50 protein-coding genes and 1 pseudogene (1 of these 51 only partly in view) are annotated in these 57,671 nt (G+C 62.0%); 24 read left to right on the top strand and 27 right to left on the bottom strand.

Features of this window, described 5'->3' with window-relative positions; translation table 11 throughout:
- Positions 1–802: the 3' portion of a glycoside hydrolase family 88/105 protein gene (locus tag Q363_RS01925; protein ID WP_035347375.1), read on the top strand. The gene continues 287 nt to the left of window position 1, outside the view; the window shows 802 of its 1,089 coding nt (coding positions 288–1,089); the start codon falls outside the window, past its left edge; the stop codon is at positions 800–802.
- A gap of 64 nt (positions 803–866) precedes the next feature.
- Here Q363_RS01925 and Q363_RS01920 read toward each other — a convergent pair whose 3' ends face one another.
- From Q363_RS01920 to Q363_RS01875, 9 genes are all read right to left on the bottom strand, one after another.
- A complete protein-coding gene (locus Q363_RS01920; RefSeq protein WP_035347372.1) occupies positions 867–1,559 on the bottom strand; it encodes an Ig-like domain-containing protein in 693 nt (230 codons plus the stop codon).
- A complete protein-coding gene (locus Q363_RS01915; protein ID WP_035347370.1) occupies positions 1,552–1,893 on the bottom strand; it encodes a PadR family transcriptional regulator in 342 nt (113 codons plus the stop codon). The genes Q363_RS01920 and Q363_RS01915 overlap by 8 nt, the downstream gene beginning before the upstream one ends.
- A 135-nt stretch (positions 1,894–2,028) precedes the next feature.
- Entirely contained in the window at positions 2,029–3,039 is a 1,011-nt protein-coding gene (locus tag Q363_RS01910; protein ID WP_035347725.1) for an alpha/beta fold hydrolase, read from the bottom strand.
- 133 nt (positions 3,040–3,172) lie between these two features.
- Positions 3,173–4,057, bottom strand: a complete 885-nt coding sequence (locus Q363_RS01905) for a helix-turn-helix domain-containing protein (protein ID WP_051978232.1) — start codon at positions 4,055–4,057, stop codon at positions 3,173–3,175.
- A gap of 93 nt (positions 4,058–4,150) precedes the next feature.
- On the bottom strand, positions 4,151–5,098 hold the full coding sequence (locus Q363_RS01900) for an SPFH domain-containing protein (protein WP_035347369.1): 948 nt from the start codon (positions 5,096–5,098) through the stop codon (positions 4,151–4,153).
- A gap of 100 nt (positions 5,099–5,198) precedes the next feature.
- The gene (locus Q363_RS35555; RefSeq protein WP_051978231.1) at positions 5,199–7,250 is read right to left on the bottom strand and encodes an energy transducer TonB; all 2,052 of its coding nucleotides are present in this window, start codon (positions 7,248–7,250) and stop codon (positions 5,199–5,201) included.
- 471 nt (positions 7,251–7,721) lie between these two features.
- A complete protein-coding gene (locus Q363_RS01890; RefSeq protein WP_035347367.1) occupies positions 7,722–9,950 on the bottom strand; it encodes an outer membrane beta-barrel protein in 2,229 nt (742 codons plus the stop codon).
- Positions 9,905–11,044 carry a carboxypeptidase-like regulatory domain-containing protein gene (locus tag Q363_RS01885; RefSeq protein WP_051978230.1) on the bottom strand — a complete coding sequence of 380 codons (1,140 nt, stop codon included), beginning with the start codon at positions 11,042–11,044 and terminating at the stop codon, positions 9,905–9,907. The genes Q363_RS01890 and Q363_RS01885 overlap by 46 nt, the downstream gene beginning before the upstream one ends.
- 242 nt (positions 11,045–11,286) lie before the next feature.
- Positions 11,287–14,568 carry a TonB-dependent receptor gene (locus tag Q363_RS01875; protein ID WP_035347357.1) on the bottom strand — a complete coding sequence of 1,094 codons (3,282 nt, stop codon included), beginning with the start codon at positions 14,566–14,568 and terminating at the stop codon, positions 11,287–11,289.
- A 309-nt stretch (positions 14,569–14,877) separates the two neighbouring features.
- On the opposite strand from Q363_RS01875, the gene obgE reads away from it, so the two are divergent.
- Positions 14,878–15,978 carry a GTPase ObgE gene (obgE, locus tag Q363_RS01870; RefSeq protein ID WP_035347356.1) on the top strand — a complete coding sequence of 367 codons (1,101 nt, stop codon included), beginning with the start codon at positions 14,878–14,880 and terminating at the stop codon, positions 15,976–15,978.
- Between the two features lie 5 nt (positions 15,979–15,983).
- On the opposite strand, the gene Q363_RS01865 is transcribed toward obgE, so the two are convergent.
- Positions 15,984–18,497 carry an ABC transporter permease gene (locus Q363_RS01865; RefSeq protein WP_245631980.1) on the bottom strand — a complete coding sequence of 838 codons (2,514 nt, stop codon included), beginning with the start codon at positions 18,495–18,497 and terminating at the stop codon, positions 15,984–15,986.
- Positions 18,498–18,777: 280 nt separating this feature from the next.
- On the opposite strand from Q363_RS01865, the gene Q363_RS01860 reads away from it, so the two are divergent.
- From Q363_RS01860 to rsfS, 3 genes are all read left to right on the top strand, one after another.
- Complete coding sequence (locus Q363_RS01860; protein ID WP_035347354.1) at positions 18,778–19,296, top strand: hypothetical protein; 519 nt, start codon at positions 18,778–18,780, stop codon at positions 19,294–19,296.
- A gap of 18 nt (positions 19,297–19,314) precedes the next feature.
- Complete coding sequence (gene nadD, locus Q363_RS01855) at positions 19,315–19,914, top strand: nicotinate-nucleotide adenylyltransferase (protein WP_035347351.1); 600 nt, start codon at positions 19,315–19,317, stop codon at positions 19,912–19,914.
- Between the two features lie 93 nt (positions 19,915–20,007).
- Positions 20,008–20,547, top strand: coding sequence for a ribosome silencing factor (rsfS, locus tag Q363_RS01850; RefSeq protein WP_035347350.1), 540 nt, complete (start codon positions 20,008–20,010; stop codon positions 20,545–20,547).
- 87 nt (positions 20,548–20,634) lie between these two features.
- On the opposite strand, the gene Q363_RS01845 is transcribed toward rsfS, so the two are convergent.
- On the bottom strand, positions 20,635–23,943 hold the full coding sequence (locus tag Q363_RS01845; RefSeq protein ID WP_084079846.1) for a TonB-dependent receptor: 3,309 nt from the start codon (positions 23,941–23,943) through the stop codon (positions 20,635–20,637).
- A gap of 328 nt (positions 23,944–24,271) precedes the next feature.
- Between Q363_RS01845 and Q363_RS01840 the strand changes: the two genes are divergently transcribed.
- From Q363_RS01840 to Q363_RS01800, 9 genes and pseudogenes are all read left to right on the top strand, one after another.
- Complete coding sequence (locus Q363_RS01840) at positions 24,272–24,727, top strand: 23S rRNA (pseudouridine(1915)-N(3))-methyltransferase RlmH (protein WP_035347348.1); 456 nt, start codon at positions 24,272–24,274, stop codon at positions 24,725–24,727.
- Between the two features lie 24 nt (positions 24,728–24,751).
- Positions 24,752–25,315, top strand: a complete 564-nt coding sequence (gene cobO / locus Q363_RS01835) for a cob(I)yrinic acid a,c-diamide adenosyltransferase (RefSeq protein ID WP_035347347.1) — start codon at positions 24,752–24,754, stop codon at positions 25,313–25,315.
- A 51-nt stretch (positions 25,316–25,366) separates the two neighbouring features.
- Positions 25,367–27,589, top strand: coding sequence for a GH92 family glycosyl hydrolase (locus Q363_RS01830; protein ID WP_035347346.1), 2,223 nt, complete (start codon positions 25,367–25,369; stop codon positions 27,587–27,589).
- Positions 27,590–27,789: 200 nt separating this feature from the next.
- Positions 27,790–29,493 (top strand): alpha-N-arabinofuranosidase, encoded by a 1,704-nt coding sequence (locus Q363_RS01825; protein WP_035347345.1) that lies wholly within the window; start codon positions 27,790–27,792, stop codon positions 29,491–29,493.
- Between the two features lie 176 nt (positions 29,494–29,669).
- Positions 29,670–30,902 (top strand): serine hydrolase domain-containing protein, encoded by a 1,233-nt coding sequence (locus Q363_RS01820; RefSeq protein ID WP_157466468.1) that lies wholly within the window; start codon positions 29,670–29,672, stop codon positions 30,900–30,902.
- Positions 30,903–31,335: 433 nt separating this feature from the next.
- Positions 31,336–31,776, top strand: a pseudogene (locus Q363_RS45290) (acyltransferase family protein); the annotation flags it as partial.
- Positions 31,776–32,480: an acyltransferase family protein gene (locus Q363_RS45285; RefSeq protein ID WP_035347341.1), complete on the top strand. Its 705-nt coding sequence runs from the start codon at positions 31,776–31,778 to the stop codon at positions 32,478–32,480. The pseudogene Q363_RS45290 and the gene Q363_RS45285, both read left to right, overlap by 1 nt.
- Before the next feature lie 47 nt (positions 32,481–32,527).
- Complete coding sequence (locus Q363_RS01805) at positions 32,528–33,232, top strand: DUF2461 domain-containing protein (RefSeq protein WP_035347339.1); 705 nt, start codon at positions 32,528–32,530, stop codon at positions 33,230–33,232.
- 277 nt (positions 33,233–33,509) lie between these two features.
- Positions 33,510–33,806: an HU family DNA-binding protein gene (locus Q363_RS01800; protein WP_035347337.1), complete on the top strand. Its 297-nt coding sequence runs from the start codon at positions 33,510–33,512 to the stop codon at positions 33,804–33,806.
- 130 nt (positions 33,807–33,936) lie between these two features.
- Here the strand turns inward: Q363_RS01800 and Q363_RS01795 are convergent, their stop codons facing one another.
- The 3 genes from Q363_RS01795 to Q363_RS01785 all read right to left on the bottom strand — a co-directional run bounded on the left by Q363_RS01795 (position 33,937) and on the right by Q363_RS01785 (position 36,211).
- Positions 33,937–34,809: an SDR family NAD(P)-dependent oxidoreductase gene (locus tag Q363_RS01795; protein ID WP_035347336.1), complete on the bottom strand. Its 873-nt coding sequence runs from the start codon at positions 34,807–34,809 to the stop codon at positions 33,937–33,939.
- Positions 34,810–34,903: 94 nt separating this feature from the next.
- The gene (locus tag Q363_RS01790; RefSeq protein ID WP_035347334.1) at positions 34,904–35,470 is read right to left on the bottom strand and encodes a TetR/AcrR family transcriptional regulator; all 567 of its coding nucleotides are present in this window, start codon (positions 35,468–35,470) and stop codon (positions 34,904–34,906) included.
- A 12-nt stretch (positions 35,471–35,482) separates the two neighbouring features.
- The gene (locus tag Q363_RS01785) at positions 35,483–36,211 is read right to left on the bottom strand and encodes a methyltransferase family protein (protein WP_035347329.1); all 729 of its coding nucleotides are present in this window, start codon (positions 36,209–36,211) and stop codon (positions 35,483–35,485) included.
- Positions 36,212–36,327: 116 nt separating this feature from the next.
- On the opposite strand from Q363_RS01785, the gene Q363_RS01780 reads away from it, so the two are divergent.
- Entirely contained in the window at positions 36,328–37,233 is a 906-nt protein-coding gene (locus Q363_RS01780; protein WP_211256101.1) for a GDSL-type esterase/lipase family protein, read from the top strand.
- Here Q363_RS01780 and Q363_RS01775 read toward each other — a convergent pair.
- Entirely contained in the window at positions 37,221–38,003 is a 783-nt protein-coding gene (locus Q363_RS01775; protein ID WP_211256100.1) for a DUF899 domain-containing protein, read from the bottom strand. The two genes, Q363_RS01780 and Q363_RS01775, sit on opposite strands and share 13 nt — an antisense overlap.
- A 205-nt stretch (positions 38,004–38,208) precedes the next feature.
- Here Q363_RS01775 and Q363_RS01770 point away from each other — a divergent pair, with 205 nt between their 5' ends.
- On the top strand, positions 38,209–38,763 hold the full coding sequence (locus Q363_RS01770; protein ID WP_035347327.1) for a hypothetical protein: 555 nt from the start codon (positions 38,209–38,211) through the stop codon (positions 38,761–38,763).
- Positions 38,764–38,778: 15 nt separating this feature from the next.
- Here the strand turns inward: Q363_RS01770 and Q363_RS01765 are convergent, their stop codons facing one another.
- From Q363_RS01765 to Q363_RS01745, 5 genes are all read right to left on the bottom strand, one after another.
- Positions 38,779–39,159 carry a DUF1801 domain-containing protein gene (locus tag Q363_RS01765; protein WP_035347326.1) on the bottom strand — a complete coding sequence of 127 codons (381 nt, stop codon included), beginning with the start codon at positions 39,157–39,159 and terminating at the stop codon, positions 38,779–38,781.
- 71 nt (positions 39,160–39,230) lie between these two features.
- The gene (locus Q363_RS01760; RefSeq protein WP_035347325.1) at positions 39,231–40,193 is read right to left on the bottom strand and encodes a ParB/RepB/Spo0J family partition protein; all 963 of its coding nucleotides are present in this window, start codon (positions 40,191–40,193) and stop codon (positions 39,231–39,233) included.
- A 54-nt stretch (positions 40,194–40,247) separates the two neighbouring features.
- Positions 40,248–41,201 carry a ParA family protein gene (locus Q363_RS01755; protein ID WP_084079837.1) on the bottom strand — a complete coding sequence of 318 codons (954 nt, stop codon included), beginning with the start codon at positions 41,199–41,201 and terminating at the stop codon, positions 40,248–40,250.
- Between the two features lie 516 nt (positions 41,202–41,717).
- Positions 41,718–42,323 carry a 16S rRNA (guanine(527)-N(7))-methyltransferase RsmG gene (rsmG, locus tag Q363_RS01750; protein WP_035347323.1) on the bottom strand — a complete coding sequence of 202 codons (606 nt, stop codon included), beginning with the start codon at positions 42,321–42,323 and terminating at the stop codon, positions 41,718–41,720.
- Between the two features lie 82 nt (positions 42,324–42,405).
- Positions 42,406–43,194, bottom strand: a complete 789-nt coding sequence (locus tag Q363_RS01745; protein ID WP_035347322.1) for a gamma-glutamyl-gamma-aminobutyrate hydrolase family protein — start codon at positions 43,192–43,194, stop codon at positions 42,406–42,408.
- 157 nt (positions 43,195–43,351) lie between these two features.
- On the opposite strand from Q363_RS01745, the gene Q363_RS01740 reads away from it, so the two are divergent.
- A complete protein-coding gene (locus Q363_RS01740) occupies positions 43,352–43,864 on the top strand; it encodes a hypothetical protein (protein ID WP_035347319.1) in 513 nt (170 codons plus the stop codon).
- Here the strand turns inward: Q363_RS01740 and Q363_RS01735 are convergent.
- Together Q363_RS01735 and Q363_RS01730 are read right to left on the bottom strand one after the other, a co-directional pair.
- A complete protein-coding gene (locus Q363_RS01735; protein ID WP_084079835.1) occupies positions 43,861–44,682 on the bottom strand; it encodes a lysophospholipid acyltransferase family protein in 822 nt (273 codons plus the stop codon). The two genes, Q363_RS01740 and Q363_RS01735, sit on opposite strands and share 4 nt — an antisense overlap.
- A 112-nt stretch (positions 44,683–44,794) precedes the next feature.
- Positions 44,795–46,291: a bifunctional folylpolyglutamate synthase/dihydrofolate synthase gene (locus Q363_RS01730; protein ID WP_035347317.1), complete on the bottom strand. Its 1,497-nt coding sequence runs from the start codon at positions 46,289–46,291 to the stop codon at positions 44,795–44,797.
- 253 nt (positions 46,292–46,544) lie between these two features.
- Between Q363_RS01730 and Q363_RS39990 the strand changes: the two genes are divergently transcribed.
- Positions 46,545–46,694: a hypothetical protein gene (locus Q363_RS39990; protein WP_157466467.1), complete on the top strand. Its 150-nt coding sequence runs from the start codon at positions 46,545–46,547 to the stop codon at positions 46,692–46,694.
- A 75-nt stretch (positions 46,695–46,769) separates the two neighbouring features.
- Here the strand turns inward: Q363_RS39990 and Q363_RS01725 are convergent, their stop codons facing one another.
- The 3 genes from Q363_RS01725 to Q363_RS01715 all read right to left on the bottom strand — a co-directional run bounded on the left by Q363_RS01725 (position 46,770) and on the right by Q363_RS01715 (position 50,043).
- Positions 46,770–47,069 (bottom strand): hypothetical protein, encoded by a 300-nt coding sequence (locus tag Q363_RS01725; protein WP_035347314.1) that lies wholly within the window; start codon positions 47,067–47,069, stop codon positions 46,770–46,772.
- A gap of 201 nt (positions 47,070–47,270) precedes the next feature.
- Complete coding sequence (locus tag Q363_RS01720) at positions 47,271–49,097, bottom strand: glycoside hydrolase family 15 protein (protein ID WP_035347312.1); 1,827 nt, start codon at positions 49,095–49,097, stop codon at positions 47,271–47,273.
- Positions 49,098–49,155: 58 nt separating this feature from the next.
- Positions 49,156–50,043: an aldo/keto reductase family oxidoreductase gene (locus Q363_RS01715; protein WP_035347310.1), complete on the bottom strand. Its 888-nt coding sequence runs from the start codon at positions 50,041–50,043 to the stop codon at positions 49,156–49,158.
- 41 nt (positions 50,044–50,084) lie between these two features.
- Between Q363_RS01715 and Q363_RS01710 the strand changes: the two genes are divergently transcribed.
- Entirely contained in the window at positions 50,085–50,756 is a 672-nt protein-coding gene (locus Q363_RS01710; RefSeq protein ID WP_035347307.1) for a TetR/AcrR family transcriptional regulator, read from the top strand.
- Between the two features lie 26 nt (positions 50,757–50,782).
- Here the strand turns inward: Q363_RS01710 and Q363_RS01705 are convergent, their stop codons facing one another.
- Positions 50,783–51,040: a hypothetical protein gene (locus Q363_RS01705; protein ID WP_157466466.1), complete on the bottom strand. Its 258-nt coding sequence runs from the start codon at positions 51,038–51,040 to the stop codon at positions 50,783–50,785.
- 145 nt (positions 51,041–51,185) lie between these two features.
- Here Q363_RS01705 and thrS point away from each other — a divergent pair, with 145 nt between their 5' ends.
- The 5 genes from thrS (at position 51,186) to Q363_RS01680 (ending at position 56,701) form a co-directional block, all read left to right on the top strand.
- Positions 51,186–53,231 carry a threonine--tRNA ligase gene (thrS, locus tag Q363_RS01700; protein ID WP_035347303.1) on the top strand — a complete coding sequence of 682 codons (2,046 nt, stop codon included), beginning with the start codon at positions 51,186–51,188 and terminating at the stop codon, positions 53,229–53,231.
- An 84-nt stretch (positions 53,232–53,315) separates the two neighbouring features.
- Positions 53,316–53,717 carry an SRPBCC family protein gene (locus tag Q363_RS01695; protein ID WP_245631979.1) on the top strand — a complete coding sequence of 134 codons (402 nt, stop codon included), beginning with the start codon at positions 53,316–53,318 and terminating at the stop codon, positions 53,715–53,717.
- A gap of 20 nt (positions 53,718–53,737) precedes the next feature.
- The gene (locus tag Q363_RS01690; protein ID WP_051978226.1) at positions 53,738–55,030 is read left to right on the top strand and encodes an outer membrane beta-barrel protein; all 1,293 of its coding nucleotides are present in this window, start codon (positions 53,738–53,740) and stop codon (positions 55,028–55,030) included.
- 258 nt (positions 55,031–55,288) lie between these two features.
- Complete coding sequence (locus Q363_RS37695) at positions 55,289–55,819, top strand: SRPBCC family protein (RefSeq protein WP_084079832.1); 531 nt, start codon at positions 55,289–55,291, stop codon at positions 55,817–55,819.
- A 183-nt stretch (positions 55,820–56,002) separates the two neighbouring features.
- Entirely contained in the window at positions 56,003–56,701 is a 699-nt protein-coding gene (locus Q363_RS01680) for a PEP-CTERM sorting domain-containing protein (RefSeq protein WP_035347301.1), read from the top strand.
- Between the two features lie 15 nt (positions 56,702–56,716).
- On the opposite strand, the gene Q363_RS01675 is transcribed toward Q363_RS01680, so the two are convergent.
- On the bottom strand, positions 56,717–57,337 hold the full coding sequence (locus tag Q363_RS01675) for a Jag family protein (RefSeq protein WP_035347712.1): 621 nt from the start codon (positions 57,335–57,337) through the stop codon (positions 56,717–56,719).
- Between the last annotated feature and the right edge of the window lie 334 nt (positions 57,338–57,671).

Genomic DNA, 57,671 nt, shown 5'->3' with positions numbered 1-57,671 from the left:
CGAGGCCGAGCGCCGCCCCCAGCGCCGTCACGTCGACGACTCCATCTTCGGCGTCGCTCCCCTCGAGATCGCCCGTCAAACCAAAGATCAGAAGTACCTCAAAGAAGGTCTCTGGTGGGCCGACCGCCAGTGGGAGAACCCGCAGCCCGACGGCCTCTCCGCCGAGACGCGCTTCTGGATCGACGACATGTACATGCTCACCATGCTCCAGCTCGAGGCCTACCGCGCAACCGGCGACAAGAAGTACCTCGACCGCGACGCCAAGGAGATGTCCGCCTACCTCGACAAGCTCCAGCAGCCCAACGGCCTCTTCTACCACGCTCCCGACGTGAAGTACTTCTGGGGACGCGGCGACGGCTGGGTCGCAGCCGGCATGGCCGAGATGCTCACCTCGCTTCCCGAAAACCACCCCGAGCGCGCACGCATCATGAAGGGCTACAAGCTCATGATGGAGTCCCTGCTCAAGTACCAGGGCAAGGACGGCATGTGGCGTGAGCTGATCGACAAGGACGATGCCTGGCCCGAGAGCTCCAGCTCCGCCATGTTCGCCTTCGCCATGATCACCGGCGTCAAGCACGGCTGGCTCGACGCGAAGACCTACGGCCCCGCCGCGCGCAAGGCATGGATCGCCGTCGTCGGCTACGTCGACCAGAACCACGACGTCACGCAGGTCTGCGAAGGCACCGGCAAGAAGGACTCACTCGAGTACTACTACCAGCGCAAGCGCCGCACCGGCGACTTCCACGGCCAGGCCCCCGTACTCTGGACCGCAGGAGCCCTGCTCGCAGCAGGCGTGAAGTAATCGTAGTCATTGGACACTTAAGCTTAGAAGGCAGAGAGAACATCACTCTCTGCCTTCTGCTTTTTTAACGACCCACACTCTCCATCGAGTTCGCTGCCGAGTAATTGAAGTCACCAAGGTAAACGGCATCCATCGCAAGCCCTTCGTTGTTTGGCAGCTTCGCATCGAGCACCACTGTCCCGTCGACGAGACTTCCACTCGCCACCGTCCTCCATCCGTAAAGGAAGTTGACCTTACCGGTAGGCATTGGACCTCCGTCGATGGCGCGCACAACGGCCTTCAGTCGAACCGTCGGTGTCTTCGAGTGATTCAACGGCTGGCTTGTGAACTCAACGTGCGCCCGCAACTTCGCCACCACCCGTGGGCTTGCATCAAAAACCACGCTGTGAAGCGGCAGGTGTCCTCTGCCGTGCTCCAGCGCGAACAGAACCGAAGCGCACAGAATGATCGACAAAACTCCTCCCCACAGCAGCGAAGCAGCTTGGAGACTTGCTTCCTCCAGGCTTCCAAACGATGGCACCCGCTGCCGGTCGTAGCCCGATGGAGCCACCGCAGGCGTAAGAGCAAGCTCACGATACCCACGTATGCGGATCGCTCCAAAGTCGGCCAGCAGATCAAGCCACAATCTCACATGGCGAACAAATCCGGTCTCATCCCGCAGACGATCGTGAAACAGTAGCAGCGCCTCATCGCCATGCGTTCGACGAAACTGCGCAGGATAGAGACGGAGCAGCAGACGATAGACCCGCTCATGCATAGTGCCCCTCCATAACCTTCTTGGCGCGGGCGACCCGCAGCAACTCCTCCAGTCGCTCCGCCTCAGACCGGACAAGCCTCCGACCCGCCCCACTCAACCTGTAGTGACGACGCCGCTCCGTGTTGGCTGCTTCGTTCACAAGCTCTTCAATCGCTCCCGCGTCCCGCAGCGTCTGAAGTGAGCTGTATAACGTACCCGGCCCCAGCCGCACGCGCCCGGCAGTCTGTTGCTCAACCGCGCGCATGATGCCGTAACCATGCAGCTCGCCGTCCGTCAGAGCAAGCAGGATCTGAAATGCCGCCGAGGGGAGAGGATCAAGTGTCTTTTTAGGCATAGTCGACCATCGATATAACGATTATCGACTATACATCGACTTGATATATCCAGGCAACAACAATTCTGCGACGCCATCCAGCAAATAGCCCCGGCTCAAAGCCGGGGCTAGCCCTCACCAATCAGCAATTTATAGTTACTTCCGCGGCAACGGCGAGATCCCCCAAAGCCTCAACGCCTCTTCCGCAATCACATCCGGCATCTCCTCCGGGAAGAAGAGCTTCGCCCCCTCAATCCGTCGCACTCCACGCGAACCAGGCAGTGTGCGATCCAGCCACTCCGCCCACTTCGCATCGAAGAAGATATCCGAAGTCGCCCAAACCATGTGCACCGGCTTACGGAACTCCTTAAGCTGCGGGCGAATCGGCACCAGCAGGTTCGGTTCAAACGCAAGCAGATACCGGCTGAACTGCTCCTTGCGATCCTGCGAGCGGACCAGCGGCTCAAAGTAAACGTCGATCGTCTCATCCGCGAGCTGCGCCGGACGCGTATACGCAACCCCAAGTCCCTTATCCGTGCGTGCGAAGCTCTTGTCCTTCACCTGCGGTGCGATGAACCTGTCCGCCACGCCCGGCTGCTTCGCCGACTGAATCAGAGGCACAAACGCCGCCGGCGGACTGTTCTCATCCACGTCGCAGTTCGTAAGCAGCAGCGTCCGCACCCGCGAGCCGTGCTTCGCCACAAAGAGCTGCGCGATCAGACCGCCCGAGTCGTTCGCCACCAGATCCACCTCATCAATCTTCAGGTGATCCAGCAGCGCGGCAAGCATCTCCACCTGCGCCGGCAACGAAACGTCCGCATCCGCCGGAGCATGCGTGTAACCCAGGCCCATAAAGTCCGCCGCAATGCAGCGACGGTACGGCGACAGCCGCTCCAGCGCGCCGCGCCACTGATAGCCGTTCAGCGGAAAGCCGTGCAGAAACAGCGCCACCGGCCCCTTACCGCGCTCGACATACGCCACGCGAGCCATCGGCAGATCAGCAAACCGGCGCATCCGATGGAACTCCCGGATATCGATGCTTCCGTCCGTGACCTTCGTGAGAGGGCTCGTCACCACGGCCCCGCCGCCCAGCCCCATCGCAACCTCAGACAGCAGCGACGCCCCTGCCACGCCAAACGTTCCTCGTAAAAACTCTCGTCTCATCATGTTCTCTCCCATCACAGATTGCTCTCGCAGCCAAACCTCGCGGCCACGAAAACAATTCTCCGCAACCACACGCACGCCGTCGCACACACGCCGCTGAGAAAGAGCACAATCTGCTGGAAAAAATTCCCGAGAACTATTCAGTCACTTCAAACGCCACACGCTCCGCAAAGATCCGCCGCATCTGCAGCGGCGAAAGCCCCGTAGCCCGCTGCATATGCCGCGCCAGATGGCTCTGATGCGTAAACCCCGCAGCCAGCGCAATCTCCGCAATGCTCTGTCCATCCCGCATCAGCAGCGACTTCGCGCGCTCCACCCTGCGCTCGATCACATACTGGTGCACAGCCGTTCCAATCGACTGACGAAACCCCGCCCTGAAGTGCGACGCACTCATCTCCGCCACCGCCGCGAGCCGCGTCAGCGAGAGCTCGTCGGAAAGATGCGCCTCAATAAACTCCAGCGTCCGCTTCAGCCGTCGCCCATCGAGCCCGCCGTACCGCCGCTCCTCCATCGCAACCGAACTATGCCCCGCCACCAGCCGCGACGCCGCCGACATCGCCAGCCCATCCAGATACAGCTGCCCCGAAGGCGAACCCAGCTCCAGCTCACTCTTCATCGCCCACGCCACGTTCTCCAGCTGACGATCCCGCACCATGAAGCGATTACGCAGCTCCACGCGCCGCGCGCCGAAGCCATTCTCCTCCGCAATCGCATCCAGCATCGCCGTCGGCAGACTCATCATCAGAGCGCGATCATTCTCGTCGTGCATCCGCCACACTGCGGGAACGCCCGCAGGAATCACATCGATATCCCCATGCACCGCCGAACCCGTGTGGCTCAATCCCGCCCGCACGCACGACATCCGCGCCGCTCTGCCGATATGGATCGACACCAGCGCATTCGGAAACTCCGGGACCTCCAGCACGCCGCTCGAGTCGCTGCGCAGCTGCACTGCAAATCCATCCGCCGTCCGCTGTTGCACATGCACACGGCCCTGCGACTGTTCGCTGATCCGGCTCACGCGACAACCTCCCGTGCTGCAGCACCTGCTGCACCTTACTCCCACGCAGATGCTCAAGACCCGTGCCGGTCGCACCGTTTCGTCACAAATCTGCTAACCAACGGTAACGGTTGCTCTTGAAGGCGGAGCCGCGGCCGCTCCATTCCCGCCGCGCAGCCCCGCCAGAATCTGCGTCAGAAAGTCGCTGGCCGCGCCCGGATTGCTCGGCAGAAACAGCGTGTTCGTCCCTCCGCGCGTACCAACATCCTTCAACGTATCGAAGTACTGGGTCAGCAGCACGAGCGCCATCACGTCCTCGGCCGTGGCTCCGGGCACCGACTCGCGGAAGTGCTCGATCGACGACCGCAGCCCGTCGATGATGGCCTGCCGTTCCGCCGCGATGCCCTGGCCCTGCAGCGCCTTCGACGCAGCCTCGGCCTCCGCCTGCTTCACCTTCAGAACCTTCTCGGCCTCGCCACGCGCCTGCGCCGCCACCTGCGCGCGCTGCGCCGCGTTGATGTCGTTCATCGCGGCCTTCACCTTCACGTCCGGAATGATGTCCGTCACCAGCGCCGTCAGGATGTTGAAGCCGAATCCCGACATGATCGAATCAAGCTCCGTCTTCACAGCAACCGAGATTCCCGACTGCTGTTCGAAGGTCTCGTCCAGCGTGAGCTTCGGCACGTGCCCGAGAATCGAGTTGAAGACAAACGACTCGATCTGCTTCTGCGGACTCGACAGCTTGTAAAACGCATCGAAGATCCTGTCATCCAGAACCTGGTACTGCACACTCACGGGAATCTGCACGAAGACGTTATAGCGCGTCTTGGTCTCGACAGAGAACTGCGCCTGCTTCACCTGCAGGTCAACGATAAAGGCATGTTCGGCAAACGGGATCAGCACCTGCAGCCCGGGACGCACGATGCGGTTGAACTTGCCGAACCGTTCCACGACTCCCGCCGTGTAGGTCCGCACGGTGAACAGTGTCTTGAGCACCATCACCAGAGCAAACAAGCAGAAGACGATCAGAGCAACCAGCAGAGAGGTATTCAGGATATCCATAGTCTCGCTACACAAATTCCCGTGCAGCGAGAATACATGAGCCTGCGGCCTTCCTCCTTGCGAATCGCACCGGCGTCATCACGATTCATCTGAGAGACATCTACCTTCCCCAATCCCGAGGCAGGCGAAAGTCCACGCGAACCGTCGTGGCCACATCGACCGGACGGCCGTTGACCAGATACGGCCGATAGCGCCACTTCATCACTGCATCCTCCGCAGCCGAGCGCAAGTGCCAGTCCCCCTCGAGCACACGCACGCGGCCCACAGTCCCGCTCTTCGAGATCAAAGCCTCCATCACAACGCGACCCTGGATGCCCTCCGCCTTCGCCGTAGTCGGATACGCCGGAACCCGCGACGCCACCAGGTTCGCCTCCATCGCAGCCGAAGGCACCCTGACCACATTGGCAGCGATCTCGGGTTCGGCCGCATCCTCGGAGCTGTCCTTCTTATTCCGGAAGTTGTCCTTCATATCAATGGAGCTGCTCTTCTTCGGACGGACCGCAACAGACTCCCGGTCCGTTCGCGCCTTCGGTTCAAGTTGCGCCGGCTCTTCCGTCGTGCCCGGTGTAGCTGCGACTTCGCTCGTTTCTGGCGCAGAGCCCGCGCTCGCCTGCGGCGCAGAACCCGAATTCGCGGCGCTCCCCGAGCTTCCGTTCGCAGCCGGGGCCGTCGAAGCTACGCCAGCATTTGAAGTAGCCCCGCCTGAAGTAGCTCCGCCGCTGGCACTCACCGGCGCAGGCGCAGGCGATTGAGCGCTCGTCTCCGCATTGCTGCTCTTCGGAGTGGCCTCGAGCTTCAGAACCCGCAGCTTCTCGACGGTCTCTTCGTACGTAGCCTGAAGCGATGGGCGAGCGCGCTCCCACACTCCGCGCACTGCATTCCCATGCGTAGCAGCATAGCCTCCGCCGCCCAGCACCACCAGCAGCAGCGCCGCCAGCGCAACGCGCCGCCCCGTCCCCCGCTCACTCTCCGCATAGCCCGCCAGCGGAACCGGGATCGACGGATCATCATCCTCCTCCGGAATCGCCAGGCCACGGCGCGAGAGCGTGTGAGGCGGCTGCGGCGCAAAGACCTCCGCCTCCGCCGATTCCGCGGGCCGTAGCGCACGCATCACCGTCGACGCCGCCGCAGCTCTTGCTTCAGGAGCCCACACCGGCCGCGTCCCGCTCCCCCGCAGCGGCTGCCAGTTGACGAACTGTTCGACACCGCCTTGTTCCTGCTTCTCCGGCTGCGCGACCGCGGCTTCAGAGGGTGCTGAAAGACCCGTCTTGCTTATGGGCACGGCTTCAGAACCTGCCCTGAACGGAGTCGAATGGGTGCCGTAACTGCCCTGTTTTGAATGCGGCTTTAGCCGCTGAGGTCGCGTTTTTCCCCCGCGAGCCACTTCTTCAGCTCCCTTTTCAGCCTCTGTGTGCACTTCGGGCTGCACGTCGGTCGCAGCGTCAGTGTGCACGCCGCGGTCAACGTCGATCTGCTCCTCGATCGCCCGGGCCGCAACCGCCCCTTCCTCAACCGCCTCCTCCGCAACCGCCTGTTCTTTGATCGCAGCCAGCTGCTCCCTCAGCTCGCGGCTCGTCTGTTCCAGCCGCGACAGCGCCTCTCCGATCGAATGCCGGGCCGCCCACGTCTCCGTAGTCTCCACTCGCCCCGCCGGTGCGTTGACTCGGGGCCCACTCGTCTCTGGCCGCCGCGTTCTCTCCGCCAACGGGACGACGGTGCCGTTCCTCCCTGGTTCCTTCCTTCCACCCCAGATCCTTCCACCCGCGATCAAACCATCCCCCGGTGGCTCGATCGCATCCGGCAGAAATGCAGGCGCCCCCACGTCGACTCCCGCCAGCATCTGCCGAAGCTCCCTGGCCGCCTCGCCCTCCTGCTCCGGCAACGACGCAACCGAAAGACTCGTCGCCCCTTCGACGAGGACGTCCAGCATCTCTTCGTCGTCCAGCGTCCCTTGCTCCCGCGCGCTCAACTCCCCCACCAGCGCCCAGAAATCCATCGCAAAATGCCGGTTCTGCCTCAGTGCCGTGATCAGATCCTTCAGATTCTCTGCTGCCCCGAAGGGAACCCGATGCATGTCACTTAGAGACCGTACCCGCTTCACCGACTGACCGTGCCGTTCGACCTTATCCATCTCGACCGTATTCATCTCCATTTCGACTCCGCTCCATCACACACTCCCTAATTACACACTCCCTAATTACACACTCCCTAATTACACACTCCCTAATTACACACTCCCCCATTAGTTGGATGCCCAATCACTCCCCGGGAGTCAGCCGGATCACGTATTGCATATCCATTGCAATATCAAGCACATCCATCGCCGGGAATACACTTCGGCACCCCCCCTGTGGAATACCGCCGCCAAATAATGTCAAGCCCCCGAAATCGAAAAAACCCCGTAAGCCATACAAAGCAAACCACTAACGGGAAATCAAAATCTGCCGATTAATTACCGTCCGCCTGATAACTGGAATCTGAATCTCTATAGATAGAGAGAAAAATCCCCGGCCAAAAGCCGGGGATCTCCTTTTGTACCTCCAGAACATCGAAGTACCAACCTAAGTCAAATCTTTCGAAGACTTTGCACAAATAAGTACCGGGGGAGGACCCAGCGAGCGTCCTAAAACTCGACCTCGAGACCCAACTGCACCTGCCGCTCCCGCGCCAGATTCGTCGCCGCCGCCGTGTAACCGCCGAACGGACGAACGTTCAACCCCTCGGCCGCGACCGCCGCCGCATCCTGAAACACCAGCGGAGTCACTCTCCCAACCGGCGTTCCCACCAGGAACGCCCTCTGCTCCACGCCGGAGTAGTTCACATGGTTGGCCACGTTGAACGCCTCGACGCCCCCCCGGACCCGCACCCGTTCGTTCACCCGAACCACGCGGCCCATCCGCATGTCCAGCCGCAGCGTGTTCCGCCCCACCGTGGGCAGGTACACCGCGCCGCCCGATCCGTTGATGATCTCGCGACCGCCCGCGAGCCGCGTGCCGCCGACGATCTCGTAGCTGTACGGCCGCCCGCTCGTCGCATAAAAGATGCCCGTGACCGTCCAGCCGTTCGCCGCCCGCTGGACCCACGGCTCCGTCGCTCGCACCCGTGGCTCCCACACCGCACTGGCAACAAACTTGTGCGGAAAGTTCAGCCGCGACAGCCCCTTGTCGTACTCGACCGTAAACGGATCGAGCTGCGAGTTCAGCCTCGGCGTCGCACCCGTGTTCTGGCCCTGATCGATCGCCTTCGACCACGTCCACGCCGCGCGAAACTCGAGCCCGCCGCGGCTGCGTCTCCGCGCCTCGAGCGCCACCGCGTGATAGCTCGCGGCGACGCCGGATGTCACCGCCGTCACCGTACCAAAGCTGTCGCTCACCCGCGCCGTATACACCGGCAGCACAAACGTCTCGCCGTCGCGAACCCCCGGCGCGCCCGTCCCGCCCTGAATCTGAAACGTCTTCGTCCCGGTGGACGGCGCGATGTCCACGTCCACCGAGCCCGGAAGCTGGCGATCGATGTTCATCAGATACGTCGCAGACGCCACAACGCCTGCGCCGACGCCGCGCTCGACAGCGAGGGTGCCCTGCTGAACCATCGGCGTGCGAAATCTCCGGCTGAACACTGTCGCCAGGGTCGTCGACGCGACCGCCGCCGGCGGAGCCGAGAGATACGTACACACATATCCAAAGCCCTGCCCGGCCACCTGCGGGCAGGTCGTGATCGTGCTCGGAGTGATCCGCACATGCGTCGCCGAAGAAGCCTGCGCCGTATTCTCCAGCGCGCTCCGCACCGTCGCGCCGGGCACACGGCCGTAGTAGACGCCGTATCCGATGCGAACCACGCCGCGCCCCGTCCCAAACGGAGCCCACGCCGCCCCCACACGCGGCCCGAAGTTGTTGCGGTCCTCCGGAAAGATGCTGGTCGCGCCGCGATCGCGGAACAACGCATCCAGCGCATCGTTTGGATGCTGCGGCAACGGCAGCAACTCATACTCGTACCGCAGGCCCGCGTGGACGGTGAGGTTGGCGCGCGGCCGCCAGGTGTCCTGGACGAAGCCAGCCCACTCCTGCGTGTTGAACGCAACCGCCTGCTGTCCAAAGCTCTGCGTGAACGACCGGAAGCAGAACAGGTGCACCGTCGCGTTGATCGAAGGGCAGCCACCGTTCGGGTACGCGTTCACGTTGAACGTGTAGTCCGTGATCCAGTCCACCAGGCCGCCCGCGCGGCCATTCGTCGCTCCGCTGTCGTACTGAAACGTTCCCGCGGTGTTATTCAGAGCGTCCACCTCATCGTGCACGACGCTGAAGTCCACGCCAGCCTGCAGCAGATGCCGCCCGAAGCTCCACGTCGCCGCATCGACCGCCTGCACTCTGCGCTCGTCCGGATAAGCCCTGCGCCCCACCCCCGCGGGAGTCCCGAACGCAAGCCCATTCGGCCCGATCGCGATCTCCGGTGCCAACCCCCCGGGCCCGATCGCAGGCTCCTGCGGCAGCGCAAGACGCGCCGACGGCGTCCACGTCCATCGACCCGCAACAGCATCGATCTTGGTATATCCGCTCCCCAGGCTCGCAACTCCGCGATCCACCACCGCAGCGCCGAGAAGCCCGGAGGGCACGGCCGACCTCGTCCGGTTGTACTGCGCGCTCGCGCGGTTCCGCGCCGAGATCTGCCAATCCAGCTTGGCGAAATTGATCGTCTGGTCGTCGCGCCGGTCCACCTCGCCGGTCAGACTGTCCAGATAGTTCAACGCCGCATTCACCTTCGCCGACGTCACACCGCGATTCGCCAGCAGCGCGCGCTGCGTCGCCGTCAGCGAGTAGAAGGCCAGTGTCGCCCGGAGTCGAGATCGCCGCATCCTCCCGGCGCTGCTGATCGAAGGCGTAGAAATAGAAGAGCGGTCGCGCACCAACGGCCCCCCACCGTCCCTCCAAACTGCTGCCGCAGGTCGTGCGGCTTCACGTAACCACTCGTGATCGCGCCGTCCCGATAGCGCGTCGCAATCGAAAACGGATTCGTCGCCGCCCACGCGCTCGTCCGCACCCGATAGAACACCGAGCCATGAAGATCGTTCGTGCCGCTCTTCGAGATCGTCGCGATCACCCCGCCGGCCCCGTGCCCATAGAGAGCGCTGTAGTTCTGCGTGCTCACGCGAAACTCCCGCACCGCCACCTGCGAGAAGGTGTACGCCGCCCCCGAGCGCCGCCACGACCCCGCACTGCGCCACGCTCCTCCGGGTTCGACGCCCGTCTCCTCTTCGCTCTCGCCGTCGTCAACGCTCTCGGCTCCCCGAGGCACCGCGTTGAAGCTCTGATCGTCGTCCATGCCGTCGACAGTCGTGCTGTTCTCGGTGACCGCGCGCCCGCGAAAGCTCAGCAGCCCCTCGCCCTGCTCGCCCACATTCGCCGCCGGAGTCAGCAGCGCAAGGCTCTGCCAGCGCTGTCCATTGATCGGCAGCGCATCCATCTCGGAACTGCTGATGACACCCGCGATCGCCGCACCCGAAGGCTGCTCGACTCCGGCAACTCCCTCGGAGGCATCGTCCGTAACCGTAACCATCGTGCGGACGCCCGCGACCTTCAGCCGTATCTCGAGCTCAGCGGTCCCTCCTGCCTCGACCGTCACACGATCGAGCGCGAGCGTCGCGAACCCCGGAGCGCTGATCGTGACCGCGTACGCCCCTGCCGGAAGATGCGCGAGAAGAAGATCGCCATGCGCTCCGCACTTCGCCGTGAAGACGAGCCCGCGCCCCGCATCCTCCACGCGCACAAGCGCGCCGGAGACGGCAGCCGCAGCCTGATCGGTCGCAACACCGCGAATGGCGCCGTCCACAGTGGTCTGGCCCCCTGCGCGCCGCAGAGCAGGCGCAAGCAGAAGCAAGACCAGCAACAGCCGGGTGGCACTCTCAGCGACCGCAGCGCCAGACGCGCCGCGTCTCCAGCGATCGAACATGCTCTCTCCGCGATACTCAGTCGGTTACTGCTCAGCACGACCACGGAAAGAGACGCGTGGAGACCGACTCGTCCAGGACTCGCCAGATGTGCGGGTCTTCGCTTCACCGGAGACGATTCGAGGACTTAGCCGCAGCTTAGCGGAGTTTGTCGCGTTAGAAAAGCCACGAACGTTGCAGAGAACCGCAAAAGAAAAGGGCGGCAGCCGAAGCCGCCGCCCTTCTATCCTTGCTGTTTGCCTGCTTAGAACATCAGCCGGATAGCCAGCTGCACCTGCCGCGGGCTGTAGGCGAAGTTCGAGTTGGAGTTCTGCGGCGTACCGGCAGCAGGGTTGAACTGCATCGTGTTTCCCGAGAGCGTGTAGCCTGTCGTGTTCACCGTGGTTACATTCTGGTGGTTCGCCAGGTTGAAGGCCTCACCGATCAGCTCGAGGTTGTACTTCTCAGCGAAGGTGAAGCTCTTCTGCGCGCGCATATCCAGCACCATCGTGCGAGGATACTGACGCGTGTTGCGGCCCAGCTGCGGAATGTAGGAGACGCCCGTAGCCGCCAGACCAGAGCCGTTGGACCGGTAGCAGCCGATACCGTTGGTCGCGCAACCCGGTGCCGAACCGAAGGCTTGGTTCGGAACAAAGCCGCTGGTGTTGAGCGAGAACGGGAAGCCCGACTGCGCCTGGAAGGACGGCTTGATGGACCAGCCGTTCGCCAGGTACTTCATCCAGGTGTTGTTGTTGACTCCAGGCACATTCACGATTGCCCAACCCACAAACCGATTGGGGATGTTGAAGTTCGAGTTACCGTAGTTCGCCAGCGCATCCGCATACGGGTCATACCAATTGTTGGTCGTCGGGTTGGTCGACTGGTTCTGGTTGTAGTCCAGAGCGTGCGCCCAGGTATAGTGCGCATCGAACTGAACCAGCTTGTAGGTGCGGTTCTGAACCTCGACCGTCATCGCGTTGTAGCTGGAGTTGATGTTGCTCACCACCTCGGTGGTCGCGCCGAAGTTCGGGTTCAGCAGTGCGCTCTTCGTAGCGCCCGCGGCAGTCGTCTGCACCGCACTGGCGTACACCTTGGTGGTCAACGGTCCACATGCAAGCGGACCGCACGTCGTCTGTCCCGCTGCCGGGATTACCGCCAGCGTGGACTGGTACGTCTTCGTCGGGTCGAGGTTCGTGTTCAGGAAGTTCGGCAACTCACGGCCCAGCGAGCCCACGTAGCTAACCGAGATGATGTTCGACTTGCCAAGATCGTGCTGCACCGCGAGATCGAACTCATGCGCGTACGGACTCTGGAAGTTCTTGTCGAAGTATTGCACTGCCGGCGCGGAGTTCGCAGCAACCGTAGGCGCGGTGGTCAGCGCGTTCGGGAACGACGGCCCCGTCTGGTTGGTCAGCGCATACTGCACCTGGCTGGCCGCCGACCCCGTGTTGTAGTACACGTTCAGCAGGATCGAGTTCGGGATACGGCCGAAGAACATGCCATAGCCTCCGCGAACAACGGTCTTGCCCTTTCCGAACGGGTCCCAGGCAAAGCCCAGCCGCGGCGCAATGTTGTTCTTGTCGCTAAACGTGTTCGCAACAGCAGGGAACGCCGGGTTGTAGAGGTTCTTGTAAGGCCCGGGGATCACCTCGTAGTCGTAGCGAAGACCCAGGTTCAGGGTCAGCTGCGGCGTGGCCTTCCAGTCGTCCTGAATAAAGAAGCCCAAGTCGGTCGTCGCCAGGTCGAACGTCGTCGGCCCGAAGCCCTGGTTATAGCCGCTGTAGCAAGGGAAGGTACCCTTCGCGGTGGTCCGGTTCGCATCGCAGACACCCTTCGAGCCGGCGGGACGCGCGATGTCCGAGAGGTAGTCCGTGTAGGTTGTGTAGTTGATCTGTGCATTGCTGTGGAACAGGTTGTTCTGCAGATCGTAGTTGTGCAGGATGTCCGCGCCAAAACGAATGGAGTGACGATCCACAATATACGAGGCGGTGTCGCCGATCTGCCACTTGCGCTCATCCGGATACTGCGGACGGTAGCCATAGTAGGGCGAGCCCAGCGTGAAGCCGTTCGCTCCGCCAAGCGCCACCTCAACAGGAGTGCCGCTGGCCGGCGTCAGGTACTGCGTCGTGTAGGCGGTCGGCTTCTGCGCCGTCTCGTAGTTCAGCTCGCGGCCGTAGCCGTAGCGGAGTTGGTTCGACAGGCGAGGCGTAAAGAGACTATCCAGTTTCGCCATGCCATAGTCCAGCTTTACGAAGTCGTTGCCGAAGCTGTCGATCGCGTAGGTATTGGTAGCCTGGGTCTGCACGCCGCCCGGGGAGTCCCACCGCAGGCGGTGGTAGAGGAAGCTGGCATGGTGCTTGCTGTTGATCTGCCAGTCGATCTTGGGAGTATTGATCACCTGGTTGCCCGTACGAGCGACGGGGCCGAGGTCCGTAAGCAGCGCCTGCAGGCCGCTGTTGTACAGGTTCGCCGCCGCGGTGCTCGTGATGCCGAGCCGATTCTGCAGCGTGGTCAGCGACGCTGCCGTGGGAGCGGCAAAGAACAGGCCCGGGTTGCCGGCCTTGGCCGTTCCGGGGAAGTTCCGCTTGTACTGGTCATACGCATAGAACCAGAAGAGCTTGTCCTTGATCAGCGGTCCGCCAACGCCGAAGCCCCAGTTCTTGCGCCAGTCCTTAGGCTTATAAGGTGCGGTGACGAAGGTGTTTGTCGCCGAGTTGAACGTGGTGTTGGTCGTGTACGGGTTGTACGCTCCCCATGCGTTGTCGCGGTCGTAAAAGTAGACCTCGCCGTGCAGGTTGTTGGTTCCGCTCTTGGTAACAGTGTTGACCACACCGCCTACCGCGCGGCCCAGGTCTGCGGCGTAGACGCCGGTGTTCACCTGGAACTCCGCCACCGCGACCTGCGAGGTGGAGTAGCCGACGCGTGTGCGGCCGCGCTCTTCGGCATAAAAGCCCTGGTTGTCGTCGATACCGTCGATCTGCACGTTGTTCAGCAGCGGGCTCATGGCGCGGAAGCTGATGAGGCCGAATCCGCTCGGCGAGTCTGCCGTCACGCCCGGGGTCAGCAGCGTAAGGCTGCTCCAGCGGCGTCCGTTGATCGGCAGGCTCTCGATCTCCTTGGTGTCCAGGTGACCGCCGTAGACGGGCGAGTCGAAGTTCAGCACCGGAGCGTCGGCGGTAATCTCGACGGTCTGCGAGGTAGAGCCGACGGCCAGGTGCGGGCTCACGGCCGTGACCTGGTTCAACTGAACGACGATGCTGTCAGTCCTGGATGAGTTGAATCCCGTCGCCGACACCGTCACTGTGTAGTTTCCCGGCTGCAATAGCCCAGCCTTGTAGAATCCGCTGGCGTCGGTCGTCAGCGAGACTTCCTTGCCGGTTCCAATATTGCGAACCAGGACCTGCGCTCCAGAAACGGCAGCATCGGTCGTATCGGTCACCGTACCGCTGATAGCTCCGTCGGTCGCAGACTGCGCATGGCCAGGCTGGCAGATTCCGCTGCACAATGCCGCAAGCCACGCGTACCGCATTAAATTCTTGATCTTCATATGAGGTCTCCTAAAAAAACTCAGGCAGGCGCGCCCTGTCGGACTCCGGCCCGTGGGTGTCTCTTCTTTATGTCAGTCAGAAAAAGCAGACTGGGACATCGCAGGGTTCTGCGATGAACGGCCCTTTATCGGAAGGGTACGGCCGGACCATCAGTCAATCAGTCGGTCCAGATCATGATGTCCGGTGTCTTCCCTCAAAATTCACACTCGCGCGTTTCCAGCGAGAGCAGCGGGATACACCGGTACAACGGCCCAATCTTTACTGTATTTACTTACCTTATAACTGAGCCTTGTAAACTGAATGTAAATATGTTCATCGATGAAGCGAAAATACGCGTGAAGGCCGGCGATGGCGGCAACGGCTGCATGGCCTTCCGGCGCGAGAAGTTTGTTCCGCGCGGCGGCCCCTCCGGCGGCGACGGCGGACACGGCGGAGACATCCTGATGTCCTCTTCGCTGAGCCACAACACCCTGGTCCACTTTCGCTTCAATCCGGAGCACAAATCCGGCCGCGGACAGCACGGCATGGGCTCCAACATGTCCGGTCACGCCGGCGATCCCGCCATCCTCCAGGTGCCTATCGGGACCCTCGTCTACGACGAAGACACCGGCGAGCTGCTCCATGACTTCACCCACCCCAACGAGACCATCGTGGTGGCCCGGGGAGGACGCGGTGGACGCGGCAACCAGCACTTCGCCACCAGCACCCACCAGGCTCCGCGCGAGCACGAGCTCGGCCGCGCCGGCGAAGAGAGGCACCTGCGCCTCGAACTCCGCCTGCTGGCCGACGCCGGACTGGTCGGCTATCCCAACGTCGGCAAATCGACCCTGATCTCGCGCCTCTCCGCTGCCCGGCCCAAGATCGCCAACTACGCCTTCACCACGCTCGAGCCCAACCTCGGCGTCGTCTCGGTCGGCGAGTATCCGCACCAGCAGTCCTTCACCATCGCCGACCTGCCCGGCCTCATCGAGGGCGCGCACCTCGGCGCCGGACTCGGCGTCCAGTTCCTCAAGCACATCGAGCGCACCAGCGTGATCGTCCACCTCGTCGACGTCTCCGACGCATCTGGACGTCCTGACCCGGTCGAGGACTTCAGGGTTATCACCGAGGAGTTGGCCAGCTTCGACAAGGCGCTCGCCAAACGCCCGACGATCCTCGTTGCGTCGAAGGCCGACGTCGCCAATCCGGACAAGCTGAAGAAGCTGACGGCGTTCGCGAAGCGCCGGAAGCTGCCGTTCTATCTCATCTCGGCCGTGACAGGCGAGGGAATCGACGCGCTGAAGTACGCGATCGCCGCCGCGGTCGCCGAGCACCGCCCGCTTTCGATCGAGACAGAGCCGGCCGAGCCCGTCAAACTGAAGCCCGCGTATCCTCCGCCGGCACCTTCGGCCCGCCGCAGCCGCCGCTGAACCCACTACTCTGACCGCAGCACGACTGATGGCTCCACCGCGGCAGCCTTGCGCGCCGGCAGCAGTGCCGCAATCCCTGCGACGACCGCTATCAGCGCCACCGCCGCAGTAAGGACGTACGGGTCAGACGGGGTGACACCGAAGAGCTGGCTACGCAGCAGGCGCGCCAGCAGGATGGATGTAGGAAGCGCGAAAGCAATGCCAAGGCCTGCCATCCGGAAAACGTCGCTGAAGACGAGCCGCGAGATCGACCACCGCGACGACCCCAGAGCGACGCGGATCCCGATCTCTTTGGTGCGCTGACCCGTCGTATACGCGACCACGCCGTACAGCCCGACGCCAGCCAGCACGGTGGCGAGCACTCCAAAGGTGACGGCAAGCATCTCGATCAACCGTTCGTTTTCGAGCCCCTCATCGATCTGCTGGTCCATCGTGCGCAGATTGTCGATCGCCAGCAGCGGATCGATGTCGCTGACTGCGCGACGTATCGACGCGAACATCGTCGCAGGCGCAAGCTGAGTGCGCACGTAGAAGTAGAGGGCACGATTCACATCGGAGCCGGTCGCCTGCTCCAGAGGCTGGAAGGTCGCTGGATGAATCTCTTCACGAATCCCCTGGTAGCTGAAGTCGCGCACGACCCCGACGATCTCGGTATCGAAGACCGGCTTTGAGGATGCGCCATCCATGAACCGCTGGCCCATCGCATTAGCCGCTGAGCCGAAGTACTTCTTCGCGAGAGTCTCATTTACGATCGCAACCTTCGGATGTGTAGCATTATCCTCTGGAGTGAAGTCGCGCCCGGCAATCAACCGGATGTGAAACGTTCCGAGAAACCCGGGGCTGATGTTCGTCTTGTCGATATTGATGTCCTCTTCCGGCGCGGCCTTGTAGCTCGCGAAGGTGAGGTTGCCGCCGTGGCCCTGATGTCCGAGCTGCGGAGTATTCGCCGCGGCCACACTCTCCACGCCTGCAAGCGCACCGAGGCTCTCGAGCATTCGCTGCCGCATCGCCGGGATACGAAGAGAGTCATAGCCGGCCAGCCGTGGCGCCATCCCGAAGCCGACGAGATGGTCGGTCCGGTAGCCCACATCGAACGACCGCAGCTGCTGCATGGTGCGAACGAACAGGCCCGCTCCGACCAGCAGCAGCAGGCTCAGACCAATCTGCGCTCCCACAACGAACCTGCGGAAGCCGAGCGCGCCTCCTGTGCTGGTAGAGAGCTGCGTTCGCAGCGCGCCGGTAAGGTCGGGCCGCAGCGCCTGGAGCGCGGGAGCGAGGCTGAACAGGACGCTGACTGCGATCGCAATCGCAAAGTTGAAGAGCAGCAGCCGAAGGTCGATCGACGAGGCAAACGGCCCGGATCCGTCGTCACTCCCCAATCGTCGCGCCAGCACGCGAATGGCGGCAGGAGCCAGCATCATGCCCGTGGCTCCTCCACCGAATCCGATCAGCAGTCCCTCAAGCAGAAGCTGGCGGAGGATGCGCGGTGCGCGCGCGCCCAGTGCGTAGCGCAGCGAAAACTCCCGCGCCCGCGCAGCCGCCCGCACCAGCAGTAGGCTCGCTACGTTGACTGCAGCGATCAGCAGCACCAGAAGCGCCATCGCCATCACGACGATCAACGGCGTCTGATAGTTCTCGCGGTTGTAGGAGAAGCCCCGCGCAGCCGGCTGCACCAGCAGACGGCTGTTGGTCAAAAACTCGTCAGTGAATCGCTTCGATCGCGTCCCCAGCGCCTTCAGCTCGTCTGCGCGCAGCGCATACCACAGCGGAGCGCTCACCGCCTGGGCCTGCCGCGCCGCCACGCCCTCCTTTAGGCGGCCGATGATGTTCATCCAGCGGTCAGTGTGATCAGTCAGCCGCCTGCCCTGGCCCGGGATCACCTGATCGATCATCGTCATAGGAACGAACATCGCGGGACTTTCGCCCCAGACCGCGCTGCGGAAGCCCGCGGCAGCGACCCCAATGATTCGGAACGGATGATTGTTCAGCGAGGTCGTCTCGCCAACCACCGACGGGTCGGAGTTCATGTGCGCGCGCCAGTAGTTGAAGCTGACGACGGCCACGGGGGCGGCGTCCTTCTGCTGATCCTCGGCCTGAGTGAAGACCCTTCCCAGCGCCGGTCGAACGCCCAGCATCGTGAAGTAGTCTCCGGTGACCAACTCGGCCTCGGCGAACTCCGAGGCCCCGTTGCGGGTAAGGTCGACGGTGGTCTTGGTCGTGCCGGCCAGAGCCTCGAAGGCCGAGTCCTTGTCGCGAAGGTCGCGATACATCGGGTAGGAGAAGTAGGACTCCTCGCCGCCGCCGTGGTTGCTGGTGTGCCCGTTCCATGCATGGCCGGTTCCCTGCAGGTATACCAGCCGCTCGGGCTCGCGCACCGGCAGGGCACGCAACAGCGCCTGGTCCAGCAACGAAAAGATGGCCGTATTGGCGCCGACACCGAGCGCAAGGGTGAGCACGGCAGTCAGCGTAAAGACCGGAGCGCGGCGCAACTGGCGTAGAGCGTAGCGGAGATCGTTCATGATGTTCTGCACGACGGACTCAACCTCGCGGCGACGGAATCACACACAAGGAAGTGCAGTTCGATCACCATCTCTGGAGTAACTGATTTCAGCAGTTTAGGCGCTACTGCAGGGCGCTGCCCTGTCCGCATTTGCAATGACGCGTCCGGAAATGAACAGTGACCCCCGCGGGGATTGCATATAGCCGACCACGGAATTTATCTTTCATATCCCTCTCGGAGAAGCCACCCAGCCTAAGTCAGTGGGTGGGATACCCTTAAGGGCACGAGGCCCTTCCCCCATGAATCGTTTACACATTCTGCTCTCTTTCGCCATCGTCCTTCTCTTTGCCGGTGCATCAAAGCCTGCCCGTGCCCAGATCGCCATCTACGCGGGCTACAGCGGAGCCAATGTCTCCGGCGCCTCGTCCGACTGGGCCTATGGTCCGCTCTTCGGCATATACAAGCAGACCGGCTACCCCCTCCACACAGTCAATATCGGAGGCGACCTTCGCGGCTCCTTCATCACCCGCAATGACTTCCACTACTACACCGGAGCGGCGGGTCCGCGCCTCGCCTTCAAGGTTCCCGTCCTCCCGCTTCGCCCTTATATCGAAGGCCTCATCGGTGTGGCGAGTTACAACAGCGGCAGCGGAGGGGATACAACAACACACTTCAACTACCAGGTCGCCGGAGGGCTGGACCTCACCATCTTTCCAAAGGTTGACTGGCGCATCGTCGACTTCGACTACAGCGCCGTCTCCGGCCAGAACGTCAATGCCAAGATCCTGACGACGGGCCTGGTCCTGCGGCTGTGGTAGCGTCGTAGCGTTGCTGCCATGCGCGTCGCCCTGTTCGGAGGCACCTTCGATCCACCTCACCGCGGTCACATCGGCATCGCCCGTGCCGCGGCGGACAACTTCGGCCTCGACACAGTTCTCTTCGCCCCCGCAGGACAACAGCCGCTCAAGACAACCACCACGGGGACGCCGTTTCCCGACCGGTTGGCGATGGTCGAGCTTGCCTGCGCGGACGACCCTCGCTTCACCGCCTCCACTCTCGACGCGCCGCGCCCCGACAGCAACCCCAACTACACCGTCGACACGCTGGCCACGCTGCGCAGCCAGTTGCCCGGGGCGACGCTCTACAACCTCGTCGGCGCCGATAGCTTCCTCAGCCTGCGCCACTGGCGCGAGCCGGAACGGCTGCTCGAGCTCGCCGAATGGATCGTCGCCAGCCGCCCCGGCTATCCGCTGAATGATCTTTCGAGCCTGCATCTCACCGCGGCCGAGCGTGCGCGCGTGCATCTGCTCGCGACGGTCGCCATGGACATCTCCGCAACCGTACTGCGCGAGAGGCTTGCCGTCGGAGACCGTTGCCGCGACCTGCTGCCACCCGAGATCCTGAGCTACATCCAGGCACACGGGCTCTATCGCTGACCGGCCCAACCCGCCGCGAGCCTTCTGCATCCGACCCCGCAACGCTGGCTTCCGCATAGACAACCGGCTACCATGGAAGCTTCAAGGAGACGCATGCCATCAACCGAAAGCAACCAGCTCTTGCTCGCCGCCACCGCCGCCGCCGAAGACAAGAAGGCTGAAGACATCCGCATCCTCGCTCTCGACCCCTCCGAGAGCGGCCTCACCGACTACTTCCTGATCTGCAACGGAACCAACGACCGCCAGAACCTCGCCATCTCCGACGAGATCGAGCTGCGCCTGAAGCGGCAGTTCGGCATCTACCCCAACTCCGTCGAGGGCCGCCGCCAGGCCGAGTGGATCCTGATGGACTACGTCGACTTCATCGTGCACATCTTCTCCCCGGAGAAGCGCGCCTTCTACGGCCTCGAGCGCCTGCGCAAGTCAGCCACCAGCCTCAGCGTAGAAGAGCTCAACGCAGAGCTGAAGGCAAAGGTCGCCGCCGCCCGCACCAGCAATCCAAAGAAGAAGACCGCCGCAAAGGCGGCTAAGAAGGCTGTAAAGGCGTACGTGAAGAAAGTATCGGCAAAGAAAGCGGCAAAGAAGACAGCGGCAAAGAAAGCTGCTCCGAAGAAGAAAGTCTCAAAGCGCTAATCGACAATACCGAATACGCTGAAATGCTGGCGTGAACAAAAAGAACGGGAGCCTTTGGCTCCCGTTTTCTTTATCGAATCGAACCGATTAGAAGACGATCTTCGCCCATAGGTACATCTGGCGTCCCTGCGACTGTGAGTCTCCGGCACCCTGACGGGCATTCGACTTGTCAAGGAAAGTTGCGCTGCCGATATCGATAACGCTCGTGTCCATTGGTCCAACGTTGTTGTGATTGCCGATGTTGTTGACCTCAGCACGAAGAATCAGACGTCCCCGCTCCAGGTGGAAGTAGGACAGACCAATTCCCTTTTCGACTGCGATGTTGTGGTACTGCAGACCCGGATTGGCGTAGCTATTACGGCCAATCTCCTGGTGCAAGTACTGGTTCTGGGGACCGTACGGCACCAACCAGTGAACAGAGCCTGGAGTTACAACGTTGAGATTGCCCGATCCATTCACCGCCTCCGCCACGTCATAGTAGACACCCGGTGTGCCGCCCACAAAGTAGCCGTCGATACCCGCGGTATTAAGCGGAGCCGCTTTGTTGCCCAGGATAGCGCGATCGTTGGTGGTGCTGCCGTCGCCATTGATATCGACACCCGGTGTGCCGAACGTCAGGTACGGTCCGCTCTGGAACTGTTCCACGCCGGAGATCGTCCAGTGGCGTGTCAGGGCTCCAAGCATCGCATTGGTAAACCCATTGTCAGAACGGAAGCCTGTCGGCGACCAGACATAGCTGATCGACAGGTAGTGGCGGTGATCGTACGACGATGGCCCCCAATCCTGTCCGCGCCCGCCCGGAGCGAGGTTGGCGGAGTAAGAGGTAGTTGAGTTAACCGTCGTGAAAATCTCGGAACCGTCATCCAGCGACTTGCTATAGGTATATGCTCCGCGGATCTGGAACCCGTGCGAGAAGCCGTGCGATGCCGAAACCTCCAGCCCGTTGTAGCTGGAGTCCGCATAGTTGCCGCGGACATTGATCTGTCCCCGCGTCGGGTTGAGACGAGCACCATTGGAGAAGTAGTTGTACTGCTGGTTCGCGTACAGCTTCCTCCCCAGCGTACCCACGTAGCGCACCGAAGTAATGATCTGCTTCGGAAGCTCGCGCTCCACGCCCAGATTGAACTGGTAGGTCAGCGGATTGACGATATTGTTCACCACACTCGTTACCGCAGAGGTAGGAAGCAGGGTGGGCGTAATCGATGGAATCAGCGACGTCGCGTTCGACAGTCCTCCGCCGGTCGTCGAGGTCAGCAGTCCGCCAACCGCGTTCGGTGCGCTCTGCGCCGAGTTGACCAGAATGTTGCTGAAGGTGCTGTCATAGAACACACCAAAACCACCACGGATCGAGGTCTTGCCGTCGCCAAAGTAACCGCCATAGTGCGGCGAGTAGGCAAAGCCCACGCGCGGAGCGATGTTGTTCTTATCGTTCTTGACCTTGTAGACGGCATCGATCGGTGCATACGGATTGTTCGGATCGATGCCAGGGTATTGCAGCGAGTTCAGAGGATTCGTCAGGTAATCGTAACGGATTCCCAGGTTGATCGTAAGGTCGGCATTCAGCTTGATGTCGTCCTGTGCAAACACGCCGCTGCGCCAGCCATGCGGATCGACCCGGGTCTCGCCAAAGGTCTTCGTCGCCTGACCGGAAGGGCCAAGCTGATTCTGCAGGAAGTTTCCAAGCGAGCTGACGTAGGTTCCGCCCTTCACAAAGCTAAGGGTTCCCTTTGCATTCTGCGAGACGATGTCCGTCTCAAGAATGCGACCGATGTCAAACCCGATACGGAACGTCTGCCGCCCCTTCGTTAAGCCGACCGTGTCCTGCAGCTGGTACAGATCTTCGTGACGACCCTGGGGGAAGTTCTGGTTCGGGCCTAGTGATGAAGTGGGCGAGATAAAGTTCGAGATAGTGATCGTCGGCAAGGCATACAGCGGATTCGCAAGCGTCTCCGCCGTAGGCGCGAACGTAAATCCGAGCCGGGCTTCGGAGACACGGAACTCATTCAGCAGGTTCGGGGTGAAGATATGGGTCCAGCCGCCCGCGCCCAACTCAACCGGGCCACCCTGCTCCGTATCGAATCCAACCAGGGCGCTGCCGTTGTTCTGAAAGTCAGGGCTGAAGGACTGGCGATCGTGAAGGTACCGGAAGTAGATGCTGTCCGCACTGCGGGGGTTGAAATCAATCCTGTACATCCACTGGGTATCAGGATTGCTGATCGCAGCATTCTGCCGCTGAAAGTGACCTGTTGTCACGATGCAGCCGGTTGCCGGGCAACCTGGCTGAGGACCGACGTTGATATTCGTAATTACGCCATCATTGTATGGAACATAGGTCGTCAGATAAGAACCATTGCTCAAGTACTGATTGAGAAGCTGAACCTGCGCTCCCCCAATCTTCTGCAGGGTGGCATAGCCATTCGCGTCAGGCAGCTCGAGGCGATCCGGCGTCTCCTTACCGTAGACGCGCTGCAGCTGCAGGCCGCCGAAGGCAAACAGCTTGTTCTTGATAATCGGACCACCCACAGTGAATCCGTAGCTATGCGTGTTCTGGCGTGCCTTGGGGTTCGGATCTCCGGGAGCGAGCGGCTTCAGCTGCCGCGTTACACCATCCAGAGCGTTCAGACCGGAGCCGGCATACCGCTCAAACACAGTACCGTGAAAGTCGTTGGTGCCGGCCTTGGTAACCATGTTGGCAACCGCGCCACCGGCTCGGCCATACTCGGCCGAGGCAGCACTCGTAATCACTGCCAGCGAGCTGTACATGTCGGGGATCTGTGGCTGAAATGCCTGGCCGCCGATTCCAACGTCGTTGATCTCCTGGCCGTCGAGCAGGAAGTTGTTGGCCCTCGGGCGGGCCCCATTCACCTGAATGTTCATTCCGTTGCTGAAGCCATTCTGGTTTACCAGCTGCACGCCGGGAAGGGTGGTCGCAAGCTCGAAGGGGTTCAGCGAAAACACGGGAAGCGCCCGTAGGTCGGTCTGATCAATCGTCCCCGTGAGCTGGCCATTCTCTGTATTCAGGGCTACCGAGCCGGCCTCCACTTCCACAGTCTGGCTTACGTCACCAAGCTGCAGGGTGGGGTCATAGGAAGTCACAACCGAGGCCCGCACCGCAATATCCTTAGCGTCAAACGCCTGAAAACCAGGAACCGTGACATGGACCCTGTATGTGCCGGGAGAAAGCGCATCCAACCGGTACGATCCCGTACTCTCTGACTTAACATTGCGAGTTTCACCGGTCTGCTGGTTCATCACCGTCAGGGTGGCATTCGGAACGACCGCGCCCGAAGGATCGCGAACGACTCCGGAAAGAATTCCCTTGCTGGTCTGCGCCAGACCCGCGCCAACCAAAGCAAAGAAGACGAACAACGTAACCACGAAATTCCTAAACCGCATAGCGCAACTCCTGAACATTTCGTTTCTTCGGGACCTGTGATCTTGGCCCTTTTGCGAAGCAAGGATCAGGCATACAGAGTCAGACATCGGCTCACCTGGGAAAGTGTTTCAAAGCATTCGGCCGCCTGCGGCGAGCCTACGCACTCATGGGGATCATTATCGGGGTTTGTCCGTGCAAGTCATTGGCCATTCACAAATTAGCGGAAACTTCCGCCGGAATTGCCCAAAACCGCGAAAATCGCCGCAAAATAAATAAGCGGAGAATATGAAATTATGTATTGCTGGGATGGCTTATCGAATTTTCGGGATTAAACGTTGATTTCATGAGATGAAGATCACCCTCGCTGGGATCGTTCCACGACGTTCCCGCACCAAATCCGATGCAACCGACCGCCTGCTCGCGGACTATACCGAGCGCACGGCCCGCTACGTCCCGTGCGACTCGCAGCTCTTCGAGTCCGAGGCGGCCTTCCTTGACTGGCTCGACCGCCAGCCCGGCCGTACTCCGGCCTACGCCGTCCTTCTCGACAGCCGCGGCAAGCAGCTCTCCTCCGAAGAACTCGCGTCCACCATCGGCCGCCTGCGCGACGAAGGCACTCAGCGACTCGTCTTCGCCATCGGCCCTGCTGACGGCTGGTCGCCTGAGACCCTCAGGCGCGCCGGCCTCGTGCTCTCGCTCGGCCGCATCACCCTGCCTCACCAGCTGGCGCGCGTCGTCCTGGCCGAACAGGTCTACCGCGCCTTCACCATCCTCGCCGGCCACCCCTACCACTCCGGACACTGAGCTTCTCCGTCTATCCTTATCTTCATGACCGAAACCCAGCGTCGCGGACTCATCGTGATCAACACTGGCCCGGGCAAGGGCAAGACCACCGCCGCGCTCGGTACCGCGCTGCGCGCCGCCGGTAACGGCATGCGCGTGCTCATCCTCCAGTTCCTCAAGGGCTCCTGGCACTACGGCGAACTCGACGCCATTGCCGCCCTCGGCTCCGCGCTGGGAACCCCCGAGGACCCCGCCATCGTCATCCGCCAGATGGGTCGCGGCTTCGTGAAGGTCGGCGGCGCCGAAACAGACCCCGAGGACCTGCGCCTCGTCGAGGATGCCTGGAACGATGCCGCCACAGCGATCCTCTCCGGAGACTGGGACCTCGTAATCCTCGACGAGATCAACTACGCCATCGGCTACAGGATGCTTGACCCCGAAAAGGTCGCCGACGTGCTTCGTCAGAAGCCCGAGATGGTCCACGTCATCCTCACTGGCCGCAACGCTCACCCCACGCTGGTCGAGCTCGCTGACACCGTCACCGAGATGCGCGAGGTCAAGCACGCCTATCAGAAGGGAGTCCTCGCCCAGCGCGGAATCGAGTTCTGATCACGCGCCTCTCTCGCGAAGCTGCAGCCGTCTCCGGATATCATTCCTCCGATGACTCTTTCGGCGCGCAGACTCACTCTTCTTCTCCTCCTCTCAACTCCGCTCCTCGCCCAGACCCCCTACTCGCTCGTCGACCCGCACATCGGCACCGCGCACGAAGGCCAGACCTCGCCCGCCGTCGGCGAACCCTTCGCCATGACCAACTTCATCCCCGAGACGCGCTCGACCGAGAAGAAGTGCATCGCGCCCTACTACTTCGCCGACACCAAGCTCACCGGCCTTCGCGCCAGCCACTGGATGAGCGGCTCCTGCACCCAGGACTACGGCTCCGTCACCCTGATGCCCACCTTCGGCGACCTCCAACCGCAGCCCGACGCCCGCGCAACGGCCTTCGCGCATACTGACGAGATCGCGCAGCCCGCCTTCTACTCCGTCAGGCTCCCCGCCTACAGCGAGACCGTGGAGATGACCGGCGGAGTTCGCGCCGGAATGCTGCGCGTCTCCTACTCGAAGGCCGGCACGGCAAACCTCATTATCGAGCCCAACGCGCGCATGAAAGACGGCTGGATCAAGGTCGATCTAGCGCACAAGGAGATCACCGGCTACAACCCCGCCTACCGCATCTACCAGGGCAACGGCAAACCCGCGGGCTTCAAAGGCTACTTCGTCATCCGCTTCAACAACGCGCCGGAGAGCAGCGGCACGTGGTGCGACGCAAAGACCACCAGCGACTCCGAGCTGAACGGTGAAGGGAAGTGCGAGCACATGGGAGCGTACCTCCGCTTTGACCTCTCCGCACCACGCACGCTCCTCTTCAAGACCGGAACGTCCTTCACCTCCATCGAAGCCGCGCGCCACAACCTCGACGCAGAGATCCCCGCATGGGACTTCGCCGCTCTTCGCGCAAAGACCACCAGCGCCTGGACCGCTGCGCTCGACGAGATCGCCATTCAGGGCGGATCGCCCGCCCAGCGCCGCGTCTTCTACACCGCGCTCTACCACGCCATGATGCTGCCCCGCATCGTCAGCGACGCCGACGGCTCCTACCCGCACTTCGCGAATGGAGGTCAGGTCGAGAAGATCGCCAAGGGCAACTACTACGACGACCTCTCCCTCTGGGACATCTACCGCGCCCAGCTTCCGCTTCTCACCCTGCTTGAGCCCGCGCGCGATCAGGAGATGATGCAGTCGCTCGTGCTCAAGGGCGAGCAGGGCGGCTACCTCCCCATCTTCCCCTCGTGGAACAGCTACACCTCCGAGATGATCGGCGACCACACCGGCATCGCCATCACCGACGCCTACGCGAAGGGCCTGCGCAACTTCGACGTCGCCTCCGCCTGGCGCCTCATCCGCCAGAACGCCTTCGACACGCCGCCCTACGAGCAGTACAAGGACGGCCTGGGCCGGCGCGCGCTCCAGTCCTACACCAAGTACGGCTACATCCCGCTCGAAGACCCCGTCGCCGAGGCCTTCCACCACGGCGAGCAGGTCTCGCGCACGCTCGAGTACTCCTTTGACGACGCCATCATCGCGCACCTCGCCTCAGCACTCGGCCACAGCGACGACGCAGCCACGCTCGCCAAACGTTCCGGCAACTGGAAGAACGTCATCGACCCCGAGACGAAGCTTGCGCGCGGCCGCCACCAGGACGGCACGTGGATCACGCCCTTCATCTACGACAAGTGGGTCAGCTACATCACTGAGTCCAACGCCTGGCAGTACACCTTCTACGTCCCGCACGACGTCGACGGCCTCATCCAAACACTCGGCGGCAACGCTGCCTTCATCGATAAACTCGACGGCCTCTTCAGCAATCATCTCTACGACCCCGGCAACGAGCCCGGCCACCACATCCCCTACCTCTACGACCAGGCCGGCGCCGCATGGAAGACGCAAGAGCGCATCGCATCGCTCATCGCCGTCTACAACGACACGCCCGCAGGTCTTCCCGGCAACGACGACGCCGGCCAGATGTCCGCCTGGTGGATCTTCTCCGCGCTCGGCTTCTACCCCGTCGCGCCCGGCATCCCCGAGTACTGGATCGGAACGCCGCTCTTTCCCTCGGCCACGCTCAACCTGCCCAACGGCGCAAAGTTCACCGTCGTCGCAAAGAACGCCGGCCCGCAAAACATCTACATCCAGTCCGCACAGCTCAACGGCAAGCCGCTCACCACGCCGCGCATCCCGCACGACGCCATCGTGAAGGGAGGCGTACTTGAGTTCACCATGGGCCCACAACCCAACCACAGCCTCTTCTCCACTGCCGCCCATTAATCTCAGCAGACCTAATCTCAGCAGGCGTAATCGCAGCGGTGCCCAAAAGAGAGAGTGTCATCCTGAGCGAAGCGCAGCGGAGTCGAAGAGCCTGCCCTGAGCTTGTCGAAGGATCTGCGGTTCGCACGTCTGCGGCAAGCCTATTCCCAGCAACGTCGCCTCCATGTATAACGTTGCTTTCAATGGGAGAATAGTTTCTGATGCCACGAGCCCGCTCCTCGCGCCGATCCTTCCTCAAGTCCTCCACGCTCGCCGCCGCATCCCTCGCCCTTCGCGGCTCGCACGCACTCGCGCAGGCCGCCACCCAGGCCGACGCGCACATTGAGGTCATCCCCGCCGAACCCATCGGAACCATCGCCCCCGAGCTCTACTCCCACTTCATCGAGCACCTCGGCGGAGTCATCTACGACGGCGTCTGGGTCGGCGAATCCTCGCGCATCCCCAACATCAACGGCATCCGCAAGGACTTCATCGACACCATGCGCGCCGTTCAGGCCCCCGTCCTGCGCTGGCCCGGCGGCTGCTTCGCCGACTCCTACGACTGGCGCGACGGTCTCGGCCCTCGCGGCAAACGCCCCGCCCGCAGCGCCTTCTGGAGCCAGCAGGACACCAACGCCTACGGCCTGCACGAGTTCATGCACACCTGTAGCGCCATCGGCGCGAAGCCCTATCTCGCCGCCAACATCCGCTCACTCCCCGCGCGCGACTTCTACCAGCTCATCGAATACTGCAACGCCCCCGCGGGCAGCGTGCCTTCGAACTCCGCCGCGCCCGCCGTGCCCAACACGCTCGCCGCCGAGCGCGCCGCCAACGGCGACCCCGCACCCTTCAACGTCGACTACTGGGGCGTCGGCAACGAGACCTGGGGCTGCGGCGGCAACCAGACCCCCGAGGAGTACGCCGCCGCCTATCGCCGCTTCACCGCATGGACCCCCGGCTACGACAACCATCACCTGCGCTTCGTCGCCGTCGGCCCCAACGGTGACGACGCCGACTGGACCCGCCGCCTCTTCGCCTCGCTGCGCTCCAACCCCGTGCACCCGCGCCTCTGGGGACTCTCCGTCCACTACTACACCTCCGGCAGCGCAACAAAGTTCGCTGCTGGTGATGCCTTGCAGTTCAATGACGCCGAGTACTACGACATGCTCGCCCGTGCCGGCTTCATGGAGAACATCATCACCGACCACTGGACCGCCATGGGCGACAACGCGCGCAACGTCCGCCTCGTCGTCGACGAGTGGGGAGCCTGGTACGGGAAGGGAACCGAGCTCGGCCCCGCCTACAACCTCTCCCAGCAGTCCACCATGCGCGACGCTCTGCTCTCCGGCATCACGCTCGACACCTTCCATCGCCACGCCGACAAGGTCGCCATGGCCAACGTCGCGCAGTCCATCAACTGCCTCCACTCGCTCATGCTCGCGCAGGAGGACAAGTTCACCGTCACCCCTGCCTTCCACGTCTTCCGCATGTACCTGCCGCACCGCGGCTCGCAGGCCGTGCGCGCACAGTTCACCGCAGACACCATTGACAACCCGCTCGCCGTCGCCGAGAGCCCCGTCGGAGGCAACAGCGCCGTCGGCTCCATCCGCAAGAAGACCACTCTCGCCGGCCTCAGCGGCTCCGCCTCCATCGCCGCCAACAGCAACGGCAAGACCCTCAACCTCACCGTCGTCAACCCGCACCTCACCCGCGCGATGACCACTGAGATCGCCGTCCGCGGAGCCACCATCGCCTCCGCAATAGGAACCGTCCTCAACGAAACCGACGTCCACGCCCACAACGACTTCGCGCATCCCCACGCCGTCCAGCCCCGCGCCGTCCCCACGCTGAATCCCGCCACAGGCAAGCTTGTGCACAACTTCACCCCCGCGAGCATCACAGCGCTCGAGATCACATTGGTCTAGGGCTAACGATCAGGACACTGATCTGTGCTCGATGAGTCACTCGGCGATTTGGCACTCACAGACACCGACTTGTACGGGATAATGTCCGGACCGCCGACCAACCACCCAGAACCCTGTCAATAGCGCATTGGCCTGTTATCGCCAATTGAGCCGCGGATCAGTCAACGTAAGCCGACTTGTCAGAACTGACCACGGAACCAAAATTACCGATCGCACGTATGTGCCAGAAACGAACACCCCTTTCATCTGCTGATGAGGAGCGGCTAGAGATTTGCCAGGAGGCAGAATTGATCCGATTTTTTTACGGCGTCGGTGGGGTTCTTGTATTGGTGGCAGTCGCTATTGGCGTTATGGGAACCCCAAGGTTACAGGCACAAGTTCCCTCGGTTCGGTCCACGCGAGATGTGATCTCGCGGCTGAAAAGCGAGGTTCCAGGTCTGATGCAACAGGGCGGAGTTCCTGGGATGTCGATCGCCTTGATCCGAGGTGGGAAGACGATCTGGCTGCATGGTTTCGGAGTGAAAGACAAGAAGACGGGAGAACCCGTCAGGACGGACACGGTCTTTGAAGCCGCTTCCCTGAGCAAACCCGTATTCACTTACGGCGTGCTGAAGTTGGTCGACCAGGGAAAGCTCGATCTCGACACTCCGTTGAGCTCTTATTTGGCAAAGCCCTACGTTCCAGACGAACGCGTAGGCCAGATCACGGCTCGATTGGTATTGAGTCATCGAACCGGCTTTCCGAATTGGCGGGGCGACGACGGCTCGCTTCCCATCTATTTCTCCCCCGGAGAACGTTTCAGCTACTCAGGTGAGGGATATATCTATCTGCAACACGTGGTCGAGCAGATTACCGGGAAACCGCTGGACGTTTATATGGACGAAGTTGTTTTCAAGCCGTTGGGGATGACGAACAGCAGCTATGTGTGGAGACCGAGCTTTGATTCCCTGACGGCTACGGGGTATGACTCCAAAGGAGGACCCGGTGAGCTAGAGAAGCCGAAGGAAGCCGGAGCAGCATCCAGCCTGAATACTACCGCCAGAGATTATGCCCTTTTCGTCGACGCAGTTCTGAATGGCAAAGGGCTTTCGTCCTCCGTGCTCCATCAGATGGAGACGCCTGAGATCGCGCTCGACCCGACTTGCAGGATTTGCGTTAAGCAAGAACCGAAAGAGCTGTCGAAGACGCTCTTCTGGGGTTTGGGATGGGGTATTCAGCGCGAACATAAGAGCGTCATGCTCTGGCATTGGGGCGATAACGGCGTCTTCAAAGCTTTTGTGATGGCCGACCCAGTAAGAAAGTCAGGCGTCGTGATGTTCGCAAATGGCGAAGATGCGCTGAACGTCGCAAAGCCGATCATCGACACAGCAATAGACACAGATTCCCTGGCATTCGCGTGGCTGAAATGAAGCAGCCCGGCTGAGCTAATAGCTATGGATCGATCCACGGTCGTGAGTGCGGCTAATTCTTCGATGAGCGATAAATTGCCTTTTTATAGAACTCAGTGGACGGTCTCTTCGCCTCAGCCAACTTCCCTGTACGCGATCGAGGTAGCACGTCGACAACCGGACGGTACATGGTGCTGGCTTATCGGCGACCCCTATACGGTTGGCAGGCAGAATACTGCCTGAAGCGATGGCCCCAACGCTGCGCTTTCCTTTCAGGCGTTGCTATATCTCCTGCGACACCTTCTTCGGTAAAAGAAAACTGCCATCGCCAGACAAAACTCTCGGCGACTTCCAGCATCGAAGCTGATGGGAAACTCGCGCGTACATGCTGTGGGACACACGTCACGTCTTAGATCACTGCATGAGACAACGAATGAACTCCTGACGGACCATCGTGAGCCGAATCGTCTCCACCGCCGCCATCCCGGCAGACGCCCCGTCTTCGCCCTCTCGCAGGGAGAGCTTCTATCGCCCTGAGCTCGACGCGCTTCGCTTTACTGCCTTTCTGCTGGTCTTCTTCTGTCACTATCCGCACTATCCTGAGAACCGCTACCTGACCCTGCTGTTCGGCATGGGGCGCAGCGGTGTCCTTCTCTTCTTCGTCCTCAGCGCCTACCTCATCACCGAATTGCTCCTTCGCGAGCGCGAGGCCACGGGAAAGGTCAACATCGGCCTCTTCTTTCTCCGGCGAGTCCTTCGTATTTGGCCGCTCTATTTTCTCGCCATCGCTCTCGGATACCTGGTCAACCCTCTCTTTCCCTCGACTCCTCTCTCGCCTCGCGCCCTTCCGTATCTCATGCTGCTTGCGGGCAATCTCTCCGTCGCGCGTCACGGATGGCTGCTCGGCCTCATCGGCCGCTCTGGAGCCTCTCTATCGAGGAGCAGTTCTATCTCGTCATTCCCTCCGTCGTACGTTCCTTCGGCATCGCAGGACTTCGCAACGTCGCGCTTCTCTCAATCGCGCTGGCCTACACGACTCTCGCCTGGCTGGGCCATCAGCCCGTCAGTCCCCTCGACCTGCCCTGGATCAACAGCTTTGTTCAGTTCCAGTTCTTCGCCGCCGGGACGCTGACTGCCATCATGCTGCACAAACGCACATGGTCGCCGTCATGGACCACACGGGCTTCGCTTCTCCTCGGCGGATTCGTCCTGTTCTACCTCGTGGACCTCACGTTTCATCCCTCAACATTGGGCACATCAGGTCCGCAGCTCTGCGCCGGCTACCTGGGTTTGCTCGCCGGCACACTTGCCATCTTTTTCGCCTTTCTCCGCGCGCCGGTTCGCCCTCCCCATGCGCTCGTCTACCTTGGCAGGATCTCCTTCGGCCTTTACGTCTTCCACTATTTCACCATCAACTTCGCCGTCCTCGGCTACAAGCGTCTGCAGCGCGCTGGAGTCCATTTCCCCTTCGTCCTGCTCGAGCCGCTCGTCCTTCTGGCCACCATCGGCGTCGCTGCGCTCTCCTATCATTTGTTCGAGCGGCCCATCCTCCGCCTGAAGGAGAAGTTCGCCTACATCAAGACCACGCCCGCCGCCTAGCCATGCTGACATAACCCTGTCAGCAGGCGCGCATTTACGATATCCCCATGGCGTCTGTCTCTCCGCACTACTCCCCCGAAGTTCTCAAATTCTTCCGCGGCCTCAAGCGCAACAACGACCGCGACTGGTTCAACGCTCGCAAGGCCGTCTACGAGCGCGAGGTCAAGGCCCCCACCATCGCGCTCGTCGCCGCGATCAACGAGGCCGTGCTGCGCTTCGCTCCCGAGAACGTCCAGCCTCCTCAGAAGGCCATGATGCGCATCTATCGCGACATTCGCTTCTCCTCCGACAAGCGCCCCTACAAGATCCACCAGGGTGTGTGGTGGGCGCGCCAAGGGCTCGAAAAGACATCAGGCGGCGGCTTCTACTTCGACGTCTCCAGCGAATGCGTCACCATCGCCGCAGGAGTCTTCATGCCCGAGCGCGAACAACTCCTCGCCATCCGCCGCCACCTCGACGAGCACCACCAGGAGATGCGCCGCATCCTCGCGCAGAAAAAACTCCGCTCGCTGATGACCGAGATCGACGGCCACAAACTCACGCGCGCACCCAAGGGCTTCGCCCCCGACTCCCCCGCGCTCGATCTTCTCCTCAACCGCGAATGGGGCGTCATCGCCAAACTTCCCGCCGAAGCCGCAACCCAGCCGACGCTGCTCAAAGAGATCGTGAAACGCTTCGAGGCGGCGGCTCCTCTGGTGGCCCTCCTCAACGCTCCGCTGGCCGCAAAGAAGCAGCGCAAGCCGCTCTTCTGATGCCCCAAAATGGCCAGTTTTCACCAAAAATTGGCTATTTTTTACCCGATGAACCACAAAAACCTAAAAAAACCGTAAAAAACCTGTGGAAACCGAACGAATCCGGTTGACAAAGCGCGCGGAAAAGACGAAGGTGAAATGCGGTACGGTTTCTCCGGACCCGCATGAACACTGGCGATTCGCGTATTGCTATCACGCACAGCGCACAGTCGGCAAGCTGGCCCCGGCAGGCAACCTGCTTCAACAAAAATAGAGAACGCACGAAGGAGCAACACACATGGCAAAAGGATTGACCAAGACAGCACTGGTTCGCCAGATGGCGGAGAAGCTCGAGCTCACCAACAAGCAGACCGCAGGCTTCCTCGACCTGCTGGCCGAGACGGCCGTCAAGGAGACCAAGAAGAACGGCGAGTTCACCATCCCCGGCATCGGTAAGCTCGTCAAGGCCGAGCGCAAGGCGCGCCTGGGCCGCAACCCCCAGACCGGAGAGACCATCAAGATCAAGGCCAAGACCGTCGTGAAGTTCCGCGTCGCCAAGGTCGCCAAGGACACCATCGCTCCCCCGAAGAAGTAGTTCGCACCGGGGTTGGTAGTCCTCCCCCACAAAGCCGCGGCACGCGCAACATCGCCGCGGCCGGTGCATTCGGTGAACTAAAGGGAAAGGCCCGCCATCACGGCGGGCTTTTACTTTCGGCGACACCGCCTTACTTCGCGAGCAGCTTTTCCACTTCGGGAACCGACTCCACCTCAGGAAAGACCGTCGAGTGTGTCAGCTTACGGAACTTCTTCGCCTCTTCCGCACGCGCTGCTTCGACTGATGCAACGATTTGCTCTGCCTGCGCGCCGAGGATCAGGCGCATCGGCAGCTCGTCCGAGTTCGCCAGCTTCACAATCAGTGCGGCGATGCGCTTGGGATCGCCCTCCTGCTTGCCCTCGATCGCACGCATCAGCTGGAACTTCGATCCGATGGTCTCCTGGTACTCAGGCAACAGTTCCATCTCATCGCGCCCTGCACGCTTCGCCCAGTTGGTACGGATTCCGCCCGGCTCCAGCGTGCACACCTTCACGCCGAACGGTGCAACCTCCATCGCCAAGGAGTCACTGAAGCCTCCCACCGCCCACTTGGCTGCGTGGTACGGCGAGTTGCCGGCCATGCCCAGCCGTCCGCCAACCGACGAGACCTGGAAGATATATCCGCTGCGCTGCTTTCGCATCACGGGAATCGCGGCGCGTGTCGTGTAGACAACGCCCCCGAAGCAGGTGTCGATTACAGCCTGAAAGTCTTCGCTGCTCATCTGTTCAAACGGAGCCAATTGCCCGTAGCCTGCATTGTTCACCAGCACATCCAGGCGTCCGAACGTATCGACGGCAAGCTTCACTGCCGCCTGCGCCTGAGCCTCGTTGCGAACGTCCAGCAGCACTGGCTTCACGCGCGATCCGTACTGTGCCACCAGCTCGTCCAGCTCCTCCAGTCGCCGTGCTCCTGCAACCGCGCTGTCGCCGGCAGCAAGCGCCGCCTCGGCGATATCGCGGCCCAACCCGTTTCCACTACCTGTAATCAGCCAAATCCTGGACATCGTTTTTGCCCCTCCACAACAATTGATACAATAATGAGCAAGTGGTTGCTCATTTATTTACGAATAGACAATTCCTACGAAATACGGTTGCTTGTCAGCGCACAGCGCGCCAGAACAGCGCGAATCCCCGCTCTGTCAGACCTCTGCGCTGTTTTGGGTACCGCGCCGCAAAGTCCAGCGTCGCCTCCTGCATCGCCGCCATCGTCGCCGCGCCGAATCCCTTCGGAGTTCCCTGCAGCGTCTCCCTGGCTTCGAGTTCGGCAAACATGGAATCGAGCGCTCCCCGGACCTCCGCTACTCTCTCTCTCGTCTCCACGGTCACTGCGTCAGAGAGAGTCAGCTGCACGGACACCTTCCGCCTGTGCGGCGACTCGATCGCCCACCCGAGAGAAGCCGACCACACGTGCCATGCCCTTTGTTCAAGGCTCGCCTTCTGCGGAAAATCGGCGTTCACTCGCGTGAAGACCTCCGACTTCAGCTCTACATACAGCTCGTTCAGCAGCTCATCCTTGTTTGCGAAGTACGTAAACAGAGTGCCCTCCGCCAGCCCTGCGCGCTTTGCGATCTTCGCCGTCGCCGCGCTGAGCCCGGACTCAGCGATCTCCCCCACCGCCGCATCGAGAATCGCCCTGCGCTTCTCCGGATCACGTCTCCGCGCCATCTTATCCGCTCCTTACACTGCTTCGGCAGGCTTCGGCACAAACGCCCGTGCTACCAGCGAAACTCCCAACGACACCAACACGCCCTGTATGATCAGCAGCGCGTTGTACCTCCACCCGAGTGCGGCAAACGACAGCACGACGCCCCACATATAGATCTCGCCCAGAAACCCCAACCCCCACGACGGCCGCGCCCCCGACTCCGGAACCCGCGCCCTGAGTGAAGGAACGATTCTCGGAACCGCCGCGCAGTACGCCCGATACGGCTCCCCCAGCTTCGCCTGAAGAAAAGCCTCCTCCGCAAGCATCAGCCGCAGCTGAACCAGCCCGATCGCCACGATCGTGAACAGCGCTCCGCTCGGCAGCATCAGCAGCGCCAGCGCGAACGTATGCAGAAACGTCCCCAGGTACAGCGGATTCCGCATATGCCGATAGGGCCCCGCCGCCACCACGCGGTCGCCGCGCATCGACGCATCCTGCACTACACCCGGGCTCAGATAAGCCGCTCCCCACGTCCGCAGCACCGCACCGGCCAGCGCAAACACCACCCCCAGCGCCAGCACTACGTCAGTCGACGCGCTGAAGCTCATCCACCCCGCGCGAGCCGGCCACGACGCCAGCCACTGCCACGTCCGCACCGTGTCCAGATGCAGCCAGCGGTTCCACGGAGCGACAAACCCAAGCACATAGACGACTGCGTGAATCAGATATCGAAGACGAAACTCGAGAGCAGATGCTTTCATTGCAGGCGCTGAGCGCAAAGATTCCTTTGTGTGAGTTCGTGTGGTGTCTGCTTCTAGTCTAGTGCGCCGTCTCGTTCTTGTGACCATGCCCGCCTGGACGCAGTTAGAATGTGCCCGTGAACCCTGCACACCGAAGCTGCCTTCTCGCCGCCGTGCTCCTCGTCCTTTGCTCCATCGGCGCGATGGAACCCTCCGCCACACCTCCAGCCGCACCCAACCTCGCCGATCTCGCTCCAGCCATCACCCCCACCGCCCGCCTCGACATCTCCTGGTGGGCCGAGCGCCACACACGCATCGTCGACGCCGTCCGCGCTCACACTGACGCACAGCTCCTCCTCCTCGGCGACTCCATCACCCAGAACTACGACAAGGCCAACCCACCCGACGAAGACTTCCTCCCCATCTGGAAGCAGTTCTACGAGCCTCGCCGCGCCCTCAACCTCGGCTTCAGCGGCGACACCACTGCCAACGTCCTCTGGCGTATCACCCACGGCGAGATCGATGGCCTCCGCCCCCGCGTCGCCATCATCCTCATCGGGACCAACAACACCGGCCACGCCCACCAGACCGCCGAGCAGACCGAGGCGGGCATCGACAACATCATCGCCACGCTCAGCCAGCGCCTTCCCCAGACCCGCCTTCTCCTCCTCGGAATCCTCCCCAGCGACATCTCGCCGGAAAAGACCGCCGCCGACCAGGCCGTGAACCAGTACCTCTCCGTCCGCTATGGCAAGAACACCGGCCGCAACGCCAACCTCGGCGTTAACCAGGAGCCCCGCGTCACCTTCCTCGGCATCAGCTCCGTCTTCATGACCTCACCCGGAGTCCTCAACACCGCCATCTTCTACGACCCCCGCCTTCCCACTCCCGGCAAGCCCCTCCACCCCGACACCGCAGGCCAGCGCCGCATGGCCGAAGCCATCGAGCCCACCCTCGCAAAGCTCATGGCCGACACGCCGCGCACAGCCAAAGATCCGCCCGGCAACCCTTCCGCCAATAGGCAGCCAGGTCACTCATACTGATCGTGCACCTTGGCCCAGTCCGGAAGCGAGTGATGCGGCCCATACTCCTCACGCCCCTTCGGCAGCACATCGAAGTAGCCGTAGACTCCCATGAACTGCTCACTGCCGCGCCCAAACGTTCCGTACGTACGGAAGATCTCGCCCTTCGCGTTCTTGTAGAACACGCTGTGCCCGGAAAGCGTATACGTCTCCGGCCCAATCCTGTGCTCGCGGAAGTTATAGATCGTCTTCCCCGCCTTCACCTCCTCCGGCCGGAAAGACACATGAAAGTCGTAATTGAAATCCGACTTGTACGACGACACCCAGATGAACTTCCACCCCATCCGCTTGCGCACCGCCTCGATCTCCTCAATCGGCGCCCGCGCCACCGCCACATACGACATGTCGTGATGCTCGAAGTGAGGCAGCAGCCCGTCCACATGATCGGACTCGAGCGAGCAGCCCTCACACTGCCACTCCTGCCCCGGCTCCATCATGAAGTGCTTCATAAACAACTGACTGTGCCCACCGAACAGGTCCTTGAGCGTCATATCGCCCTGCGGCCCCGTAAACGTGTAACTCTTCTCCACCTTCACCCACGGCAGCGCCCGTACCTCTGCGGCCAGTTCATCGCCGAGGCGCATGTACTGCTTCTCCTTCTTCATCAGCGCCAGCCGCTGACTCAACCATTCCTCCTCCGAGACCACGGGATGTCGCGAAACCGACTCCTCATTCCGCCGCCGCTCCTCCACAACCGCTGCCGCAACCTTCGGATCATCCATAACACTCATCGCCATCCCTCCTGACGACAAGCTAGGACGCCTCCACCGCATCCCTACGTTTACCCCCGGCGGACCCACTCGTCACAAAGAACCGGACCAGTTGCCCAAATGCTGCCTCATCGCAGGGTCGGATCGCTTGACCATTACAATCAGATCAGAAGCCGTTTATTTTCACCTTTCAATTGAGGCCCTCCTCGCATTCAAGGAAGATTCCATGCAGACCGAATTAGAGATCGACTTGAAACAGTCCGATCTGCTCCATTCCCTACTCCGCGAACTCCAAAAGTCGTTTATGCGCGGCACCTTTGCCACCGCCGGCTTCATCCTGGTCGGTATCGGCTGGCTTGTCACTGCGAAAGATTCCGCACCGTTTCTCAAGGACTATCCTCACTTCGCATGGATCGTTGCACTCGCGCCCATCCTGGGGGCCGTGCTGTATTGCTATGCCGCGTGGCTCGTTCACAGACGATCGCAAAATACAGTCGCCGCGCTTAGACGGTTCGACATCATGCCGTCGGAGATCTACGAAAGCACTATCGTCAGCCGCGGTCAGTTCTTCATCTTTTCCGGAGGAATTGTCCTTCTAAGCATGATCCTGGGAGGCTGCATCTACTTCGCGGCTCATTCCTCTCCCGATGAGGACGAAACCGACGAGGACGAAACCTTCATGCAGGTAGCCCTTCCGCACACAGAGATCCAGCTAATCCAGCCTCATTCACAGTTTTCAATTTTTTCCCCGAACATCCGGTTGTTTGATCCTCTCACTTAGACCCGATCGACAACCTCAGATATCCGTAGGATCTCCCAACTCATCATTCAGCCGGTAGGCTTCCCGGGCGAGCCGTTCTGCGATCCCGGCGACCACGATATCCCCTTTGCGATACACAACGGTCGCCATCTCATACTTCCCACTCGGCTTCAGCAGCGGCTGCATCGGCACCAATCGCTTTCCCCGCCAGAAGCCGAAAAGCACGCGCTCCTCCTCCGCTCGAATCAGAAGCACTGGACCATTGGCGAGATAGACAAGGTGCCCCCACTTGATCACCTCTTCAAAGAGACCAGTCTCTGTCACAGCAGTGCGCAACCGCTCGACGAAGGTACGCTGCCAGCCCCGAAGGCCGGCAACATAAGCGTCCGCATTTGACACGGCCAATTGTTTCTTCATGAATCACTGGATGATACCTGAGACTTTAGGAAGAGGAAATTCACTCAATTTGTGACTAATAAAGTTACAAATTACTCCGCCTTCGACCCCAGCATCTCCAGCAGAGCATCAAAGTCCTCAAGCCCCGAGTACTCGATAATCACCCTGCCCTTGCCCTTCTTGTCCTCGATCTTCACCTTCAGCCCCAGCGTACGCCGCAGCCGGTCCTCTGCCTCGCGAACATTCGGGTCCGCGGCCTGCTCCTGCGCCTGCTTATCCTTCTTCTCGCGAACCTCAGGATTGATCAGCCCCTGAACATAGTTCTCCGTCTGCCGCACTGACAGCGACAGCGCCATCACCTTCTGGGCTGCCGACGTAATCTGCTCCGGCGAATCCAGCGCCAGCAGCGCCCGCGCGTGCCCGAACGTCAACTCACCCGTCTCCACCTTCGCCTGCACGCCTTCCGGCAGCCGCAGCAGCCGCATGAAGTTCGCCACCGACGCGCGCTCCTTGCCCGTCTTCACCGCCATCTGCTCCTGCGTCAGCTTGAACTCGGTCGACAGCCGCTGATACGCCCGCGCCTGCTCCATCGGGTTCAGGTCCGTGCGCTGCAGGTTCTCGACGATGGTCATCTCCAGCACCTGCTCGTCGTTTACCTGCCGCACGATCGCCGGAATCGTCGTCTTGCCCGCCTTCCGCGAGGCCAGCCACCTCCGCTCGCCCGCGATCAGCTGATACCGCGACGGCTGCTGTCCCGGACCGCCCGAGGGCGAGGGAGGAAGCACACGAACGATCACCGGTTGCACGACACCTGTCGCCGTAATCGAAGCCGCCAGTTCCGCCAGCTGCGCCTCATCGAAGTGAGTCCGCGTCTGCCAGGGGTTGCGCTCAATGTGGTCCAGCGCGATCTCCAGCGGCTTGCCCGTCGGCTCGGCCGCAACCGCCGCAACGGAGGGAACGACCGCGGGAGCAGCGGCAGCGGGACGGGAGGGAAGCAGCGACTCAAGCCCCTTGCCCAGGGCACGGCGTTTTGTATCAGGTGTTGCGGTCGGCATAGTGCAAATCTCTTTCTAATTTGGAAGAAACAATCTCAATCAGACCTGGGAAACTTACTTCGACCAGAAGCGGGACTTCTTCTGCGGAGCCTGGAACGACTTCAGCGAGCTGGCCGCCGCGGCAGCCGCAGCCTTCCGCCGCTTCACCTCGGGCGACTCCAGGCCGTTGCGGCTCAGCAGCTCCAGCGCCAGCTCGCGGTAAGCCTCGGCCCCCCGCGACTTAGGATCATACAGGGCCACCGGCTTGCCGTGGCTCGGTGCCTCGGCCAGCCGAACGTTCCGCGGAATCGTGGTCTTCAGCAGCTTGTCCGTAAAGAAGCCCTTCAGGTTCTCCGTCACCTGCATCGCCAGGTTGGTGCGGTCGTCGTACATCGTCATCAGCACGCCTTCGAGCACCAGCCCCGGGTTGAACGCCCCCGTCACCTTGTCCAGCGTTGACATCAGCTCCGAGATGCCCTCCAAGGCAAAATACTCCGCCTGCATCGGCACCAGCAGCCCGTCGGAGGCGACCAGCGCATTCAGAGTTAACAGGTCCAGCGCCGGCGGACAGTCCAGCACGATAAAGCGGTACTGGCTGCGGACCGGCTCAATCGCGTCGCGCAGCCGAAACTCACGCTTCTCGGCCGAGATCAGCTCGATCGTCGCTCCAATCAGGTTCTTGCTCGAGGGAACCAGCTTCAGGTTCTCGATCTCCGTGGGCTGCACCGCCTCGGCCAGCGTGGTCGCACCCATCAGCAGGTCGTAGGTGCTCAGGCGGGGCTCCTCGCCCTCGGCCTGCCTCGTTAGACCCAGCCCTCCCGAGGAGTTGGCCTGCGGGTCGCAGTCGATCAGCAGCGTCGGGATGCCTTCAAGTGCGAGCGATGCAGCCAGATTGATCGCCGTGGTGGTCTTACCCACGCCGCCCTTCTGATTGACGACTGCGATGACCTTCGACTCGGGCTTGTCGGGCTTCGGGGACGGAGCAGACTCATCCGGAGCTGGCTTCGAACTGGCGGGCTCTTTGGACATCGTGTTGCCGGGACGTGGTTTATTCGTGGGATGAAGGGTAATCATTGCGCTTGAAAGAAGGTTATCGGGAGGGGACAGCGGTGGCAATGCTGTAATGCTGTGCAGAAGTACCCTGAGGCTGTGGAGAACGTGTGGAAACGCAAAACGCTCCACAATTTGAAGGGTTTCCGGGAGGTCCGTGTGGAAATCTTTGTTCCACGTGGAACATAGATCGGCAAGCGACGAGCCCTAAGGGGAAACACCGATCTGCACCGATGACACCGATCTTTCGCCGATTGGTTCCGCCCTTAGTTGATTGTTCCAATCTCCAACCGATGGTTCCACCCTTATGTTGATCGGTTCTACTCATGTTGACTGTTCCACGTGGAACACAGCCCTGATTCCCGGACGCCATCCCTGCCCCCACCCGGCCCTAACATAATGATGGCATTGGCGTTTCTATCCAAATCCCACGCCTTTAAATCGGTGCTGATTGTTGTTAAGCCTTAGCGAAACCCCTGTTCCACGTGGAACATTTCAGGACCGCAGCGCACGAAGCAGAACCCCGGAGTCGCTGCCGGGCAGTCGGATGGGAGTATCTGCCGCGAATCCAGCTGGAAACTCCGGGATAGACGTCGTCAGCAGGACGATCTGTCGCTCCGCACGCGGAGCCGCCGCCGCGAGCGCCGCCGCCATATTGTCGACTGCCCGCAGGGTCAACGTATGGAAACGCCGTCCGTCGGGCAGATCCTCCGCCCGTCCAGCCCAGACCTCAACGTTCCTCAGGTCGAGACTCCGGACCACCTCACGCAAAAAGGTCGCCTTCTTGTTCTGGGACTCGGCCAGGGTCACGGCGATCCGCGGATGCAGCAGCGCAATCGGAAGTCCCGGGAATCCAGCCCCGGAGCCCAGGTCGAGCAAGGCTTCGGGAAGAGGATCGCCCAGATGGGTTCCAGTGAAGAGGCTCTCGCCGAAGTGGCGCCGCACGATCTCCTCCGGCGAGCGGATCGCCGTGAGGTTCGTTCGGGCATTCCAGCGAAGCAGGAGATCGAGATAGGTGGAGAACTTCGAGGGAAGCCCTTCCTGGACAGTCAGATACGGCGTGAGAAGCTCCGCGATTGTGGATTCAGAGAGTGTAGGCATCGCCGACTCTCAGTATCGCAGAATGTTCCACGTGGAACATTCCCGGAGCAATCATCCCGGAGTGTTCCACGTGGAACACTGCCTATCTGGACTGAACCACCGAAGTATGGATGGCGCGAGGCTTCCAGGCCGTGGCCTCCGCGATGAAGCGCTCAAAGATCGCCCGGGAGGCCGCGCTGATCTCGTAGCTGCGCTCCGGATGCCACTGCACCCCGAGGACAAAGTGCGCCTTCGGGTCGTGCGGGTCCTGTCCGCCCTCAACCGCCTCAATCACGGCGTCCTGCGGGCAGCGCGCCGTCACGCGCAGGCCGTCGCCGGGAATTCCGATGGCCTGGTGGTGGCTGGAGTTGATGGGAAGCCGCAGGAAGCCATCCTCCTCGGGAGCCTCGTCCTTGGGGACGATCTCGCCCAGCAGGGACTGCGGGGCCACCGCCGCGGTGTGGGCCACGGCCACGGTCTTGCCCGCCGGATGATTCACCGGCATGGGAGCGAGGTCCTGCACCAAGGTTCCGCCGCGCCATACGTTTAGCGACTGCACCCCGAAACAGATCGCCAGGATCGGCTTATAGAGGTTGTGGGCGTCCTGAATCAGCAACTCGTCGACATTCTCGCGGCCCGGATCGGCGGGGTTGCACTCCGGGATGGGCTCGTGCCCGTACTTGTGCGGGTTGACGTCGGCCGGCGACCCGGGAAGCAGGACCCCGTGGCAGGTGTTAATAATGTCGGCGGTCTCGCGCGGCGAGGCGTCGAGCGGAATGGCGACAGGCTCGCCTCCGGCCCGGGTAATCGCCTCGGCATACTGGGGCCAGGCGCGCTGGTTGTACTCAAGGTTGCTCGTGGTGGGGACAGGAATGGCGATGCGCGGCTTCATGGTTGTGAGTCAATGATACGTCCAGACGTCTGGGGACGGAGCCGGAGGCCACCCAGTCCAAAGACGGCCAATGGGCCCGTTGGCATCTTATCGGACATGCCACAGCGAGGCGAAACCTCGCTGCGACTCTCGGTACGACGTTTTCCGGGAGGTCCCAATGAAACTTCACGTGCAGCTTCTATCAGTTGTGATGAGTGCGCTGACAGTCAGCGCGTGGGCGCAGTGTTCGAGCCCGAATCTAAAGCCGGTTTGGGAGGCGGAGAAGGGCCAGTTCCGATGCATCGATCCCACCCATCCGGGCGACTCGGCAAAGGACGAGACCGTTCAGCCAACCGGAGATAAGGAGACCTGCGCCGCGGCGCGCGACAACCTGCAGGCGGTGTGTCCTCCTTCGGGCGAAGGGAAGGCCTGCCGGAGCCAGGCGAAGTCGATCTACAACGCGTGCAAGCGCGGCAAGGGAGAGGCGGGATCGTCGAGCTCTCCAAGCTCTACGTCCTTTCCAGCAAAAACTACGGACTCGGCGACCTGCATGACGAACTTCCAGCAGCAGCAGCTGGCATGCAACTCGCGCAGGCTGCCGCCGCCGGCGCCGGGGCAGATGAGTCCTCCGGACACGTGCCTGCAGGATGCTATGGCGGAGCAGAGGAGGTGCCTGGCGAACAGCCGCTAAAGCTCTGCCGTGACTCCCTGGTGCGCAGGGTGATTTTTAAAATAGGTCTGGGTGATGACGGAGAGCAGGCGCTCGGTGAGGGCGTCGGCGTCGCGGGTGGTCAGGCCGGTAGTGGGGATGGGTTCGCCGACGATGATGGCCAGCGGGCGCGGGTGCAGGTGGTAGGTGTGCATCGGGAGCAGCTCGTAGGTTCCGATGAGGGTGATGGGGACCAACGGGACCTGCGCCTTGATAGCCATGTAGGCCGCTCCGGAGACGAAGGGCTGGGTCTGGCCGTGGGGGGTGCGGCCGCCTTCGGGGAAGATGACGAGCGGGAGGCCGTGTTTGAGGGTCTGGACGCCGCGGTTGAGGCTGGCGACGGCGTTGCGCGCGCTGGACTGGTCGACCGGGACCTGCCCGGAGTGGTGGAGGTACCAGCCGATGAAGGGGATCTTCCAGAGGCTCTGCTTGGCGAGGATGCGGAACTGGAAGGGGAGCCGCGCGAAGAGGACCGGGGTGTCGTAGTAACTAAGATGGTTCGCGGCGTAGACGGCGGTCTCGTGGATGTGGAGCTTCTCCTTGCCGATGAGGGTGATGGGGGAGAGGGAGAGGAGGAGCAGCGAGCGCGCCCAGAGGTGGGCGATGAAGTGCTGCTGGCGGCCGGACTTGTCCCACAGGCCGCAGAGCAGGGAGATGCAGCCGAAGAAGGTCGTGGAGATGGCGATGAGGGGGAGAAGGACGAGATAGGTGAGCCACCTGAAGAAGGCCGGGGCTGGCGGACCGGGGTGAGCCTCTGATGGAGCAGGGGTCAGGGCTGTCGATTGTGTCGGTTCAGGCACGCTTTGGCATCCTTGGACTTCAGTGGCGCTTCGAGCAAAAATGCGGGGGTTCCTCGCTCCGCTCGGAATGACGACTCCTCATTATCTGGCGACTAATTATCTGGCGACTCAATTATCTATGGCTTGGGCAGGGAATGAGGCTGCGCAGCTCGCCGATGAGGTAGAGGGAGCCGGTGGCGACGATGAGGCCGGTGGCCGGGGTGATGCGGCGGGCCTCGGTGAGGGCCTCGGCGACCGAGGGCGCCGTTTGGACGGGTATCTCGAGGTCGCTTGCGGCTGCGGTGAGCTCTTCGAGCGACGCGGCGCGGGGACTCGCGATGGGCGCGAAGAGGATGTGGTCGTGCGGGCGGTCCGGCGAGGAGGAGTCGAAGAGTGGGAGGAGGATCTGGGTCATCTCGCGGATGTCCTTGTCGCGGAGGCAGGAGAAGATGAGGGTGCGGGGGAGGTCGTCGGGAAGCTGCGCGAGGGCGGCGCGGAGGGTCCAGGCTCCGGCGGGGTTGTGGGCTACATCGAGCAGGATGGGGGCGGAGTTGGCGAGGGGGAGGAGTTCGAGTCGGCCGGGCCAGCTGGTGTTGCGAATGCCCTGTTCGATAGCTCCTGTTGGGATTTTGTAACTCTTTGGGTTACTTTTTTGTAAATTGTAACCCATTGGGTTACGTAACTCCTCCACCGCAGCGATGGCGAGGGCGATGTTGCGTTGTTGGTGCTGACCGATGAGTGGGGAGTTTACTGTGAGTGGATTGCCTGCGAGGGTGACGGTGTAGTGGTTGCGCGGGAGTAGCTGAGCGACCGTCTGTGGCACCTCAGGCGATATGCGGGGGTTCTTCGCCTTCGGCTCAGAATGACGGGGCTGAGGGGAAGGAATTGGTGTGGGGGGGATGTAGTTGGCGGCGCTGATGGCATGGAGGTCGAGGTCCACGGCGGCCTCGCCGATGGCCTGGTTGGCGTCGGGGTGCTGGGGCAGGGTGACGAGCGTGCCGTGGGGACGGAGGATGCCGGCTTTTTCGCGTGTGATCTCGGCGATGGTGTTGCCGAGGTACTCCTGGTGGTCGAGCGAGATGTCGGTGATGATCGAGAGCAGCGGATCGACGATGTTGGTGGCGTCGAGGCGTCCGCCGAGGCCGACCTCGAGGATGGCGATGTCGGCCTTCTGCTCGGCGAAGTAGAGGAAGGCGAGGGCGGTGAGGGTCTCGAAGAAGCTGGGGTGGTTGGGCAGGGACGGGCCGTCGCTGCCGAGCTGAGCTCGAGATACGAGGGCTTCGCCGGCGGTGTCGACCTGGAAGTAGAGCCGGGCGAAGTCGTCGTCGGAGATTGGGGCGCCATCGATCTGGATGCGCTCGTTGACGCGGGAGAGGTGCGGCGAGGTGTAGAGGCCGGTTCGGTAGCCAGCGGCCTGGAGGATGCTGGCGAGCGTGGCGGCGGTTGAGCCCTTGCCATTGGTCCCGGCGATCAGGAGGGAGGGAAAGGACTTCTGCGGGTCGCCGAGGGCCTGGGCGAGGATGCGCATGTGGTCGAGGTCGAACTTGCGGCGAGGGGCGAAGGAGGAGGGTTCGGGGGCCAGCTCGAGGCCTCGGGCGTAGAGGTGATCGACCGCTGCGGAGTAGGACATGGAGATATTTTAGGCGACCGCGCCACGACGGCGGGGTCGGTGGGGTCGGTGGGGTCGGGGGGCGAGGCGGTTCGGGATGGGAAGGCATAACGCCGACGGGGGAGGGAATGACCCGAAGGTGGGATATCGAGCGTGGTTCGATGGGCGGATAGTGTGGAAATGCTGCTGTTGAACGAGGCCTTGGGGGCTTGACGAATCCGGGCCTGTTGTGCCCCGGCGGCTTGTACGGCGCTGGAGCGAAAGGAGTTGGCCAATGAAGTTTGCTTTGATTCTGCCGTTTGTTCTGATTGCCGTAGCGCCGCTGGTGGGACGCTGGCGGGCGAATGTGTGGCTGAGCAAGAACGTAAAGCGGACCCGTACTCAGCAGGTGACGGCGGAGCTGGCAGAGAACCCAGCCCGCTAAAGAAGTAGAGTAAGCACAAGACGACAGGACCGCAGCGAAGAGCTGCGGTCCCTTTTTTTGATCAACGCGCGTGAGCTAGCGTGCCTGGCGGCGTGTGGGAGAGAAGGCGGGGCGAACGGCGGAGTGGCCGCCGAGGAGAGCGGCTCCGGAGAATTGGGGCTCGCCTCCCCAGTCCGGGAGGTTGAAGAGTCCGGCGGGGTGCGCGGCGGGCGTGGGGTCGGAGGCATGGTGCCGGCGCAGATCAGCGAGGACGATGGCGCGCATGGTCTCGCGTTCCGCAAATTCGCTGCGCTCCCAGTAGAGACGGAAGCCCTGTTGGCAGACGGTGCACTGAATGTCTTTTCTCTCTGTGGACGGTTTGAGCAAAACCTGCATGGAAACGCGTTCCGGATCTCGATTGGGATCGAGCCTTTCTCTGGAGTTCCCTCATGCTGGCCGGCCGAGTCCTGAATCCGGAAGATGAGAGAACTCTAAGGTATGGGTGGGTACGGACGGCGGCTATACAACGAAGGTGTCAGTCGCGGCAGGAATGGCAACGAACGTGTCTAGGAGTCGCACCTGTTTTCGTGCAAAGGGCTAGCTCCACGGCCCCTTGGAGTCACCGGAGAGGGCGCGGTCGAGGTAGGTGGCCGCGCTGATGAGCGCGAGATGGGTGAGGGCCTGGGGGAAGTTGCCGAGGTGGGTTCCGTTGAGGCCGATCTCCTCGGAGTAGAGGCCGAGGTGGTTGGCGTAGCCCAGCATCTTTTCAAAGAGCAGGCGCGCCTTGGTGGTCTGGTGCGAGCGGGCGAGCGCCTCGATGAACCAGAAGGAGCAGGCGGTGAAGGAGCCCTCGCCGCCGGGGATACCGTCGATCTGGCCCTGGTTGCGGTAGCGATAGACGAGCGTGTCGACGGTTAGCTCGCGCTCGATCGCATCGAGGGTGGAGAGCCAGCGCGGGTCGGAGGGGCTGATGAAGCGCATCATCGGCATCAGCAGCACGGAGGCGTCGAGGTCCTTGCCTCCCTTGTATTGCACGAAGGCCTTGCGCTCTTCGTCCCAGAAGTTGTTGTGGATGTCGTCGGAGATGGCGTCGCGGGCCTCCTCCATCCAGCCGAAGGGCCCGGCGAAGGAGCGTTTGCTGCCGAGGCGGACGGCGCGGTCGAAGGCGACCCAGCACATCAGGCGCGAGTGCAAGAAGTGCTTGCGGCCGCCACGAACCTCCCAGATGCCGTCGTCTTCGCGGTTCCAGTTATCGGCGAGCCAGCGCAGGACGCGCTTCTCGTTCTCCCAGTCGTCGTGGCTGGAGGCGTCGCCGTACTTGTTGGCGAGGTAGATGGCGTCCATCAGCTCGCCGTAGATGTCGAGCTGTAGCTGATCGTAAGCGGCGTTGCCGACGCGGACGGGTTTGGAGTCCATGTAGCCGCGAAGGTTATCGAGCACGGTCTCGGGCGTCTCCTGCGAGCCATCGATGCGGTAGAGCACCTGCAGCGGGCCAAGCGGAGAGTCGTAGTTAAGGCGGTCGTGAATCCAGCGCTGGAACTGCGCGGCCTCTTCGACGAAGCCGAGTCGCATCATGGCATAGAGGGTGAAGGAGGAGTCGCGCAGCCAGGTGTAGCGGTAGTCCCAGTTGCGCTCGCCTCCGATCTCCTCAGGCAGGGCGAAGGTGGGGGCGGCAACGATGGAGCCGTACTCGCGGTCGGTGAGCAGCTTGAGCAGCAGCGCGGAGCGATTGACCATCTCACGCCAACGGCCGGTGTAGTTGGACTGCGCGATCCAGGAGCGCCAGTAGTGCAGGGTGTCCTGGAACCAGGTCTCGAGGAGTGCCGCATCGAGCGGGGCGTGCGCCTCGGGGGAGTCCGGGCCGAGGACGAAGGTGGCGGTCTCGCCGGCCTTGAGGGTGAAGCTCTGCTTGACGTGGCCGTCGGTGTGTTCGAGTGGCACAGTGGCCTGAAGCGTTAGCGCCGGTTGATCGCCTTCTGGTTGGAAGACGACGCAGTGCTTTGTCTGGCGAGCGGTGTGGCGCGTGCGGGCGTAGTCGAAGCGCGGATGGCACTCGAGGCGGAACGTGATCTGACCTTGGATGACGTGGAGGCGGCGCACGATGCGGCTGGATTGGTTGTGCTTGAAGACCGGCATGAAGTCGGCTATCTCGGCGATGCCGTCCTCGGAGAGAAAGCGTGTGAGCAGGACGTTGGTGTCGGGAAGATAGAGCTGCTTGGTGTGGCTGTTCTTCAGGTCGGCCTGGATGCAGAAGAAGCCTCCCTGCGCGGGGTCGAGGAGTGCGGCAAAGACGCTGGGGCTGTCGAAGCGGGGATAGCAGAAGAAGTCGATCGATCCGGTAGCGCAGACGAGGGCGATGGAGGACATGTCTCCGATGACGCCGTAGTTTTCAATCGGTTGGAACTCCGCCGCTGCCTCTCCCATGTTTAGTGAGATGCAGCGGCGGGCCCTGCTGGGCGACGCGAATCGTGCGAGTGTCCGATTAGCGCTCGGCCGCCACGATTGCGATCGCGTTCAGACCTTCCAGGATCTCGGGCGGCAGTTTCAGGTTGGCGGCGGCGATGTTCTCGCGAAGGTGCGCGACCGAGGAGGTGCCGGGGATCAGCAGCATGTTGGGCGCGCGCTGGAGCAGCCATGCCAGTGCGACCTGCATGGGTGTGGCGTCGAGGGCCTTTGCAGCTGCGTCAAGCGTGGACGACTGCAATGGCGTGAAGCCACCGAGCGGGAAGAAGGGGACGTAGGCGATGCCCTGCGCAGCGAGCGCGGCGATGAAGCTGTCGTCACTGCGATTGGCGATGTTGTAGAAGTTCTGGATACCGACGACCGGGGCGATCTTTTGCGCTTCGGCGAGCTGCGCGGAGGTGACGTTCGAGAGGCCGAGGTGGCGGATGAGGCCCTGGCGCTGCAGCTCGGCGAGGACCGTAAAGGGCTCTTCGATCGAGCCGTCGGTCGGCGTTGTGAAGCCGCCTACGCGGAGGTTGACCACGTCCAGCGCGTCGAGTGAGAGGTTGCGGAGGTTGTCGTGCACGCCGCCGATGAGGCACTGGCGCGAGGAGTCCATGATCCACGAGCCATCGTGGCCGCGGCGAGCGCCGACCTTGGTGACGATAACGAGGTTGTCCTTGTACGGGTGCAGCGCTTCCTTGATGATCTGGTTGGTGACGTGCGGACCGTAGTAGTCGCTGGTGTCAATGTGGTTGATGCCGGTGGCGACGGCCTCCTGCAGAACGGCAACGGCAGCGGCGCGGTCTTTGGGCGGGCCGAAGGCGTGAGGGCCGGCCAGTTGCATGGCTCCGTAGCCGACGCGGTTGACACTGAAGTTCGTACCGGTAACAGTGAAGGTGCCGCCGAGATTTATTTGATCGCTCATGTTTCTTTAGATGAGCAAAGTTTTACCTCAGGAGTTCGCATTTGCCCAGGAGATCGAAACCGCAGCTGGAGCCGCGAAAATCGCCAGTTCAGGCACGCTCGAACGCGAGCGTGGAGGCGATCTGCGAGGCGACGATTCAGGTTTTGCTCAGCGTCGGCCAGCAGCGGCTGACGACGACAAAGGTCGCGGCGCGGGCCGGAGTCTCGGTCGGGACGCTGTACCAGTACTTCCCGAACAAGAGCTCGCTGCTGCAGGCGGTGGTGCGGAGGCACATGGAAAAAATAACGCGCGCGGTCGAGGCCGCGTGCGCTCAGCAAAGGGGTGCGGCGCTGGAGCAGATGGCGGATGTGCTCGTGGCGGAGTATCTGGCGGCCAAGCTGAGAGATGTTGAGGCTAGCAAGGCGATCTACTACGTGAGCGACGATGTGGGCGGGGCGGAGATTGTGCGGCATCTCACCCCGCGTGGAATGAAGGCGATCTCGGAGATGCTGGAGTCGTCCGGCGCGAGTTTCACTGAAGACGTGCACGTGATAGCGGCGACCGCGTTAGCGGCGATGTACGGGGTGAGCCGGACGATGCTGGAGGCGAGCAAGGCTCCGGGGACGCTCGAGGCCATGCGCGAGGGCCTGCAGGTGATGGTGCGGGCGTATGTGAACGCCTGCGCGGTGGCGTCAAGAGCGAGCAGCGCCAGGGCTGGAGCCTCAGAGCGCTAGCGGGAGAGCATTGTTGCGCTTAGCAGTTAAAACGAAGCTCCGCCGAGGAGGGCCGCACCGGAGAACTGCGGGAGTCCGGACCATTCTGGAATCGTGAACGGGGTCTCGGGATGTGCGACAACCGCGAGGTCTGCGTGATGTTCCCGAAGCTTGTCGTAGATGTCGGAAAGCCTGGCCTGGCGGTCCGCGATGCTGGTTCGCTCCCAGAAGAGGCGAAAGCCCATCAAGCAGACGGGGCAGTAGATGTCAGGGGACGATTCAGAGGGGGCGCACAAAACCTGCATAAGCACTCCTGATACGGAAAACAAAATTCTATTGCTGCGATTTCTGGGCCGCGTGGCGGTCCGGGGGCTCATGGAGGTAGATGCGGGCGCGACTGCAGAAGTTGGTGCGCAGCCCGTAAAGCAAATATGCTGGATAAATTGAACTATGAGCGAGCAGATTAAGGTACAGCTTCCAGATGGGTCGGTGCGCGAGGTTGTGCGCGGGACTACACCGTATGACGTTGCCATGAGCATCTCTCCGCGGCTGGCCGCCGCTGTCGTTGTGGCGCGGATTCGTCCGCTGGCCGTTCCTGCGCCTGTGGGCGAGACGGCAGAGGACGAGGCGACGGAGGCGCAGAGCGAGGCCGGGATGTATAGCTCGGCCGCCGAGACCGGCGAGCGGCTGGTGGACCTTGCGGCTCCGCTCAACGAGGACGTTGCGCTGGAGCTGCTGAAGGAGTCGGATGAGGCGGCGCTGAAGGTAGTGCGGCATTCGGCGGCGCACGTGATGGCGACGGCGATCCTGGAGCTGTTTCCGGAGACGAAGCTGGGGCATGGGCCGGCAACAGACTCGGGCTACTTCTACGACGTGTATCGCGAGACGCCTTTCTCGGAGGCGGACCTGGCTGCGATCGAAGAGCGCATGGCGGATGTGGTAGCGCGCGACGAGAGGTTTGTGCGCGAGCACGAGACTCGCGAGAAGGGGCTCGCGGAGTACAGGGCCAACGGCGACTTCATGAAGGTGCACTTCATCGAGCGTTTCACGAAGCCGGGCGACGAGATCTCGCTCTATAAGAACGGCGGCTTCACGGACTTCTGCCGAGGGCCGCATGTGCCCTCGACGGGGCGGGTGAAGGCGTTCAAGGTGACGTCGGTCGCGGGAGCTTACTGGCTGGGCGATGAGAAGAACCAGCAGCTGCAGCGCGTCTACGGCACGGCCTTCTTCAACGCGAAGGACATGGAGCAGCACTTCAAGCGGTTGGAGGAGATCAAGGCGCGCGATCATCGCGTGCTGGGCAAGCAGCTTGATCTGTTCTCGATCCAGGAGGTCGCGGGCGCGGGGCTAATCTTCTGGCACCCGAAGGGCGGGCTGATCCGCAAGACGATGGAGGACTGGATGCGCGATGAGTGCATCCGCCGCGGCTACGAGATGGTCTTCACGCCTCACATCATGCGCCGGGAGCTGTGGAAGATCTCCGGGCACGAGGGATTTTACTCGGGGAACATGTATCCGCCGATGGAGCTGGATGATGCTGAGTACCGGCTGAAGCCGATGAACTGCCCGGGGCACATCCTTATCTACAAGAACTCGCCGAAGAGCTATCGCGACCTGCCGCAGCGCTACGCGGAGCTGGGGAATGTGTATCGCTACGAGCGGTCGGGAACGATGCACGGGCTGTTGCGCGTGCGTGGGTTTACGCAGGACGATGCGCACATCTTCTGCACGCCGGAGCAGATTGAGAGCGAGATCGCGGCATGCGTTGAGTTCGCCGACGAGGTGCTGAAGGCCTTTGGCTTCGCTGAGTTCAAGGTAGAGCTTTCGACGTGGGACCCGAAGGACCAGAAGAGCTACGTCGGCTCGGCCGAGCACTGGGAGACGGCGGTCGGCTCGCTCAAGAAGGTGCTGGATGCGAAGGGGATTCCGTACCGCGAGATTCCCGGTGAGGCCGCGTTCTATGGGCCGAAGATCGACATCAAGCTGGTGGACGTGCTGGGCCGGCTGTGGCAGTTGTCCACAGTTCAATTTGACTTTAACCTGCCGCAGCGCTTTGAGCTCGAGTACACGGGCGAGGACGGCGAGAAGCATCGCCCGGTGATGGTGCATCGTGCGCTGTTTGGCTCAGTGGAGCGGTTCTTCGGCGTGCTGATCGAGCACTACGCGGGAGCGTTCCCGATGTGGCTGGCTCCGGTGCAGGTGGGCATCGTTCCCATCAGTGAGAAGCATCTCGACTACGCGACGAAGGTGAAGCGCGAGCTGGAGGCCGCCGGCCTGCGCGTGGAACTCGACGCGCGCAACGAGAAGATGAACGCGAAGATCCGCGAGTTTACGATGCAGAAGGTTCCGTTCGTGCTCGTGATGGGCGACAAGGAAGCCGCAAGCGGGGCGGTGAGCGTGCGCACGCGCGGCAAGGGCGATGAGGGCTCGGTTGCGTTGACTAGGTTTATTGAGAGAGCGAACGGCTTGGTGGCGAGCCGAGGCGTAGGGCTGTAGTCGGTGCAAACGGTCCGCCTCGAGACGAGGATCGCTGCTTCTGCGGAGCGGTGCTTTCTATTGTCTTTGAGTGTTGATCTGCACATGGATTCGACCGTTCCTACGGGTGAACGAGCGATAGCCGGCGTGACGAATGGATTGATCGGCCATGGCGAGTCAGTCACGTGGGAGGGCACGCACTTCGGATTTCGACTGCGCCACACTAGTAAGATCGTGGACTATGAGCCATATCGCTTCTTCTGCGACGAGATGACCTATGGCGCATTTAAAAGCTTTCGTCATGAGCACTTTTTCGAAGCGGTCGGCGATGAGACGATCATGCGTGATGTCCTGGAGTTCGCGGCGCCCTTCGGCGCATTGGGCTTGATGGCGGAGAGGCTTGTTCTTCGCGACTACATGCGGCGATTTCTCGTGGAGCGAAACACCACAATTAAGAGAATTGCTGAATCGAACGGTTGGCAGCGATACCTCGCTAACGAACGATAAGTCCGGACGCTAAGTCGCCAGTGGATACCAACAATGTGTCGCGCACGCTGGACTTCAGCCAGACGCCGCCGGTGCTGACGCCGGCTCCGGGGCAGCGGCTGAACGATATATGGAGCATCACGTACAAGGACCTCGCGCCGCGACTGGGCTTTGCGTGGAGTTGGACCCCGACGACGATCATCCGCGGAGGCTACGGCATCACGTACTACGGCGGCCAGTTCGACAACATCAACATCCTGCAGCTGAATCCGCCGACGGCGGGAAGCCTGACGATCACGAATCCGAACTCGGGGCCGACGGCACCTCCGGTGGCCAGTATCCAGACTCCGGTTCCGGCGGCGCTGTATCCGGCGAACCCCTTCTTCAACGTGGTGACGATGCCTGCCGACCGACACCGTCCTGATGCGATGGTGCAGACGTGGAATGCGACGATCGAACAGCAATTCGGCAAGCTGGTGTTGGACACGTCGTATGTCGGCACGCACGGATCGGACCTTGATACCAGCATCCAGTACTACAACTCGCCGCAGCCGGGTCCGGGCACCATCCAGACGCGGCGGCCGTATCCGACGTTTGCGCGCATTCGCGCTCTGGACTTCACGGGAGCATCGAACTACAACGCCCTGCAGGAACACCTGGAGTGGAGGGTGAATCCGCGCTCGAATATCACGGCCTCGTACGTCTGGTCGCACATGTTCGACAACCAAGGCAACTCGACCAATACGGGCGGTTGCACCTGCCAGGACGTGCGACATCCGCATGAGTGGGCAAACGGGACCAACGACCAGCGGCACAACCTCGTCGTGGCCTACGTCTATCGGCTGCCGGACTTCGCCCAGAGCAAGATGGCGGGGCTGGCGGCCAACGGGTGGACGCTGAATGGGCTGATCGCCCTGGCCTCAGGAAACCCGGTGAACGTAACGCAGAGCACGGACTCGCAGAACAACGACAATCCATGGCAGCGGCCCAGCCTGGTGCCCGGCGCGAATCCCTACCTCTCGAACAAGTCGGCGATCAACGGCTGGTACAACAGCAACGCCTTCGCGCTGAGCGGATACGCCTTCGGAACGACGCCCAGGAACTACCTCATAGGACCGGGAGTAAAGACCGTGAACGTCTCGGTGATGAAGAACTTTGCGATGCCGTATGCGGAGTCGCACAACCTGCAGGTTCGGTTCGAAGCCTTTAACGCCCTGAACACGCCGCAGTTCTCCAACCCCGGCGCGTCGCTCGGAGCGAGCGCGTTCGGTCAGATATCGTCGACAAAGATCAACAATCGTGAGCTGCAGCTTGCGGTCAAGTATCTGTTTTGACGCACGGGGATCGTGAACATCCTCCGGCACGCTAACCGCGCAGGCACCGTTGCTTGCGTGGTTAGCGTGCTGCCTTATTGAGAACACACTGAAATAAAAGAGTTTGTGGCGCAGCCAAGACATTGTGACGGGATTTTTGCGCAGCGATAGCTCTCCTCGGGGCCGGAGTGTGCATCCAACGGACATGGAGTTTACCGGGTAAGAGGATTCCTTTGCATCTTCGGATGCCAACCCTCCCCAGGGGATTCGGTCTTGGCTATGGTTACGGTTCGGTTGACAACTTGGGTAAACGCCCCGGTGGATCGCTGCTTCCGATTGGCGACCTGCGCGGAGCTCCATGCGTTGGCCGGATCGGTGACTGCGGTCGATGGCAGGAGGTCGGGATCGCTCCGGGTGGGGGATACCGTCTCCTGGCAGGGATGGCGATGTGGACTCCGGCTATCCCACACATGCCGGATCGAGGAGATCCGGCCCTGCACCTACTACCGGGAGGTGATGGCCTCCGGTGGTTTCCGGCACTATGTGCACGAGCATCACTTCGCTCCGATGGACGACGGAACCCGGATGCGAGATGAGGTTCACTTTACGGCACCGATGGGATCGATGGGCGACGTGGTCGGGAGACTGCTTCTGAAGAAGCATGTGATGAGGCTGCTTGTCCGGCGCCACATGAGGGTTAAGCGGGCGGCAGAATCAGTCGAGTGGCAAACCTTCCTGCAAGGCGGGCAAGATTCAGAGGCGGTTTCGGAGCCTCGCGCAAAGGTTGCTAAGATGCAACGATTTGCCTAGCTCAGAGGAAAACGCCTTCCCCGATTCTTTGTAAGAGGGAAAAAGAAGCGTTACGTTTTCTGCAAATTGCACACAAATGTGGGCGATCCCTGCACATAATTCTTTGGCGTATCAATTGCAAATTCCAAGGCAGATTTGCTATTTCGGGCGTGAGTAATCGCGCCCTGGGCCTGGGATACTTTGATGCGCCGTGTTGTCTTTGCCTTGGTAATTCTTCTGGTCTGTGCCTCCGCAGGTGTTCGGGTACACGCCTCGACGGAGTGCGAGCGCTGGATCGCGGAATACCGCAACGATCTGGCTCACTCAAACGCGGTGAAGCGGGCGAACGCAGCCCGGCACCGGCTGCACCGCTACGTTCATCGCAAGATCGCGGCACTGACTCATCCGAAGCCGACGCCAAAGCCGTATGTTCTGCCGGCGCACCGCAGGCCCCCGATGAGCCGCGAAGAGATGCTGCGCAAATTCGAACTTGCGTGCGGGGATCTTCCTGAGGACACCCCGGCACTGGGAGATCTGCCGCAGGACCCGATGCCTGCATTCCTCGCGTACCGCAAACCGGATGAGATGCCGCTTGAGTCGGATTCTCCAGGGTTCCTGGCGCTGGCGGCGCCGCCGAGTTATGCGGGGGGTGGCGTGGGTTACCCGACGGGCGGGTACGGGGGGGTCTATCCTCCGGGATTCGGAGGGTTTCCAGGTGGGGGTGGAACTCATGGACAGACGCCGTTTAATCCTCCGGCAACGGGAACGGGTGGGGATAATCCGCCTCCTCCACCGCCGCCGCCTCCTACGGCTGAGGCTCCGGAGCCGGGCAGCCTGGTGCTGATGGCGACGGGGCTTGCGGGCGTGGCGGGAGCGATTCGGAGGCGGCTGCGGGTCGCCTGAGCGGATGATCGGGAGCTAGCGGCGGCGGAAGCGCTGGCGGATGGCCTGTGCGCGGTCGGCGGGGCTCGGCTCGGCGGGAGGCTTTTCGCCCTCAGGGTAGAGGACGACGAAGCGGCGCGGGCCTTCGCCGGAGGAGGCGGTCGCGAGTCCTGAGGGGGCGAGCGCGAGGTGGAGCAGGCGGCGTTCGCGGGAGCTCATGGGGGAGAAGGAGAAGGGCTGGCCGGTGCGGCGGACGCGCTCGATGGCAGCCTCGGCGGCGAGCACAAGCTCCTGGTGGCGGAGCACCTTGAAGTTGTCGGCGTCGAAGGAGATGCGGTCGTGGTCCTCGTGCTCGAAGCGGAGGATCTTGGCGGCGACGTGTTCGATCGCGAGGAGGAGTTCGCCGTTGCGGGCGAGGACGAGGGGGACGTCCGGGCCGGAGAGCTCGACCGAGATTTCGGGAGCAGCAGTGGTTGCACCGGCGGAGTCGCTGGCGTTGGGTTGCACTTCCACCCCAGCCGACGAGTCGGCCGGGGACCCCGGTTGCACGGGGCCGTTGCTGGCGAGGATGTTGAACTTCAGATTCAGACGGCCTGCGGAGGTGAGGGTCTGGAGGAAGTCAGCTACCTTCTTCTTATTTGCTTCAGGGTCTTGCATCGGGACCTCTTCAGTATACGGAAGAAGCGTGACAAAAGTTTGCACTGGAGTAAAACTCCGGGGACCCCACCCGCCCGTCAAAAGTGTGCAAAGTATTCAATGGATGGGAGATAGGTCCGTACTTCCGGTGAAGTAGGCCGCTCTCGGGGAGACGACAGAGCCCGGCGGGTGGCCGGGCTCTTTTTCTTTCTCTCTTATTTAAGAATAGCAGGCGGTGTCAAGAAAACGGCTGTGGAGAAGTGGGTTGGGGCCGCGGCTGGTGCGGGTTTCAGCGTGTGCCTGAAGTATTTCGGGAGCGAAGAGAACGGTTCGCGCATTGCGCGAATGACCTGCT

This window comes from Edaphobacter aggregans DSM 19364 (genome assembly GCF_000745965.1).
Lineage (GTDB): Bacteria > Acidobacteriota > Terriglobia > Terriglobales > Acidobacteriaceae > Edaphobacter > Edaphobacter aggregans.
The sequence above is the reverse complement of the archived record's forward strand: the minus strand, read 5'-3'. Positions and strand labels throughout refer to the sequence as shown.

Bases quoted from the DNA above. Each gene is read 5' to 3' on its own strand.
- Q363_RS01920 (WP_035347372.1), bottom strand. From the start codon at position 1,559: ATGCATGAGCGGGTCTATCGTCTGCTGCTCCGTCTCTATCCTGCGCAG.
- Q363_RS01915 (WP_035347370.1), bottom strand. From the start codon at position 1,893: ATGCCTAAAAAGACACTTGATCCTCTCCCCTCGGCGGCATTTCAGATC.
- Q363_RS01910 (WP_035347725.1), bottom strand. From the start codon at position 3,039: ATGATGAGACGAGAGTTTTTACGAGGAACGTTTGGCGTGGCAGGGGCG.
- Q363_RS01900 (WP_035347369.1), bottom strand. From the start codon at position 5,098: ATGGATATCCTGAATACCTCTCTGCTGGTTGCTCTGATCGTCTTCTGC.
- Q363_RS35555 (WP_051978231.1), bottom strand. From the start codon at position 7,250: ATGGAGATGAATACGGTCGAGATGGATAAGGTCGAACGGCACGGTCAG.
- Q363_RS01890 (WP_035347367.1), bottom strand. From the start codon at position 9,950: ATGCGGCGATCTCGACTCCGGGCGACACTGGCCTTCTACTCGCTGACG.
- Q363_RS01885 (WP_051978230.1), bottom strand. From the start codon at position 11,044: ATGTTCGATCGCTGGAGACGCGGCGCGTCTGGCGCTGCGGTCGCTGAG.
- Q363_RS01875 (WP_035347357.1), bottom strand. From the start codon at position 14,568: ATGAAGATCAAGAATTTAATGCGGTACGCGTGGCTTGCGGCATTGTGC.
- obgE (WP_035347356.1), top strand. From the start codon at position 14,878: ATGTTCATCGATGAAGCGAAAATACGCGTGAAGGCCGGCGATGGCGGC.
- Q363_RS01865 (WP_245631980.1), bottom strand. From the start codon at position 18,497: ATGAACGATCTCCGCTACGCTCTACGCCAGTTGCGCCGCGCTCCGGTC.
- Q363_RS01860 (WP_035347354.1), top strand. From the start codon at position 18,778: ATGAATCGTTTACACATTCTGCTCTCTTTCGCCATCGTCCTTCTCTTT.
- nadD (WP_035347351.1), top strand. From the start codon at position 19,315: ATGCGCGTCGCCCTGTTCGGAGGCACCTTCGATCCACCTCACCGCGGT.
- rsfS (WP_035347350.1), top strand. From the start codon at position 20,008: ATGCCATCAACCGAAAGCAACCAGCTCTTGCTCGCCGCCACCGCCGCC.
- Q363_RS01845 (WP_084079846.1), bottom strand. From the start codon at position 23,943: ATGCGGTTTAGGAATTTCGTGGTTACGTTGTTCGTCTTCTTTGCTTTG.
- Q363_RS01840 (WP_035347348.1), top strand. From the start codon at position 24,272: ATGAAGATCACCCTCGCTGGGATCGTTCCACGACGTTCCCGCACCAAA.
- cobO (WP_035347347.1), top strand. From the start codon at position 24,752: ATGACCGAAACCCAGCGTCGCGGACTCATCGTGATCAACACTGGCCCG.
- Q363_RS01830 (WP_035347346.1), top strand. From the start codon at position 25,367: ATGACTCTTTCGGCGCGCAGACTCACTCTTCTTCTCCTCCTCTCAACT.
- Q363_RS01825 (WP_035347345.1), top strand. From the start codon at position 27,790: ATGCCACGAGCCCGCTCCTCGCGCCGATCCTTCCTCAAGTCCTCCACG.
- Q363_RS45285 (WP_035347341.1), top strand. From the start codon at position 31,776: ATGGCTGCTCGGCCTCATCGGCCGCTCTGGAGCCTCTCTATCGAGGAG.
- Q363_RS01805 (WP_035347339.1), top strand. From the start codon at position 32,528: ATGGCGTCTGTCTCTCCGCACTACTCCCCCGAAGTTCTCAAATTCTTC.
- Q363_RS01800 (WP_035347337.1), top strand. From the start codon at position 33,510: ATGGCAAAAGGATTGACCAAGACAGCACTGGTTCGCCAGATGGCGGAG.
- Q363_RS01795 (WP_035347336.1), bottom strand. From the start codon at position 34,809: ATGTCCAGGATTTGGCTGATTACAGGTAGTGGAAACGGGTTGGGCCGC.
- Q363_RS01790 (WP_035347334.1), bottom strand. From the start codon at position 35,470: ATGGCGCGGAGACGTGATCCGGAGAAGCGCAGGGCGATTCTCGATGCG.
- Q363_RS01785 (WP_035347329.1), bottom strand. From the start codon at position 36,211: ATGAAAGCATCTGCTCTCGAGTTTCGTCTTCGATATCTGATTCACGCA.
- Q363_RS01775 (WP_211256100.1), bottom strand. From the start codon at position 38,003: ATGAGTGTTATGGATGATCCGAAGGTTGCGGCAGCGGTTGTGGAGGAG.
- Q363_RS01770 (WP_035347327.1), top strand. From the start codon at position 38,209: ATGCAGACCGAATTAGAGATCGACTTGAAACAGTCCGATCTGCTCCAT.
- Q363_RS01765 (WP_035347326.1), bottom strand. From the start codon at position 39,159: ATGAAGAAACAATTGGCCGTGTCAAATGCGGACGCTTATGTTGCCGGC.
- Q363_RS01760 (WP_035347325.1), bottom strand. From the start codon at position 40,193: ATGCCGACCGCAACACCTGATACAAAACGCCGTGCCCTGGGCAAGGGG.
- Q363_RS01755 (WP_084079837.1), bottom strand. From the start codon at position 41,201: ATGTCCAAAGAGCCCGCCAGTTCGAAGCCAGCTCCGGATGAGTCTGCT.
- rsmG (WP_035347323.1), bottom strand. From the start codon at position 42,323: ATGCCTACACTCTCTGAATCCACAATCGCGGAGCTTCTCACGCCGTAT.
- Q363_RS01745 (WP_035347322.1), bottom strand. From the start codon at position 43,194: ATGAAGCCGCGCATCGCCATTCCTGTCCCCACCACGAGCAACCTTGAG.
- Q363_RS01740 (WP_035347319.1), top strand. From the start codon at position 43,352: ATGAAACTTCACGTGCAGCTTCTATCAGTTGTGATGAGTGCGCTGACA.
- Q363_RS01730 (WP_035347317.1), bottom strand. From the start codon at position 46,291: ATGTCCTACTCCGCAGCGGTCGATCACCTCTACGCCCGAGGCCTCGAG.
- Q363_RS39990 (WP_157466467.1), top strand. From the start codon at position 46,545: ATGAAGTTTGCTTTGATTCTGCCGTTTGTTCTGATTGCCGTAGCGCCG.
- Q363_RS01725 (WP_035347314.1), bottom strand. From the start codon at position 47,069: ATGCAGGTTTTGCTCAAACCGTCCACAGAGAGAAAAGACATTCAGTGC.
- Q363_RS01720 (WP_035347312.1), bottom strand. From the start codon at position 49,097: ATGGGAGAGGCAGCGGCGGAGTTCCAACCGATTGAAAACTACGGCGTC.
- Q363_RS01715 (WP_035347310.1), bottom strand. From the start codon at position 50,043: ATGAGCGATCAAATAAATCTCGGCGGCACCTTCACTGTTACCGGTACG.
- Q363_RS01705 (WP_157466466.1), bottom strand. From the start codon at position 51,040: ATGCAGGTTTTGTGCGCCCCCTCTGAATCGTCCCCTGACATCTACTGC.
- thrS (WP_035347303.1), top strand. From the start codon at position 51,186: ATGAGCGAGCAGATTAAGGTACAGCTTCCAGATGGGTCGGTGCGCGAG.
- Q363_RS01695 (WP_245631979.1), top strand. From the start codon at position 53,316: ATGGATTCGACCGTTCCTACGGGTGAACGAGCGATAGCCGGCGTGACG.
- Q363_RS37695 (WP_084079832.1), top strand. From the start codon at position 55,289: ATGGTTACGGTTCGGTTGACAACTTGGGTAAACGCCCCGGTGGATCGC.
- Q363_RS01680 (WP_035347301.1), top strand. From the start codon at position 56,003: ATGCGCCGTGTTGTCTTTGCCTTGGTAATTCTTCTGGTCTGTGCCTCC.
- Q363_RS01675 (WP_035347712.1), bottom strand. From the start codon at position 57,337: ATGCAAGACCCTGAAGCAAATAAGAAGAAGGTAGCTGACTTCCTCCAG.